The organism is Flavobacterium aciduliphilum (assembly GCF_003268855.1).
GTDB lineage: Bacteria > Bacteroidota > Bacteroidia > Flavobacteriales > Flavobacteriaceae > Flavobacterium > Flavobacterium aciduliphilum.
On record NZ_QLSZ01000009.1, the window covers coordinates 57,672 to 115,342 of the forward strand.

Annotated in this window: 58 protein-coding genes and 2 tRNA genes (2 of these 60 cut by a window edge); 30 read left to right on the top strand and 30 right to left on the bottom strand. The window is 35.0% G+C overall.

The window, feature by feature from the left end; all coding sequences use genetic code 11:
* The 7 genes from CLV55_RS09975 to CLV55_RS10005 all read left to right on the top strand — a co-directional run.
* Positions 1-656, top strand: the 3' end of a protein-coding gene (locus CLV55_RS09975) for a BamA/TamA family outer membrane protein (RefSeq protein ID WP_112113650.1). It extends 1,135 nt beyond the left edge of the window; 656 of the gene's 1,791 nt are visible here — the last part of the coding sequence; the start codon falls outside the window, past its left edge; its stop codon occupies positions 654-656.
* A 242-nt stretch (positions 657-898) separates the two neighbouring features.
* The gene (locus tag CLV55_RS09980; protein WP_211306491.1) at positions 899-2,593 is read left to right on the top strand and encodes a WG repeat-containing protein; all 1,695 of its coding nucleotides are present in this window, start codon (positions 899-901) and stop codon (positions 2,591-2,593) included.
* 402 nt (positions 2,594-2,995) lie between these two features.
* Positions 2,996-3,355, top strand: coding sequence for a hypothetical protein (locus tag CLV55_RS09985; protein WP_112113652.1), 360 nt, complete (start codon positions 2,996-2,998; stop codon positions 3,353-3,355).
* An 84-nt stretch (positions 3,356-3,439) separates the two neighbouring features.
* Complete coding sequence (locus tag CLV55_RS09990; protein WP_112113653.1) at positions 3,440-4,786, top strand: DEAD/DEAH box helicase; 1,347 nt, start codon at positions 3,440-3,442, stop codon at positions 4,784-4,786.
* Between the two features lie 135 nt (positions 4,787-4,921).
* Entirely contained in the window at positions 4,922-6,850 is a 1,929-nt protein-coding gene (locus tag CLV55_RS09995) for a vWA domain-containing protein (RefSeq protein ID WP_112113654.1), read from the top strand.
* Entirely contained in the window at positions 6,847-8,100 is a 1,254-nt protein-coding gene (locus CLV55_RS10000; RefSeq protein ID WP_112113655.1) for a dihydroorotase, read from the top strand. The genes CLV55_RS09995 and CLV55_RS10000 overlap by 4 nt, the downstream gene beginning before the upstream one ends.
* On the top strand, positions 8,100-8,426 hold the full coding sequence (locus tag CLV55_RS10005; protein ID WP_112113656.1) for a hypothetical protein: 327 nt from the start codon (positions 8,100-8,102) through the stop codon (positions 8,424-8,426). Before CLV55_RS10000 ends, CLV55_RS10005 begins: the two co-directional genes overlap by 1 nt.
* Here CLV55_RS10005 and CLV55_RS10010 read toward each other — a convergent pair.
* On the bottom strand, positions 8,423-10,948 hold the full coding sequence (locus tag CLV55_RS10010) for a T9SS type B sorting domain-containing protein (RefSeq protein ID WP_146739559.1): 2,526 nt from the start codon (positions 10,946-10,948) through the stop codon (positions 8,423-8,425). The two genes, CLV55_RS10005 and CLV55_RS10010, sit on opposite strands and share 4 nt — an antisense overlap.
* A complete protein-coding gene (locus CLV55_RS10015) occupies positions 10,945-11,475 on the bottom strand; it encodes a hypothetical protein (protein ID WP_112113658.1) in 531 nt (176 codons plus the stop codon). The genes CLV55_RS10010 and CLV55_RS10015 overlap by 4 nt, the downstream gene beginning before the upstream one ends.
* Positions 11,476-11,685: 210 nt before the next feature.
* Between CLV55_RS10015 and CLV55_RS10020 the strand changes: the two genes are divergently transcribed.
* Entirely contained in the window at positions 11,686-12,330 is a 645-nt protein-coding gene (locus CLV55_RS10020) for an alpha/beta hydrolase (protein ID WP_112113659.1), read from the top strand.
* 2 nt (positions 12,331-12,332) lie between these two features.
* Here CLV55_RS10020 and CLV55_RS10025 read toward each other — a convergent pair whose 3' ends face one another.
* Genes CLV55_RS10025 through CLV55_RS10035 form a run of 3 tightly spaced genes read right to left on the bottom strand, consistent with a single transcriptional unit; the run spans position 12,333 to position 14,093 of the window.
* Positions 12,333-12,824, bottom strand: coding sequence for a hypothetical protein (locus CLV55_RS10025; protein WP_112113660.1), 492 nt, complete (start codon positions 12,822-12,824; stop codon positions 12,333-12,335).
* Positions 12,825-12,834: 10 nt separating this feature from the next.
* A complete protein-coding gene (locus CLV55_RS10030; protein ID WP_112113661.1) occupies positions 12,835-13,326 on the bottom strand; it encodes a hypothetical protein in 492 nt (163 codons plus the stop codon).
* On the bottom strand, positions 13,323-14,093 hold the full coding sequence (locus CLV55_RS10035; protein ID WP_112113662.1) for an MBL fold metallo-hydrolase: 771 nt from the start codon (positions 14,091-14,093) through the stop codon (positions 13,323-13,325). The genes CLV55_RS10030 and CLV55_RS10035 overlap by 4 nt, the downstream gene beginning before the upstream one ends.
* A 181-nt stretch (positions 14,094-14,274) precedes the next feature.
* Here CLV55_RS10035 and CLV55_RS10040 point away from each other — a divergent pair, with 181 nt between their 5' ends.
* Entirely contained in the window at positions 14,275-15,738 is a 1,464-nt protein-coding gene (locus CLV55_RS10040) for a TonB-dependent receptor (RefSeq protein WP_112113663.1), read from the top strand.
* Between the two features lie 26 nt (positions 15,739-15,764).
* Here the strand turns inward: CLV55_RS10040 and bcp are convergent, their stop codons facing one another.
* Positions 15,765-16,217: a thioredoxin-dependent thiol peroxidase gene (gene bcp, locus CLV55_RS10045; protein WP_112113664.1), complete on the bottom strand. Its 453-nt coding sequence runs from the start codon at positions 16,215-16,217 to the stop codon at positions 15,765-15,767.
* A gap of 46 nt (positions 16,218-16,263) precedes the next feature.
* On the opposite strand from bcp, the gene CLV55_RS10050 reads away from it, so the two are divergent.
* Complete coding sequence (locus CLV55_RS10050) at positions 16,264-16,899, top strand: endonuclease III domain-containing protein (protein WP_112113665.1); 636 nt, start codon at positions 16,264-16,266, stop codon at positions 16,897-16,899.
* Between the two features lie 29 nt (positions 16,900-16,928).
* Here the strand turns inward: CLV55_RS10050 and CLV55_RS12895 are convergent, their stop codons facing one another.
* From CLV55_RS12895 to CLV55_RS10085, 8 genes are all read right to left on the bottom strand, one after another.
* Entirely contained in the window at positions 16,929-17,072 is a 144-nt protein-coding gene (locus CLV55_RS12895) for a hypothetical protein (protein ID WP_170122250.1), read from the bottom strand.
* Positions 17,073-17,125: 53 nt separating this feature from the next.
* Positions 17,126-17,710: an RNA polymerase sigma factor gene (locus CLV55_RS10055; RefSeq protein WP_112113666.1), complete on the bottom strand. Its 585-nt coding sequence runs from the start codon at positions 17,708-17,710 to the stop codon at positions 17,126-17,128.
* Positions 17,711-17,899: 189 nt separating this feature from the next.
* A complete protein-coding gene (locus tag CLV55_RS10060; protein WP_112113667.1) occupies positions 17,900-19,243 on the bottom strand; it encodes a YHYH protein in 1,344 nt (447 codons plus the stop codon).
* A gap of 17 nt (positions 19,244-19,260) precedes the next feature.
* Positions 19,261-20,298 carry a cytochrome-c peroxidase gene (locus tag CLV55_RS10065; RefSeq protein ID WP_170122251.1) on the bottom strand — a complete coding sequence of 346 codons (1,038 nt, stop codon included), beginning with the start codon at positions 20,296-20,298 and terminating at the stop codon, positions 19,261-19,263.
* Complete coding sequence (locus CLV55_RS10070; RefSeq protein WP_146739560.1) at positions 20,291-20,992, bottom strand: MbnP family protein; 702 nt, start codon at positions 20,990-20,992, stop codon at positions 20,291-20,293. Before CLV55_RS10070 ends, CLV55_RS10065 begins: the two co-directional genes overlap by 8 nt.
* A gap of 3 nt (positions 20,993-20,995) precedes the next feature.
* Complete coding sequence (locus tag CLV55_RS10075) at positions 20,996-21,499, bottom strand: Spy/CpxP family protein refolding chaperone (protein WP_158527033.1); 504 nt, start codon at positions 21,497-21,499, stop codon at positions 20,996-20,998.
* Positions 21,492-21,788 carry a hypothetical protein gene (locus CLV55_RS10080; protein ID WP_112113671.1) on the bottom strand — a complete coding sequence of 99 codons (297 nt, stop codon included), beginning with the start codon at positions 21,786-21,788 and terminating at the stop codon, positions 21,492-21,494. The genes CLV55_RS10075 and CLV55_RS10080 overlap by 8 nt, the downstream gene beginning before the upstream one ends.
* 36 nt (positions 21,789-21,824) lie before the next feature.
* Positions 21,825-22,412: an RNA polymerase sigma factor gene (locus tag CLV55_RS10085; RefSeq protein ID WP_112113672.1), complete on the bottom strand. Its 588-nt coding sequence runs from the start codon at positions 22,410-22,412 to the stop codon at positions 21,825-21,827.
* Positions 22,413-22,599: 187 nt separating this feature from the next.
* Here CLV55_RS10085 and uvrA point away from each other — a divergent pair, with 187 nt between their 5' ends.
* Entirely contained in the window at positions 22,600-25,401 is a 2,802-nt protein-coding gene (gene uvrA / locus CLV55_RS10090) for an excinuclease ABC subunit UvrA (RefSeq protein WP_112113725.1), read from the top strand.
* Positions 25,402-25,449: 48 nt separating this feature from the next.
* Here the strand turns inward: uvrA and CLV55_RS10095 are convergent, their stop codons facing one another.
* Both CLV55_RS10095 and lpxK read right to left on the bottom strand, forming a co-directional pair.
* Positions 25,450-26,265, bottom strand: coding sequence for a purine-nucleoside phosphorylase (locus tag CLV55_RS10095; RefSeq protein ID WP_112113673.1), 816 nt, complete (start codon positions 26,263-26,265; stop codon positions 25,450-25,452).
* Positions 26,237-27,253, bottom strand: a complete 1,017-nt coding sequence (gene lpxK / locus CLV55_RS10100; RefSeq protein ID WP_112113674.1) for a tetraacyldisaccharide 4'-kinase — start codon at positions 27,251-27,253, stop codon at positions 26,237-26,239. The genes CLV55_RS10095 and lpxK overlap by 29 nt, the downstream gene beginning before the upstream one ends.
* 173 nt (positions 27,254-27,426) lie before the next feature.
* On the opposite strand from lpxK, the gene CLV55_RS10105 reads away from it, so the two are divergent.
* Genes CLV55_RS10105 through rluF form a run of 5 tightly spaced genes read left to right on the top strand, consistent with a single transcriptional unit; the run spans position 27,427 to position 31,607 of the window.
* Entirely contained in the window at positions 27,427-27,990 is a 564-nt protein-coding gene (locus CLV55_RS10105) for a hypothetical protein (RefSeq protein WP_112113675.1), read from the top strand.
* A 21-nt stretch (positions 27,991-28,011) separates the two neighbouring features.
* Positions 28,012-29,106 (top strand): Nif3-like dinuclear metal center hexameric protein, encoded by a 1,095-nt coding sequence (locus tag CLV55_RS10110; protein ID WP_112113676.1) that lies wholly within the window; start codon positions 28,012-28,014, stop codon positions 29,104-29,106.
* A 3-nt stretch (positions 29,107-29,109) separates the two neighbouring features.
* The gene (locus tag CLV55_RS10115; RefSeq protein WP_112113677.1) at positions 29,110-29,892 is read left to right on the top strand and encodes a zinc ribbon domain-containing protein; all 783 of its coding nucleotides are present in this window, start codon (positions 29,110-29,112) and stop codon (positions 29,890-29,892) included.
* Between the two features lie 29 nt (positions 29,893-29,921).
* A complete protein-coding gene (locus CLV55_RS10120; protein ID WP_112113678.1) occupies positions 29,922-30,761 on the top strand; it encodes an alpha/beta fold hydrolase in 840 nt (279 codons plus the stop codon).
* Positions 30,762-30,821: 60 nt separating this feature from the next.
* On the top strand, positions 30,822-31,607 hold the full coding sequence (rluF, locus tag CLV55_RS10125) for a 23S rRNA pseudouridine(2604) synthase RluF (protein ID WP_112113679.1): 786 nt from the start codon (positions 30,822-30,824) through the stop codon (positions 31,605-31,607).
* 52 nt (positions 31,608-31,659) lie between these two features.
* Here the strand turns inward: rluF and typA are convergent, their stop codons facing one another.
* The 5 genes from typA to proS form a co-directional block, all read right to left on the bottom strand.
* Positions 31,660-33,456, bottom strand: a complete 1,797-nt coding sequence (gene typA, locus CLV55_RS10130) for a translational GTPase TypA (protein WP_112113680.1) — start codon at positions 33,454-33,456, stop codon at positions 31,660-31,662.
* A 137-nt stretch (positions 33,457-33,593) separates the two neighbouring features.
* Positions 33,594-33,845, bottom strand: coding sequence for a 30S ribosomal protein S20 (rpsT, locus tag CLV55_RS10135; RefSeq protein WP_112113681.1), 252 nt, complete (start codon positions 33,843-33,845; stop codon positions 33,594-33,596).
* A 156-nt stretch (positions 33,846-34,001) separates the two neighbouring features.
* Positions 34,002-34,073 (bottom strand) — tRNA-Glu (locus CLV55_RS10140).
* Positions 34,074-34,110: 37 nt separating this feature from the next.
* Positions 34,111-34,182: transfer RNA gene (locus CLV55_RS10145), tRNA-Glu, on the bottom strand.
* Positions 34,183-34,260: 78 nt separating this feature from the next.
* Positions 34,261-35,739 carry a proline--tRNA ligase gene (gene proS, locus CLV55_RS10150; RefSeq protein WP_112113682.1) on the bottom strand — a complete coding sequence of 493 codons (1,479 nt, stop codon included), beginning with the start codon at positions 35,737-35,739 and terminating at the stop codon, positions 34,261-34,263.
* A gap of 101 nt (positions 35,740-35,840) precedes the next feature.
* Here proS and CLV55_RS10155 point away from each other — a divergent pair, with 101 nt between their 5' ends.
* The 6 genes from CLV55_RS10155 to CLV55_RS10180 all read left to right on the top strand — a co-directional run bounded on the left by CLV55_RS10155 (position 35,841) and on the right by CLV55_RS10180 (position 42,485).
* The gene (locus CLV55_RS10155; RefSeq protein WP_112113683.1) at positions 35,841-36,866 is read left to right on the top strand and encodes a hypothetical protein; all 1,026 of its coding nucleotides are present in this window, start codon (positions 35,841-35,843) and stop codon (positions 36,864-36,866) included.
* Between the two features lie 27 nt (positions 36,867-36,893).
* Positions 36,894-38,408: an OmpP1/FadL family transporter gene (locus CLV55_RS10160; protein ID WP_245902710.1), complete on the top strand. Its 1,515-nt coding sequence runs from the start codon at positions 36,894-36,896 to the stop codon at positions 38,406-38,408.
* 188 nt (positions 38,409-38,596) lie between these two features.
* A complete protein-coding gene (gene rimO / locus CLV55_RS10165) occupies positions 38,597-39,898 on the top strand; it encodes a 30S ribosomal protein S12 methylthiotransferase RimO (protein ID WP_112113684.1) in 1,302 nt (433 codons plus the stop codon).
* A 45-nt stretch (positions 39,899-39,943) separates the two neighbouring features.
* Positions 39,944-40,438 carry a hypothetical protein gene (locus CLV55_RS10170; protein ID WP_112113685.1) on the top strand — a complete coding sequence of 165 codons (495 nt, stop codon included), beginning with the start codon at positions 39,944-39,946 and terminating at the stop codon, positions 40,436-40,438.
* A 98-nt stretch (positions 40,439-40,536) separates the two neighbouring features.
* Positions 40,537-41,790 (top strand): sensor histidine kinase, encoded by a 1,254-nt coding sequence (locus CLV55_RS10175; protein WP_112113686.1) that lies wholly within the window; start codon positions 40,537-40,539, stop codon positions 41,788-41,790.
* Positions 41,791-41,801: 11 nt separating this feature from the next.
* The gene (locus CLV55_RS10180; protein ID WP_112113687.1) at positions 41,802-42,485 is read left to right on the top strand and encodes a response regulator transcription factor; all 684 of its coding nucleotides are present in this window, start codon (positions 41,802-41,804) and stop codon (positions 42,483-42,485) included.
* Here the strand turns inward: CLV55_RS10180 and CLV55_RS10185 are convergent, their stop codons facing one another.
* Entirely contained in the window at positions 42,486-43,625 is a 1,140-nt protein-coding gene (locus CLV55_RS10185; protein WP_158527034.1) for a C40 family peptidase, read from the bottom strand. It lies immediately after the preceding gene.
* Between the two features lie 256 nt (positions 43,626-43,881).
* On the opposite strand from CLV55_RS10185, the gene CLV55_RS10190 reads away from it, so the two are divergent.
* Genes CLV55_RS10190 through CLV55_RS10205 form a run of 4 tightly spaced genes read left to right on the top strand, consistent with a single transcriptional unit; the run spans position 43,882 to position 47,838 of the window.
* Positions 43,882-44,886, top strand: coding sequence for a DHH family phosphoesterase (locus tag CLV55_RS10190; protein WP_112113689.1), 1,005 nt, complete (start codon positions 43,882-43,884; stop codon positions 44,884-44,886).
* Between the two features lies 1 nt (position 44,887).
* On the top strand, positions 44,888-45,451 hold the full coding sequence (gldI, locus tag CLV55_RS10195; RefSeq protein WP_112113690.1) for a gliding motility-associated peptidyl-prolyl isomerase GldI: 564 nt from the start codon (positions 44,888-44,890) through the stop codon (positions 45,449-45,451).
* Between the two features lies 1 nt (position 45,452).
* Positions 45,453-46,574, top strand: coding sequence for a peptidylprolyl isomerase (locus CLV55_RS10200; protein ID WP_112113691.1), 1,122 nt, complete (start codon positions 45,453-45,455; stop codon positions 46,572-46,574).
* A gap of 22 nt (positions 46,575-46,596) precedes the next feature.
* The gene (locus CLV55_RS10205) at positions 46,597-47,838 is read left to right on the top strand and encodes a peptidylprolyl isomerase (RefSeq protein WP_112113692.1); all 1,242 of its coding nucleotides are present in this window, start codon (positions 46,597-46,599) and stop codon (positions 47,836-47,838) included.
* 53 nt (positions 47,839-47,891) lie between these two features.
* Here CLV55_RS10205 and CLV55_RS10210 read toward each other — a convergent pair whose 3' ends face one another.
* The 5 genes from CLV55_RS10210 to CLV55_RS10230 form a co-directional block, all read right to left on the bottom strand.
* Complete coding sequence (locus CLV55_RS10210; RefSeq protein WP_112113727.1) at positions 47,892-48,317, bottom strand: hypothetical protein; 426 nt, start codon at positions 48,315-48,317, stop codon at positions 47,892-47,894.
* 10 nt (positions 48,318-48,327) lie between these two features.
* Positions 48,328-49,506, bottom strand: coding sequence for an AIR synthase related protein (locus CLV55_RS10215; RefSeq protein ID WP_112113693.1), 1,179 nt, complete (start codon positions 49,504-49,506; stop codon positions 48,328-48,330).
* A gap of 103 nt (positions 49,507-49,609) precedes the next feature.
* Positions 49,610-50,485 (bottom strand): OmpA family protein, encoded by an 876-nt coding sequence (locus CLV55_RS10220; RefSeq protein WP_112113694.1) that lies wholly within the window; start codon positions 50,483-50,485, stop codon positions 49,610-49,612.
* A 115-nt stretch (positions 50,486-50,600) separates the two neighbouring features.
* Complete coding sequence (locus CLV55_RS10225; protein WP_112113695.1) at positions 50,601-50,960, bottom strand: hypothetical protein; 360 nt, start codon at positions 50,958-50,960, stop codon at positions 50,601-50,603.
* Positions 50,961-51,403: 443 nt separating this feature from the next.
* The gene (locus tag CLV55_RS10230; protein ID WP_112113696.1) at positions 51,404-53,593 is read right to left on the bottom strand and encodes a glutamine synthetase III family protein; all 2,190 of its coding nucleotides are present in this window, start codon (positions 53,591-53,593) and stop codon (positions 51,404-51,406) included.
* A 184-nt stretch (positions 53,594-53,777) separates the two neighbouring features.
* Between CLV55_RS10230 and CLV55_RS10235 the strand changes: the two genes are divergently transcribed.
* Positions 53,778-54,740 (top strand): TerC family protein, encoded by a 963-nt coding sequence (locus CLV55_RS10235; RefSeq protein ID WP_112113697.1) that lies wholly within the window; start codon positions 53,778-53,780, stop codon positions 54,738-54,740.
* A 56-nt stretch (positions 54,741-54,796) separates the two neighbouring features.
* On the opposite strand, the gene CLV55_RS10240 is transcribed toward CLV55_RS10235, so the two are convergent.
* Positions 54,797-55,318, bottom strand: coding sequence for a hypothetical protein (locus CLV55_RS10240; protein WP_112113698.1), 522 nt, complete (start codon positions 55,316-55,318; stop codon positions 54,797-54,799).
* A 90-nt stretch (positions 55,319-55,408) separates the two neighbouring features.
* On the opposite strand from CLV55_RS10240, the gene CLV55_RS10245 reads away from it, so the two are divergent.
* The 3 genes from CLV55_RS10245 to CLV55_RS10250 are packed head-to-tail and all read left to right on the top strand — an operon-like array spanning position 55,409 to position 56,485.
* Positions 55,409-55,987 carry a DUF1543 domain-containing protein gene (locus CLV55_RS10245; protein ID WP_112113699.1) on the top strand — a complete coding sequence of 193 codons (579 nt, stop codon included), beginning with the start codon at positions 55,409-55,411 and terminating at the stop codon, positions 55,985-55,987.
* Positions 55,974-56,117, top strand: a complete 144-nt coding sequence (locus CLV55_RS12900) for a hypothetical protein (RefSeq protein WP_170122252.1) — start codon at positions 55,974-55,976, stop codon at positions 56,115-56,117. Before CLV55_RS10245 ends, CLV55_RS12900 begins: the two co-directional genes overlap by 14 nt.
* A gap of 56 nt (positions 56,118-56,173) precedes the next feature.
* Positions 56,174-56,485 (top strand): YchJ family protein, encoded by a 312-nt coding sequence (locus CLV55_RS10250; protein WP_317048371.1) that lies wholly within the window; start codon positions 56,174-56,176, stop codon positions 56,483-56,485.
* Here the strand turns inward: CLV55_RS10250 and CLV55_RS10255 are convergent.
* Both CLV55_RS10255 and CLV55_RS10260 read right to left on the bottom strand, forming a co-directional pair.
* On the bottom strand, positions 56,482-57,432 hold the full coding sequence (locus tag CLV55_RS10255) for a T9SS C-terminal target domain-containing protein (protein ID WP_112113700.1): 951 nt from the start codon (positions 57,430-57,432) through the stop codon (positions 56,482-56,484). The genes CLV55_RS10250 and CLV55_RS10255 overlap by 4 nt on opposite strands.
* A 155-nt stretch (positions 57,433-57,587) precedes the next feature.
* Positions 57,588-57,671, bottom strand: partial view of a GyrI-like domain-containing protein gene (locus CLV55_RS10260; RefSeq protein WP_112113701.1) — the end only. Its footprint extends 387 nt past the window's final position; the window shows 84 of its 471 coding nt (coding positions 388-471); the start codon falls outside the window, past its right edge — the gene reads right to left on this strand; its stop codon occupies positions 57,588-57,590.

Consider the following 57,671-nt stretch of genomic DNA (forward strand, 5'->3'; position numbering starts at 1 on the left):
CCGGTGGAGTAGAAAATAAAAACAATACCAACAGACCTTATCTGGGAAGTCGATTTTCCTATGGGAGTTATTTTACCTTTGGCTATCTTCAAGGCAATGTTGAATATGGCACGTTTTTCAATCACGGGAAACGAGAGCAAACCACCCTAAAAATTGAAGCCAATTATTTTACCGATTTAATTCCTTTGGGAAGTTGGCACTTCAGACAATTTATAAAACCCGTATTGGTTTTGGGCAGTAACCGTCTCGACACCAGCAAAGACCGTTTAACCCTGGTTGATGTCAATGGTATTCCTGGTTTTAACAGTGCACCACTCATTGGAACCAAAAAATTCTTGACCACCTTTCAGACCCAAATGTACAATCAAAAAAACTGGTATGGCTTTAATTTTAGCCCGTTTTTTAATGTCACTCTAGGCTTTTTAGACGAAGGAAACAACGTGTTTTTTGGAAACAAAATGTATTCTCAAATTGGGGTTGGCATGCTCGTAAACAACAGTTATTTGGTGTTTAGTAGCTTTCAATTGTCTTTTTCTTACTATCCCTCCTTGCCTATTGACGGCAGCAACATCATCAAGACCAATGCATTTCAAAATTCCAACATTGAGTTTCACGACTTTCAAATTGGACAACCTTATGTAGTGCCCTATCAGTAGTGTTGTTTCGTGACATCTTTTATAAAAAGTTGGAAGATAGAAGTTGAAAAGTTGAATTTTGATTTTTTAAGTTGATTTTAAGATTTTTACTAGTATCAAAGGCACACAAAATTAATATCCTGTTAAAGTAGACTGCTTTTTTTTTAGAATATTATTTATAGTTTTACCCTTCCAATGGTAATGTTATGACTAAAAAAGTACACTCATTTTTCTTCTTTGCTCTGTTGATTTGCATGAAATCAATGGGTCAAGTTGTCCTACCTCAATTGGTTTTTGACGCAGAAAAGAAAGGTCCAAACACCATTTACTACAAGTTTCATAATGGTATTCAAATGATTGAAATCGATTATAATAATTATGAAAAAGCCAGAGTTGATTTTGAAGACGGTATCAGACCCATCAATAGCATAAGACCTCGAAATTACGGTCACAATACCCTCATATTAAGAAATGAAAAAGGCGAACTTTTACATCAATACAATCTTAGAAGAGTGCCTTTTAAAGCCACCGATTTTATTGCTTGTGATCAACCCATGTTGACTTTGACGCATTTGAGAAAAATAACCTCCAAGCATGAAGCTAAATCCAATTATCCTTCCTACGGAAGCTATCGTTATTATGTTACTGAAAATAATAAAGCGGGCGTCATTGACACTTTAGGAACTCCGGTTTTGGACGTTATTTATGATGGCATACAATCGTATAATTACAATTACAACATAACAAGTTATGGATTTAGGGATAACGAAACCGAGGTGATTAGCAGTTATACCATGCAACGCAACGGAAAATGGGGATTTAAAAACGACAACATTACTATTGAACCCAAATTTGAAGCACTGCTTCCGTTGAAAGAAAATGTGTTACGAATAAAAAAAGCCAACCAATTTGGGTTAATAAATTACAAAGAAGAAACACTTTTAGCAACTATATATTCTGATTTACTTTACAAAAATGACTTTTATCTTTATACTAAAGCAGCCATTGATAATCAAGACCCATACAACACTTTTTACGGAATTATCGATGCGCATTTTAAACTAAAAACGCAACCGATTTACAGAAATCTTGAAGATATAATTGAGAACTACTACCCTTCTGGAAAATATTGGGCATGTAAAACTGATGGTTGTGGCGCATTAGACAAAAACGGAAATGAAATTTCGAAGTTTAACTATGGTGCGATGCCTCAAAACCCCTACAACAAGTATTATAGAACAACGGCCTTTAGCGATGGCAACAAACATTATATTTTGAATTTAGATTTTGAAGAAATTGGAAAGGGCTACGATTTAATTTATGATTGGAACAACCTACTCTTTACTGTAAAAAAAGGCACTAAATATGGCTTGATTGATTTGAATAGTAAAGTAGTGCTTCCATGTGAATATGACGCTATTTGGGAGGAATCTAGAAATGAATTGGGTACTTTAATAAAAGACAAAAAATACGGCGTCCTTACCAACAAAGGAATTGTTGTAATTCCGTGTACCTATAATGATTTATACTTTACTATTGATAATACCATTGTGGCAACAAGTATCAGTCCAAATGATAAAAGCAATCGAGATAGAAAAGTTGGCTTACTCGATGAAAAGGGCAACCTCATGTCGTCGTTTATTTATGATGAAATTGAAACCATTGATTACGGGTTTTATCGTGTTAGAATAAAAGATAAATATGGCATTTTAAACAAACAAGGCAAAGAAATTACACCCATAAAGTATGATGAAGTTTACCACTATCGCAACGGATTTTGCATTGCCAAAATTGATTTTGGATACGGGTATATCAATTCGCTTGGAAAAGAAATCACCCATTTCTATTATGAAAAACCCACCGATTTCAATTATGATGCCAACCATAAACTCTCAGCAAAAGTCATACTTGCTGGAACAGAAATCGTGATTGATGAAAATGGACATACAATCAAGTAGTAAAAACGGTACTATTTAGTTTTCTGTTTTTAAATTGGTTAGACTATCAGTTGTTTTTTTACAACTTCTATACAACAACTTCTTTAGATAATAAATAACTTAATGAAGTTAAAAGTTTCATTTACGAAGTTAAAAATTTTATTTAGGAAGTTAAAAATTTCATTAATGAAATTAAAAGCATAATACTTAAATTAAAATATTTTAATTATAAAATTAAAAATTTCATATAAAACACAAATAATTTTATTATTGAATTAAAAAATATTATTAATAATACTATAAAATTCATAACTAAAATAAAAAATATTATAAATGAAACTAAAAGCTAAGTTAATAATACAAAATGTTTCAAATTGAAAACTATTTTTTGTATCTTGCTTCCTATTTAAAAATGTAACTAACATGAAACTAAGCCAAAACAACATCGACACGGGTAAATTAATAGAAATTTATATTACTAAAAACCGAATTTCTAAGACCGAATTGGGAAGAAAAATTAATAGAAAAGGAATTTCTATTTTACGATTTATAGAAAGTCCAAGCATGCAAACAGGTATTTTGATAGACATTTGCCATGCTGTTAAACATAACTTTTTGCATGATTTAGCAATTCAATTACCTTCAGATTTTACCAAAAATGAAGTGGAAGACACCGAAAGAATTTCGAAAGAAAACGAAATGAAAGCACTAATCAATATGCTTCAAGAGGAAAATAACACCTTGAGAATTCAAAACGAATTGTTGATGAAGTTGAAAGGGTGATTTTTAAGAGTAAATTAAAGCTATAGATATTGTTGCTTTCCATCCCAAAAAAGAATTCCCTACCTTTGCCAAAAATACTACGCAATGAATACTTTTGAGCAATTTAATCTTCCTAAATCTTTACAAAAAGCCGTCGACGAAATGGGATTGACTACCCCAACGCCTATTCAAGAAAAGTCTTTTTCTGTAATTATGTCGGGACGCGATGTGATGGGAATTGCGCAAACCGGTACTGGTAAGACTTTAGCCTATTTATTACCATTACTTAAACAATGGAAGTTTGCTGCAACCGATGCTCCACGAGTGATTATTTTAGTGCCTACTCGTGAGTTAGTGGTTCAAATTGTGGATGTGATTGAACAATTAACCCAATACATGTCGGTGCGAACCCTTGGTGTTTATGGTGGTGTAAACATCAATACCCAGAAAAAAGCAGTATACGAAGGTGTCGATATTTTGGTGGGAACACCAGGAAGAACAATGGATTTGGCACTAGACAATGTGGTGCGTTTTGATTCGTTACAAAAATTGGTCATCGATGAATTTGATGAAATCCTAAATCTCGGATTCCGATTTCAAGTGACTTCCTTGCTGTCTATGATGCGCACCAAAAAGCAAAACATCCTCTTCTCTGCCACCATGACCGATGAAGTTGATGAAATGTTGGAAGACTTTTTTGAATTGCCCGAAGAAGTTTCGCTAGCCCCCTCGGGAACGCCATTAGAAAAAATTGAACAATTAGGGTATGCTACTCCCAACTTTTTAACCAAACTCAATTTGTTGAATCATTTGCTTTCTACAGACAACAGCATGTCGAGGGTCTTGATTTTTGCAAACAACAAGAAAACGGTAGATTTGATTGCTACTAGTATTGAAGAAAAATATCCCGAACAATTTGGTGTGATTCATTCTAACAAATCTCAAAATTACCGTTTGAATACGATGGCCTCGTTTCAAGCAGGCGAATTGCGAGGCATCATCACTACCGATGTGATGGCACGAGGATTAGACATTTCGGATGTGACTCATGTCATTAACTTTGAGTTTACTGAAATTCCAGAACAATACATTCACAGAATTGGTCGTACAGGTCGTGCCGATAAATCGGGTATCGCAATCAGTTTCATCAGTCCAAAGGAAGAAGAAATTCAAATTCAAGCTGAGATTTTGATGGAAAAAGAAATCACTTTTATAGATTTTCCAGAAGACGTTGAAGTTGCTGAGCGCTTGTTGGAATTTGAAAAAGCCCGCAAAAAAGTAAAGCAACTTTTAAAAAGACCAAAGATGGAAGGCGGTGCTGCGTTTCATGAAAAGGCAAAAAAGAATCAGAAAGTCAATTTGGGTGGCCCTAGTAAAACCAAACCTCGAAAAACAGAACCCCGAAACCGAGGCGCTGAACGAAAAAAAGCAGCTAAGAATAAGAAAAAATAACTCAACATGTGTATGGTTTTGTTTGAACTTTTACATCGGATAGGCTTTACATTTTTAAACTTTTTGCTATTTTTGACAAATCAAAAACACGGAACGTTTTTAGAATCAAACTTTGTGCGTAAACTCTAATTGGAAATGCAATTTAAATACCCCGAAATTCTCTATTTTTTATGTGCGCTCATCGTACCAATCTTGGTTCATTTGTTCCAATTGCGCAAATTCAAAACAGAACATTTCACTAATGTAAAATTTTTAAGAGAACTTGCCATTCAAACTCGTAAGAGTTCCAAAATTAAAAAATACCTTCTACTTGCTACACGTTTGTTATTGCTGACTTTTTTAATAATTGCTTTTGCACAGCCTTTTTTCAAAGGAACCGACAGTCAACATGCCAAGAATGAATTGTATATTATATTGGATAATTCCTATAGTATGCAAGCCAAAGGAAAAAAAGGAGAACTCCTTAAACGTGCCGTACAAGACTTATTAGAACACACTCCAGAACAAGCTAATTTTTCGTTGATAACATGTAGTGATAGTTATTGGAATACCGATATCAAATCGATACAAAAGGATTTACAAAGTTTGACCTATAGTGCTACTCCTTTTCAATTGGACCAACTTCTGGCAAAAATAAAATCGCACCAATCGGCATTTCAAAAAGATATCGTAGTCATTACTGATGGTGTCGGACTTAAACCTGAACAGACGAAAGGCATACAAGAAGATGAACACCTCTATTTTGTTTTACCAGAAGCAGAAAAAACGAATAACGTATCGATTGACAGTGTTTTTATTCAGAAAACCATGGATCGTTTTTATGAAATTGGAGTCAAATTGAATGCGTATGGCGCTGAGGTCGAAGATTTGCCTATCGCCTTGTACAACAATTCTAAATTGGTTGCAAAAACCATGATTTCATTTGAAGGTGCTTCTAAAATAGTTCCTTTTACCATCCCAAAAGAAGACTTTCACGGATATGTTACCATCAGTGACAACAGCTTGGACTTTGATAATCAATATTATTTTTCGCTTTCGAAACCACAAAAAAGCAGTGTTTTGAGTATTGGAGAAGCAGAGAAAAGTTCTTTTCTTGCTAAAATTTATCAAGCGGACGAGTTTAATTATACCAACTTCCCTCTTGAAACCTTAGATTACAACCTTATTGATAAACAAGATGCGATTGTACTCAACGAGTTGAAAGAAATTCCACAAGCGCTTCAAACCACATTAAAAGCATTTGCTGAAAAAGGTGGAAACGTAATTTTTATTCCAAATGCAACTAGTACGTTAGCAAATTGCAATGCCTTTCTAGCGCAAATAGGAGGCGTGCAATTCAAGACTTTGACAGGCCTTGAAAAAATGGTAACGACTATTAATTATAATCATCCTCTTTTCACAGGTGTTTTTGAAAAGAAAGTAACAAATTTTCAATATCCTTTCACCAAACAATCTTTTACAACAGACCAATCGGCGCCGAGCTTGTTAGAATATAATGATCAATCTCCCTTTTTATCTGCGGTACCACATGGTCTTTCTGCTGTTTACATCTTTACAGCTCCTCTTAACAAATCGAATAGTAATTTTTTACTTTCGCCTCTCGTGGTTCCAACTTTTTACAAAATGGGACAAAATGCACAAAAAGCTGGAATTACAGCAATGACTATTGGAAACAGCACCCCCTATATTGTAACGAGTGTAATAGGAAAAGACGAAATTTTAACGATTCAAAATACTTCAGAACGTTTTATTCCCTTGCAACAAATCTTGAACAATAAGATAAAATTGACTTTTCAAGAAAGTCCGAAACAAGCTGGAAATTATACCATTTTAAACAATAAAAAGACCATTGATCACATTAGTTTTAATTACAATCGAATAGAGAGTGACATTACCCAAGTTCAAGATGATGTGGCCTCCGATTTCAAAGAAATTAGTAGTGTAGACCATATTTTTGACACACTTCATGCCAATCGAGCAGACAATCAAATATGGAAATGGTTTATGTATCTCACTCTATTATTTTTGGTTCTTGAGGTATTAATTCAAAAATATGTAAAATGAAAATCATCATCAGAGCGGCAAAAATAATCGACAGTAAAAATCCTTTTCACAATCAGGTTGTCGATATTCAAATCAACCAAAATCGTTTTGAAAAAATTGGTAAAAATTTGCCTCTTGAAAAAGATTATGAAGAATTTAGCCATCCTGGATTACATCTTTCTCAGGGTTGGTTTGACAGCAGCGTATCTTTTGGAGAACCTGGTTATGAAGATTGCGAAACGATTCCACACGGATTAACAGTAGCTGCGAAAAGTGGTTTCACAGGCATTGCACTTCAACCCCATACCTTTCCTATTCTGGATCACCAAGCTTTAATTCGGTTTGTCCAGCAAAAAGCACAAGGTTGCTCCACAGAATTATTTCCTATCGGCGCCATGACCAAAAATAGTGAAGGAAAGGATTTGGCCGAACTGTTTGATATGAAAAATGCGGGAGCCATTGCCTTTGGCGATTACAAAAAAAATTGCACGAATTCGAATGTGTTAAAAATTGCTCTTCAATACGTACAAGATTTTGATGGATTAGTCATGGCCTATTGTGAAGACCCAATGGTAAAAGGAAAAGGGATTGTCCATGAGGGAGTTGTTGCTACCCAATTGGGATTGAAAGGGATTCCAGCCATTGCAGAGGAACTTATGGTGGCACGAAACCTCGCTCTTGTAGCATATACGGGTGGACAGCTTCATATCCCTACTGTGTCAAGTGCTGGATCGGTTGCATTGATTCGAGACGCTAAAGCCAAAGGGATTGCTGTAACGTGTAGTGTCGCCGTACATCATTTGGTTTTGACCGAAGAAACACTCACGGATTTTGATACGAATTTTAAAATTTCACCTCCTTTACGAAGTGAACATGATCGAATGGCTCTAATCGCGGGCGTTTTGGATGATACCATTGACCTCATCACTTCTGACCATACTCCTGTTTCGATCGAAGATAAAAACGTAGAATTTGATATAGCAAAAGAGGGAACGATTGGTTTAGAAAGCACTTTTGGTGCCCTTTTAACGGTACTTCCTTTAGAAAAAACAATAGAAAAACTAACGGCTGCAAGGACTATTTTTAACATAAAATCAACACCTATTTGCGAAGGAAATGACGTAAATATAACTCTTTTTACACCCGATTCGGACTGGACTTTTACTGCACAACATATTTTATCTACATCCAAAAACTCAGCCTTTATTAATCAATCCATGAAAGGACGCGTCATAGGCACCTATCATCAAGGTATTTTAACCCTAGCATAATGGACAAACAACTCATAGAAGAAGGAAAATCAACTGCAATTATAAGTTATATTTTAATTGTAGGGGCATTAATTGCGATATCAATCAATGCTGATAAAAAAAATGCTTTTGCGTCATTTCATATTCGACAGGGCTTGGGATTATCCTTAACTTTTGTAGTCTTAGGGCTTTCTATTAGTCATTTTGAAAACTTAATGATTGCCGCTTCCATGTGGATATTTATCTCTATTCTAACTATTTACGGGGTTTTTACTGCTGCTCGAGGAGAAACTACACCGTTGCCGCTATTAGGAAAAGGGTATCAAAAATGGTTTCGTTCGTTTTAATCGTTTTTGATATAAATCCAACCCGACTTAGAGGAACTTTCGGAATAAAAATCAATCACATAAAAATATGTTCCGTCGGGCAATAGTCCTCCCGTTTCGTTCTGACCATGCCATTCATTAAGGTAATTTTCTTTTTCGTACACTTTCTTCCCCCAACGGTTATAAATTTCAAGTTTTTTAACCTGAAAAGCAGTCAAATCAAACGAATCATTGTTAGCATCGTTGTTAGGTGAAATCACATTGGGAATGTCACAATGATTTTTGCTAAGCGTTATGGATTTTGTTTGTGAGCATCCATTGACTTCTGTAACACTCAGTAAAAATGTATAAGAGGCAGTGTCTGAATTGAAGTAATTTGTTACTTCTATTGATTCGTTAGTTCCAATAGATAAATTATTGAAAGTCCATTGCAAAGCGGCCGTATTTGGATTAAAGTTATGGGCGCTAATCTTGATATAAAGCTTATTTTCTTGACAATAGCTATCAATATCAAAATCCAATTGATTTGCTACAGTCAGTTGTAAGTTTGTCGGTACCGCACATTGGTCCTCATTGGGTGTGAATAAATACGTTGTCGTTTGAAACGGATTGATATCGGGCGACCATGTTCCTTTTATACCATTATCTGATACCAAGGGTAAACTAAATTGTGTGCTGTTTCCATAACAAAGTGTATTAATCGTAGTAAAAAGTGGGGTGCTTTTAGGAATAACAACCACCGTCATTTGTGTTGTAGAAACGCAGCTTCCTGCAGTTGGATTGAAAAAATAAGTTGTGGTTTGAGTATTGTTGAATGTTGGTGTCCATGTTCCTGAAAATCCATTATCAGAAGTAGTAGGTAAAAATATTCCAGAAGTTCCTTGACAAATTGGTGGCATTTGTGTAAATATAGGTGCTTTAATAGTAACCCAATTGGTAATCGATACGTTGTAGGAGCACCCTACTGTACTCGTTAAATGACTAAAATTAATTTGTTGCGAAACCGTTACATGATTTACAATAACCTGAGCGGTTCCGTTTGGAGCAAGCGTCACAGTTTGAGTACCCCCTTGATTGATGGTATAGGTTAAAACATCTCCAGGATATCCTACAATAGAGAAAATAGCATTTTCACCTGGACAAATCGTACCATTGGAAGTAATTGTAGGCATGATAAACTGAGTTCCACATACTGTAATTTCTGGTGGCGAGACAAAATCATAAGACGGAATAGTTTCATTTAAAGAAGACCCATCCCCTATTGATCCTCTCACTCGGTGTCCGACATAACCATATTTTGAAGCACATTGTTTGATAAGTGCGCATGTATGTCCTCCTGCTTCAGCAAATGAAATACTATCTGAACTTGAAATTCCAAGCGGTACATCGAGATAGTTAATCCCTCCATCAATAATATCTCCTCCATCTGCTCTACCAATCATATAATAACTGTTACAACCCGCAGTATATATAGTTCCATTGGTTTTAATAAGCGCTAAAGCTGCAAAATTTTCATCATGTTCATTCCCTGAAATCCAGGCTGCATCGGTAATAATTGAACCATCAGGATTTAAGGCATTGACCCATACTGTTCTAGTTACAGCAGTACGATCACCCAATTCTCCATATTCATTATCACCCAAAGCGTAAACTTTTTTATCTGTACCTAGAATATAATACGAGATATTTGCATAGGAAGACATTGAATTTTCATTTGAAGTCGCCTGAATCATTTTAACACCTGTAAGGCCAGCAGGTAGAGTCATTTGAGTAGCATAATATTGGTTGGCACTTTGTGACCCATCACCTAAAAAGGCTTGACGACCCCAGGTCCATAATGTTCCATCATTTTTCAAGGCAAAACCTGTTGCTGAAGAACCCCTGGCCACTATAATATTGGTGAGTGGCTCTGTTGTATTAATCCTCACTTGACTCCATTGAGTTGCGTTTCCTATGCCTCCATCGCCACGAGTTAATGCATTCTGAGCCAAAGCAAAAACCTCTCCTTGACACGTTGTTATCAGCAAAGTTCCAGAAGATGCAAACATCATTTTTACTTGTTCGGGAACAACTCCAAAAGGCAAGCCATCTGGTTTATTATCGACAATCAACTTTTGAAATGTTGAAGAAGTTGTAAGGGCATCATCTAAAACTGTTCCCTCCGTTCCTAATACAAATAATCCATCAGAAGTCAAAACAATCAATTGAACATTAAGTCCGAAATTTGAACCTAATGCCATTTTATAAATAGTTCCCGTCAAAGCAGGATAAGCAGTAACATCAAAATTGATAGGTGACAAAACATTTGTAACCCCATCATTGCCTAAATATTCCCCCCATACTTTCCATGTACCTGAAGGTTCCTTAATGAATGATGAATGAAACGAAGAACACATATTATCATAGGCAATAGTCGCTGCATCATCATTGGAAAGTATTCCCGCATTTGAATTGCACGAGGTTTCTACACATTGTGCATAAGTATGCCACATCATCCCTAAGGAGATAGCAAAAAAACATACTATTTTTATAAAACTTTTCAATTTTCAATTTTTATGGGTATGGATTGTACCTTGTGATTGAGGTCTATAAAATCGAATACAATAACACCCTGTTGTGCTGCATTTCCTTGTAATTGATATGTTATAGTATATGTTCCTGTATGAAATACTTTTTGATTCTCCGAGGGTGTTGCCTTAATGGTTATTCCAATGCCCGCGGTAGAAACCGTTCCTATGTCGCTACTCACTTCCTGATTCCTATACGTCTTCACATCAATGGGTATTGATAGTATTTCCCCTTGTAATTCGATTCCTTTTTTTATAGGTTTAGAAAAAACGAGTTCCTCAGATCGAAATGTACATTTAACTGAGTACACGGTAACAAAGATTTTTTGTGGAAATTTATGCCCTGAACAAGCCTCTAAATGGTCTTGTTTTGGTGTGGTTACATCTATGGTATACTTTCCGGGTGTTTCAAAAACATATTGATTGATGGTACTTTCGTTTAGAAGTATTTCTTTTGTTCCTAGATGAATCGTAAATAGAGTATTTTGTGGTATTTTTTTCAAGTGAATCGATTCTCCAAACGATATAGAAAGCGTGTGCTGCCCGTGAACAAGGAACAGACAACAAAAAAAACAAAAAATAATATATCGTATTTGGTTTTTCAATGGAGTAAACTCGTTGATTTTTTATACTTTTAGGCTTTCTTTTTAAAGAAGACTAAATACTTGTTTTAACAAAAATACATTTTTATTAACTAATATCAAACAAATTAAATGACTTTAAACTATTTAATTAAAGAGCCTACTGAAAAAAATAAAGACCGCTATCCCCTATTGCTGTTACTTCATGGATATGGTAGTAATGAAAAAGATTTATTTTCATTCGCTTCTGAATTGCCAAACGATTGTTATATTATTTCATTACAAGCTCCCTATGAAATGATGCATGATAGCTATGCGTGGTATGCCATTCATTTTGACGCTGATGAAAACAAATTTTCAGATAACAAACAGGCCCAACAATCCCGTAATTTGATTGTCGCCTTTATTGATGACCTTATTGCAAAATATCCCCTACAAGCAGATGATGTTACATTAATTGGCTTTAGCCAAGGAAGTATTTTGAGCTATGCTATAGCAGTCTCCTATCCTACTAAAATAAGAAGAGTAGTAGCTTTGAGTGGCTATTTTAATGAAGAGATAGCGACTGAGGACTATGCGAAAAACGATTTGAGCACATTACGTATTTTTGCCTCTCATGGCACTGTAGATCAGGTAATCCCAGTATCATGGGCTCAAAATTCATATCAAAAATTACAAGCCCTCAACATAGATATTGTATACAAAGAATACACCGTGGGACATGGCGTAGCTCCACAAAATTTTTATGATTTCAAGAATTGGTTGCTTGAAGGTTAAAATTATTCTTGACCTTCTTCCCCTGGATTATCACTACCCGTCACTTTGCTTCCCATTTCTGCATCGCCTGTGTATACCTTTACACCTGCTTTAAGCAATGAAAACCCATTACTTTGAATCAGTTGGTAGTCTTGAAACGCCCACGTTTTAGGTGCTGTCTTGCTTAAAATAATTGACTTTTCATCTGGAAGAAAGACCTCTGCTTTATCACCACTTTCATTAAAAAGCACAAAAGCACAAAGTGTTACATCTTCTGTCGATGCATTATTCACAGGATTTAATTGAATTCCTGTAAAAGCTTTAACACATTCTTTATTTAACTTAGACCACGTATAACCTGCAGAGGCTAGACATCCATTTTCATCTTGGTCGGCTCCTACTATAGTTGAATCCTTAGGCTGTTTTTTGTCGACATTAGATTGAGGACTGTCTGTCTTTTTACAAGAAACAAACGAAACCAACACCCATATTATTAGAAAAATCTTTTTATACATTTTTTATTATTTAGTATTGTTCTTGTGGATAAAGAAACGTATCCATCACTTGGAATGTAATGGTACCATTATCCTCAACAAAATATTTTATTAAAACATCACCCCACAACTGACCATTACTATAATCAGCAATAATCCAACGATGGTTTAAGACCTTAACTTTATTGATTATGAATTTTTGATCACCCATTTTTTCTTGACCCGTATATATATTGCCTTTAGGACTATCATTGTAAGCGATCAAGGCTTCCTTGATTTGTGGAATCAATTTTTGAATAGAGTATTTTTCGAAGTAATCTTGAGCATGCTGATTTTGTTCGAGAGAAAAATAGTCTGCTTCGCTAACTTTATTCATGTATGTCATGAGACTGTCTTTGATGCTTTTTTCAATTAATTTACTATTTTTCCTTTCAAATTCTATTTGTTTGGTAAAATACATATATGTAAAAAACAAAATCATCGTGGTTACGAGGAATAAATATAAGTACAATTGTTTCTTCATAATTCTATTGAAATTTCTAAATTATCGTAGGCCAAAGAGACTCCTTTAGGAAGCCTACTTTGAACTTCTTCATGAAATCCGAGTGAATGACTAATATGTGTTAAATAACATTTTTCTGGCTGAATCAAAGTTACAAAATCTAAAGCTTCCTGCAAACTAAAATGCGAATGGTGTTTTTCTTCTCTCAATGCATTAATAACCAACACTTTTAATCCTTTTAATTTTTCTATTTCAGACGTTTCTATAAAACTTACATCTGTTAGGTAAGCAAAATTATGAATTCGATATCCGAAAACTTGTAGAGTTCCGTGCCAAGCCTGAATGGGAACGATAGACCAAGTACCTACTGTAAATGGAATATTCTGCACTACAACATGTTCGACTACCGAGGGTGCTCCTGGATATTTATTTTCTGTTTCAAAAATATAATCAAATCGTTTCTTTAAATTGGCTAATACTCTTGCATGGGCAAATATAGGAATATCCCCTTGTTTAAAGTTGAAAGGACGAATGTCATCTAGACCTGCAGTGTGATCAGCATGTTCGTGAGTGAATAATAGTGCATCTATTTTTGGGCATTGCGCGCGCAACATTTGTTGTCTAAAATCAGGACCACAATCAATAACTACTGAATTTTGTTCGTCATAAACCCAAACAGAAACACGCAAACGTTTGTCTTTAGCATCCGAACTAAAACATACGGGGTGTTGGCTCCCAATTACTGGAATCCCTTGAGAAGTACCTGTCCCTAAAAAATAAACTTTCATTTTCAGCGTTATAGTATTACTATAAAAATTTGGTGCAAAAGTAGTCAAAATAAATTTAGCATACTTTTTGATGGATACATTTAGAACCTACAAAGCACAAGACCAATTGACAAGTAAAAATAGCCTAATTAATCTTTTGCAAACGTACCTAATTTATTAACTTTGCGAAATAATAGCGATTATGGAAAATTTAGGATTAGACATCAAACTCAAAGGGGATAGAGTTATAGAACACATTCCTTCTACAAAAGACAAGGCTCTCAGAATAAATCTGAACGAAAATATATATGGAACTTTTGCTGAGATAGGCGCAGGACAAGAAACCGTTAGACATTTTTTTCGAGCTGGTGGATCTTCTGGAACAATAGCTAAAGCGATGTCTGCCTATGATAAGGATTTTAGTGATGCCATCTATGGTATAGAAAGCGATGGCCGATATGTTACTGAGAGTCGGTTAAAAAAAATGCTTACCCATGAAGTTAGCCTCATTGAAGAGCGCCTCGATCGAACAAAGCATCCTAATAAGATGTTTTTCAGTTATGCTAACACCGTAGCAACTATTGATTTTGCAAAACAATTCAAAGGTCATGGTTGGGTTGGAATTAAATATCAAGTTGAACCTGACGAAGAATACAACGAAATCATTCTTCACATTCGTTTTAAAGAAACCGACGCTAGGCTTCAACAAGAAACACTAGGAATTTTGGGAGTTAACTTGATTTATGGTGCATATTACAAATACTCCGATCCAAAAAAACTACTCCGTTATCTTTACGACCATTTAGACAAAGACCAATTAGAAATCGATACCATTAATTTCTCTGGACCAAGATTTGCTATTGTAGACAATCGTTTGATGAGTTTACAATTGGTTAAAAATGGCATGACAGATGCCGTAATGTTTGGCCCTGATGGACATAATATTTTGCCTGCTGCGGTACTTTATAAAAAGAACATTCTTGCTTTGAGAGGAAGTTTCCGACCTGTGACAAATGTCAATATGGATATGTATCAAAAATCGCTCGAAATGTTTGTTGAAGAAAACAAAGTAGACAAAGACAATACTTTTGTTATTTTTGAGATTACCCTTTCCAATTTACGTTCTGAAGGAGAAATCGACGAGAGAGATTTTATGGATCGTGCGGAACTTTTATGTTCGTTAGGACAAACCGTTATGATTTCAAATTTCCAAGAATATTATAGAGTCGTAGAATATTTCTCAAATTATACCAAGGCACGTATGGGATTGGTGATGGGTGTAAATAATTTGGTTGATATTTTTGACGAAAAATACTACAGACATTTGAGTGGCGGCATTCTAGAGGCTTTTGGAAAATTGTTTTACAGAGATTTGAAAGTTTACTTATATCCTATGGAAGAAGAAGGTGAAATCATCACTTCCCAAAACTTAAAAGTACATCCTCGTATGAAAGAGTTATATAAATTCTTCGCATACAATGGTAAAGTGGTTGATGTTCCTGTTTATGACAAAGATAATCTCCGAATTTTCTCAAGAGATGTATTACGAATGATCAGCACTGGAATGACTGGGTGGGAAAAAATGCTACCAAAAGGCACTGCTGATTTAATAAAACGACATAAATTATTCGGATATAACCCGAGCAGAGTTTTAGAAAAACATTAATAAGAAAGTCAGCAATGCTGACTTTCTTACTTTAAGATTTGAGCGGCATGAGTTTTTGTTTTTACCTCAGCAATGACATCGCAAATCACTCCTTCTTCATCAATAACAAAAGTGGTTCTGTGAATCCCATCATATTCTCTTCCCATAAATTTCTTTGGCCCCCATACTCCAAAAGCCTGTATTACTTCTTTATCGACATCTGCTATCAATGGGAAGGGAAAATTAAATTTTTCTTTGAATTTTGTTTGGGCTTTAGCATCATCAGCACTTACACCTAAAAGTGCGTAATTGTTTGATTGAAAACGTTCGTAATTGTCTCTTAAATCACAAGCTTCTGCGGTGCAACCTGGTGTATTCGCTTTTGGATAAAAGAATACAACTAACTTTTTCCCTTTGTAATCTGCTAAGGTATGTTCTTTTCCATCTTGATCTTTACCGGAAAAATGAGGGGCATTGTCTCCTATTTTTAATGTTGTCATTTGTTTAGATTAAAGTTGTTATATTTACCTTCAAATCTAGTAAAAAATGACGAAGAAAGAGCGTGCAACATTTGTTATAAATACGTTAAAAGAGTTATATCCTGTTATTCCTATTCCATTAGATCATAAAGATCCTTATACCTTACTGATTGCCGTGTTACTGTCAGCACAATGTACCGATGTAAGAGTGAACCAAATTACGCCTCTTTTATTTGCAAAAGCAGACAATCCTTATGATATGGTAAAAATGAGTGTAGAGGAAATTAAAGAAATTATCAAACCTTGTGGCTTATCTCCCATGAAATCGAAAGGTATTTATGGATTGTCTCAAATTTTAATTGAAAAATATGACGGAAAAGTTCCACAAAGTTTTGAAGCCCTTGAATCATTACCTGCAGTGGGACACAAAACTGCTAGTGTGGTGATGAGTCAGGCATTTGGTGTTCCTGCCTTCCCTGTAGACACCCACATTCATCGACTCATGTTTCGTTGGAATTTATCAAACGGCACAAATGTTATTCAAACCGAAAAAGATGCTAAAGCGATTTTTCCTAAAGCATTGTGGAATGATTTACACTTACAAATCATTTGGTATGGTAGAGAATATTCACCCGCAAGGGGTTGGAACCTTGAAAAGGACATTATTACTCGAACTATTGGAAGAAAAGAATTTTTAAAATAAAATATCCCGATTGTTTTCGGGATATTTTATTAATTGGCCATAAACTCAAAATGCATCATACCAACCTTCACAGCGCTCATCGATTTGGAATAATTTAATATAAAATCGATAGTTTGTTTTTTGGGCAACAATTTAGAATTTGCCGATTTTTTCTTAGTGTAAAGTTTTGCCATAAACCTTGTTATTATGTTATATGACAATAACGCAACTTTATTTTTTTTATTGTTTAATTCGTTAAAATTATTTGATTTTTTTCTATCATTTTTCTTAGATTGATTACGGCATACCGCATTCTTCCCAAAGCCGTATTGATGCTTACCCCAGTCATATCGGCAATTTCATTAAAACTATAGTCTTGATACATCCGTAAAACCAAAACTTCTTTTTGATCCTCAGGAAGTTTATCAATCATCTTATGTAAATCCGTTTCAATACAATCGGCTATAATTTTACTTTCTACATTTAGCGTTGCATCTGAAATAAATGAAAAAACGGACATTTCTTCACGATCCCGATTCATAGGCATACGTTTCTCTTTACGAAAATGATCAATCACCAAATTATGTGATATTCGTAATACCCATGATAAAAACTTACCTTCTTCATTGTAAGAATTTGATTTTAAAGTTTTAATGACTTTTATGAATGTATCTTGAAAAATATCATCCGCCAAATCTCTATCTTCAATTTTAGAATATATGAATCCATAAATTTTAGATTGATGTCGCTTAATTAATATAGCTAAGGCATTTTCATCTCCAGCTATATAATTCTTTACCAATAAAGCATCAGGAATTTGAATTGTAGCCATAAAATTACATTTTTAGTTTTGGTTATTATCTCGTATTTCTAAAAAAGTAATTTTTTGCTATAGGCTAGTTCAATTAAGTATTAATTATTGCCAAATATAACATAAAAATTTCTTAAAAAACAAACTTTAATTGCATTTTTAACATTTTTATTCTGGTAATACTTTAAACGCATTCCCCTATTTAAACATTTATTCTAATATGATTTTTTTTGTTATAAACGATTTTCCATCTGATATTTTTACAAAATATACCCCAGCATGCATGGTTTGAACATCTAAATAACTTAAGGTTTGCCCCTGATTGATCGCATTAGACATGACTAATTTCCCATTACTATCTAGTAATTCTATAGTATAATTTTTTTCAACAATAGGTCCCATTTGGATTACCACTAAATCTGCGGCTGGATTTGGAAAAATAGTAATATCCATGCTGTTGTTATCAAAACTTTGATTATCCAGATTTGGCGTATATGTTGTTGTCGTTTCAGTGATTGATGTCACTTTTCTATTTGCATAAACACCATAATACGTTGGTCCTACCATATAAGGATACACTGAGTTATGATTGGCATCTACAGTGGCAAAATAGCAATAGGTACCACTAGGATACTCTGGTGTCACGCAAAACCTTCCGTTATGAACATCTAGATAGCTTGCGTCACCTGTGTGAGCTACATATTCATAATCCTCTTGAAAACTACCCAAAGGATATGTGCTATTCACAGGAGGTCCAGCTGTAACTGTATTCCCATTAGCATAGGTAGTTCTCGTAGTTATGTTTCGTAATTGGTAACTCGATTTCATTCGAACAATCCCCCCAGTGCCATCTGCATTTGCATATCCATAGGCACCATAAATTGGGTATCCATCATAAGCAAAGCCTATCAAAGGAGAATGTTGTGCTGAATTAATGACATACAATCCATCTGCATCATATAAACTACATACCGTTGAAATGATATTCAAGTCATTTTTAAACGCAGAAGGATTTTGATGATGGTGGTAATTCGTTCCTGCAGGATGTCCTTTAGAACAATCGAAACCTGGACGTTCATATTTTATGGCATCCCTATTCCAAACGCCATCTCCTGTACCTCCAAATGGACCACCAGCAAAGGCTCCTGTAGAACTTTTCCAACTCACAGCATCTGAATAATTGAAGATTGCAACCCCATTTATACAAACACCGATATTCCCTAAACCAGTTGCGGTAAGCGTACCTGTGTTAGGGGTAGGCGTTAACGGAAACTTAAAAATAGCATTCTGATTACCCGCTTGATTTGGATTCCCATCCAAATAAGGTCCTACGGGATAGGCAGGAATTCCTGTGGTTTTGATGTATACATTATTGGCCGAATAACTCACTTGCTGACAATTGACTAATATACCATTTGAAATGGCTGTAGAATTTCCTGAGGTGTAATAGGTTCCCGTTGTCGTGGTATTCTGCAACCATCTCGTAATAATAGGATTTGTCTGAGCAAAAGAACTACAAACAACCAGTAAAAGCGTTAAAAAAATGTTTTTCATAATGACTTATTTTAGAGTTATGGATTCGTTATTACTTTAGGAACACTGAATTTAGGATTAAATAAAAATTCTTTGTCGGTCAGTGTCAATAAAAAAGCAATGACATCTTTCTTTTCATCATCCGTTAATCGAATGGGATTTTGCAATTCTTTGGCTAATGTATTACGTTTTACGATGCCATCGGTATAAAAATTTAACACATCTCGCAGCTTTTTAAATCGCCCATCATGCATATAAGGATAGGTAAATTCAATATTTCTCAATGTTGGTACTTTAAAATTAAAACTGTCTTTGGGATTCAACGTAATTTTTACACGACCATAATCATTATAATCCTTATCTAAAGGCAACCCATTGTCGGCAAAACGATTATTAGTAAACAAAGGATCGCTGTGACATGTAATACAATTTTGTCGAAATAAACGAAACCCATTATTTTCTTGTTGAGTAAAAAAGACATCTTTTTCGTGACGCATCACTTTATCAAACTTAGAATTGTAGGTTTCAAGGCAGACTGTGAATTGTGCCATCGCTTTTAGCACGTTTTTTGTCGTTACGACACTATCTCCAAAAACATTATAAAATAAGCCCTTATATTTTTTTGATTGATTTAACTTTCTTAAAACCTCAACCAACGGTTGATCCATTTCGAGTGGATTGGTAATTGGATTTATGGGTTGAGTTTCTAGGCTAATGACACCTCCATCCCAATGAAATGCCTTTGACCAAGCCAAATTCATAATAGGCATTGCATTTCGAGTACCTATTCTCCCTTCGATACCATGACTTAAAGCATGATCAGTATGCGCAAATCCAGTATATTGTAAATGACAACTCGCACAAGAAATTGTACTGTCTTTTGATAAAACAGGATCATAAAACAATTGTCGCCCCAATTCAAATCCTTTTTGTGACAGTGGATTTTTGGCAAAATTATATGACGGTTTTGGCCAACCCTTTGGTACAACGAAAAAGGCATTGTCTATATTTCTCCATGAAATGAGAAAAACAAAAGTCAACAAGAATATCAATAAAATACTTTTTTTGCTATTCAATTGAGAACATATTTTTATATAATTTTGACATGGTAATTGCCTTTATACCTGGAATCATTACAGCGTTAGTCTCTTTCAAAGATACCGAATTTAACCAAGCGCTTACATCTGTTTTAATCTTGATACTATTCGAATCATCGGGAAAATCAAGAATAACTTCTTGTAAAGCATTTTGATGTTCTAAGTAGCCGCCTATGTGAAACTGAAATTCTTTTTTGGGCGTCTTACAACTTGAGCTTATTCCTTCCAACTTCATATTAATATAACCCGAATTCCAAGCCCAATACATTCCTAAAGAAGGATCTAAATCCCCACTTAAATCCCCAGACACGTTTGTAATACTATCTATCCCAACATAAAATCGGATTTTTTTAATTTTAAAATTAGGAACCTTTTCCATTTGAAATTGTAACGTATTCAATGCTTCTATATTAAGCAAATGAACCGATTTATTTTCTTTAAAAACTTCTCCATTAGATCCCTCCAATATAATATTTGATACATAAAACTTTAAGGTGGAGATCATGATCGTATCGTTTTTCTCTGTGATGTATTTTTCATTATTCAAAACCAACGCTTTATCTTGAAACATAGGCAAGAAAGAAATATATACGACCTTATCTTTAGGAGTTGTCTGAAAAGAAAGACAACACAAAGCCATGAATACGCCACAAAAAATAAACTTTTTATACATAAATTAGGGTCTAGGAGGTGGTGGCATCATTTCAGCACCATTTTCTCTTCCTGGTGGGGGACCATCATGATTGGGTTTTGGTCTCATCATTCGAGCCGCTTCTCTAATAATTTCATCAAACTTCTTTTTTTGTTCAGAGCTACAGATAGCTCTTACTTTTTGAAAATGATAAAACATAGCCAATTCTTCTTTTTCTCTACATGCTCCTATTTTAGAAACCGCTGCATGAATCATTTGTGGAGTAACTTTGGGATTTTTTAGCAAATCTAAATACGCATCATGTGCCATTCGATCGTCTTCTTTCAAAGCACACATGGCTTCACGATGCTGATGTACAAGTTCTTCAAACTGCTCTTTTTGTTGATTGGTAAACTGTAATTCTTTTGCAAAAAAACCTTCAACAACTTCATTTTTTGGTGGACGATGTACCCACATAAATGTAAGAGTTCCAATATTAACAACCAATAAAAATACTATTACAATTTTTAAAAATTTAGAATTATTCATACTCATTTATTTGATATTCATTTGAAAAATATTCTTTGTATACTTGATTTTTACCTTCATTTGAAGCTAGCTCCTCGGCCTTTTTAAAATATTGGTGTATTGAAATCAAATTCAAGCTTACCAAAATAACTACACTAGCAGCCAACCCAACTATTTGAATCCTAGTAACTTTTGTTGGTATCTTTTTAACATGCTTCAACGCATTTTGTAACTCTTTTGGCACCTCTACTCTTTGAATGGTTTCAATTGTGTGTAAGGTTTCTTTTATCCAGTATTCTTTTGCATTCATAATTCTATAGATGATTTATTTTAAAAAAACTTGCGTTTATTTTTCATTTTCTTCATAATAATGTGCTAAAAATTTCTTTAAATTTTGTTTGGCTCTAAAAAGTAAGGATTCAACAGCCGAGAGAGACACGTTCATAATTTCTGCAATTTCATTATAACTCACCTGTTCTAACTTGTGCAATACATAAGCCGTTCGTTGCTGTTCGGGTAGTAAATCAATCGCTTGAAAAAGTATTGCAGCACGCTCCTTATTTTCCATCTGAATTCCTGGGTGAACAAAATCGGAATGATTTTCAAGCGCTTTTTCACCATCCGAAGAAAAAATAGATTTAAATACGCCAAAACGTTTTCTACGATTTCTGCTTCGTATTGTTTCCAAACATTTATTTACGGATATTCTATAAATCCATGTTGAAAGCGACGATTCTGCTTTAAACTGATGGATGTTCAAATGTATTGTGATGAAAATTTCTTGTGTTACATCTTCAGCATCTTCCATATTTTGAAGCATTCCAATACAAGTATTATATACTTTTTTGGAAAATAAATCCACCAACAATTGGAACGCTTTGTCATCGTTCTTTTTTAATTGGGCTATGATTTCTTTTTCTTCTGAATGCTGCATATTTTTTTTTAGATGTGAATTTGATAAAAAACTTGCGTTAATGTACCGAAAATTCGAAAAACCATTCTTTGGTATTTTTATTATTTCAAATATAAACTAAAATTAGTACTAAATAGATTTTGTGATTGGTTCAACAGTTATTCGCAACAGAGAAATGATTATCTTTGCGAAAATTCGTTTTTTTCTTATGATTCCAGAAGATCTTTCAATGCTAGAGCCTAAAAAAAACATCCTAATAAAAGGGGCTGCCATCCACAATTTGAAAAATTTAGACGTGGCTATTCCACGCAATCAACTTGTAGTTATTACTGGACTATCGGGTTCTGGAAAATCGTCTTTAGCTTTTGACACATTGTATGCAGAAGGACAACGTCGTTATGTAGAAAGTTTATCATCGTATGCTCGTCAATTTTTGGGTCGACTAGACAAACCGAAAGTAGAATACATCAAAGGAATTGCCCCTGCTATTGCTATTGAACAAAAAGTAAACACGACCAATGCGCGTTCAACAGTGGGAACTTCGACAGAAATATATGATTACCTAAAACTACTATTTGCACGCATTGGAAAAACCGTGTCTCCAATTTCGGGTAATGAGGTACAAAAAGATACGGTAACCGATGTCATAGAAAAAGTAAAAACATTTGAATACGATAGCCGTTGGTTGCTCCTAGCGCCAATTCATCTGGAAGAAGGAAGAAAACTCGAAGACAAACTCAAAGTTCTTTTACAACAGGGTTTTGCACGTATCTTGGTTAATAACGACATGGTGCGTTTAGACAACCTTGACCAACACACGTTAGATAACAAAGATATTTTATTGATTATTGATCGAATTATCGTAAAAGAGGATGAGGAATTTTACAATCGCCTCTCTGATGCAGTACAAACGGCCTTCTATGAAGGGAAAGGAATTTGTTATTTGCAAGCCGTAAATGACTCTTCTCGAATAGAATTTAGCACAAACTTTGAACTGGATGGCATGACTTTTTTAGAGCCTAACATTCATCTTTTCAGTTTTAACAATCCCTATGGAGCCTGTCCAACTTGCGAAGGATATGGATCTGTTATTGGTATTGATGAAGATTTGGTTATTCCAAATACGGCATTGTCAATTTTTGAATACGCTATTGCCCCTTGGCGAGGTGAGAGTATGGGATGGTATCGTGACGAATTGGTAAACAAAGCTTATAAATTTGATTTTCCGATTCATAAACCTTATTTTGAACTTTCGCAAGAACAAAAAGATCTCGTTTGGAACGGAAATCAATATTTTCAAGGATTGCATGATTTTTTTAAAGAACTTGAAGAAAAAAATTATAAAATTCAAAATCGGGTGATGTTGTCACGCTATCGTGGAAAAACGAAATGCAACACATGCAAAGGAAAACGACTTCGAACCGAAGCTAATTATATTCAAGTAGGTGGAAAAACGATTTCCGACTTGGTCGACATGCCCATTCGTCGTTTAATAGAATTTTTCAAATCGTTAGAACTATCCGATTATGACAAAAGGGTTGCTAATCGATTACTTATTGAAATCAATAATCGTTTGGCATTTCTCAGTAATGTGGGATTAGATTATTTAACATTAAATCGAAATTCCGCTACGCTTTCAGGTGGTGAATCACAACGCATTAATTTGGCTACCTCTTTGGGAAGTAGTTTGGTGGGTTCCATGTATATTTTAGACGAACCCAGTATTGGTTTGCATCCAAAAGATACCGAACTCTTGATTGGAGTTTTAAAAAATCTTCGGGATTTAGGAAATACGGTTATCGTTGTGGAACATGATGAAGACCTTATGAGACAAGCCGATAGGATTATCGATATCGGACCTGAGGCGGGTACACACGGTGGGACTCTTGTAGCGCAAGGAAAATTTGATGAAATTTTGAAATCGAACTCCTTGACAGCACACTATTTGAATGGTACTTTAGAAATTAAAGCCCCAAAAACACGACGAAAATGGAACACCTACATTGATATTTTAGGAGCTCGTGAAAACAACTTACGAAATCTAGATGTACGTTTCCCTTTGGAATGTCTAACGGTTATTACTGGTGTCTCTGGTAGCGGAAAAAGTACACTGGTAAAGAAAATTCTCTTTCCTGCTATTCAAAAAAAATTAGAAGGCGTTGGAGAAAAAGCGGGACAGTTTAGCGATATGCAAGGTCATTATCAACGCATTCATCACATCGAATATGTCGACCAAAATCCCATTGGACGAAGTTCACGTTCTAATCCTGTAACCTACATCAAAGCCTATGACGATATTCGAGACTTGTTTTCGAAATCAAAATTATCTAAAATTAGAGGGTATCAACCCAAACATTTTTCGTTTAATGTTGACGGAGGACGATGTGAAACTTGTAAGGGAGATGGTTCCATTAATGTGGAAATGGTATTCATGGCTGACGTCGAATTACCTTGTGAGACATGTTGTGGAAAAAGGTTCAAAAAAGAGATTCTTGAAGTGACCTTTGAAGATAAAAACATCGACGATATTCTCACCATGACTATAGATGAAGCGATAGCCTTTTTCAGTGAACACAAACAAACCAAAATCATTCAAAAATTACAACCCTTGCAAGATGTAGGTCTGGGATATGTTCAATTAGGACAATCGTCTTCCACACTTTCAGGTGGTGAAGCGCAACGCATAAAATTGGCTTCTTTTCTTGTGAAAGGAACTACCAAAGACAAAGCCTTATTTGTGTTTGACGAACCCACCACAGGATTGCATTTTCATGATATAAAAAAACTATTAGCTTCCTTCGATGCCTTACTAGATAAAGGACATTCAATCCTTGTGGTAGAGCACAATCTCGATTTAATAAAATGTGCCGATTGGATTATTGATTTAGGACCCGAAGGCGGTGAAAATGGAGGTACTCTTTTAGCAGAAGGTACGCCAGAAGATATCGTTAAAAACAAACAATCGATTACGGGAACATATTTGAAGGAGAAGTTAATTAAAAAAAACTGATTGTTTTTTACAATCAGGCTCAGTTAGTAAACCAAAGTTTACGGTTATTTATTCGTATTGTTTAATCAATTCTTTAATTAACAAGCGTACTTGTGGTTCTACTTTTTCAGCGGCTTTTAATACTTCGGCATGATTAACTTCTTCTATATTATCCTCATCCCCCATATCTGTAATAACTGATAATCCAAAGGTTTCGAGATTCATGTGACGCGCTACAATAACTTCAGGTACTGTAGACATTCCAACACAATCGGCTCCAATATTTTTAACCATTCTATATTCTGATAATGTCTCAAAAGTAGGTCCTTGCAATCCCATATAAACCCCGTCATGTACTTCTATTTGATGTTCGCTCGCAATTTTTTTAGTTTGAGCAATCATCGCTCTGCTGTATGGCTCACTCATGTTGACAAATCTAGGACCGAAACGTTCGTCATTTCTACCTCGAAGGGGATGTTCTGGCATCATATTAATATGATCATGGATAAGCACGATAGAACCAACCTCATAGTTTGGATTCACACCTCCTGAAGCATTGGAAACAATTAATTTAGAAATCCCTAAATATTTCATTACGCGCACAGGAAAAGTCACTTGTTTCATATCGTACCCTTCATAAAAATGAAAACGCCCCTGCATGGCAACCACTTTTTTAGTACCAATGGTTCCAAAAACCAAAGCTCCTTTATGCCCTTGAACTGTCGACACAGGAAAATTTGGAATCGAGTCGTAGGGTAACGTGTGTTCGATTACTATATCGTCTGTAAAACTTCCTAACCCTGACCCTAAAATCACGCCATATTCTGGAGTAAAATTTGTTTTTGCTTTGATAAATTCAACGGTCTCTTGTACTTGTTCCCACATATTGTTCTATTATTCTATTAAAATCAGTGCCTTTAGAGATAAATTTAGATTGGATTGGTAGGTAAAAAAGTGATTTTAAATCGTATTTTTTCAATCGAACGTAATCTTTCTCGGTGGTGATTATGAGTTTATTTTTTGCTTTATTTCGTATTTTATTACAATCTTCCTCTGAAAAATGATGATGATCGGGGTATATCAACACCGTATTTTGTTCAGCTTGCAAATATGCAAAAAAAGGTTCAGGCTTTGCAATACCCGCTACAAGTAATTTATCAACAACCCTAATATCTTCTACTTGTTTTGATGTTTGTGTATTGTAAATCTTGTCATCATAATCTATGAAACTAAAAAAAATTGGTTTATTAAGTCCGATTTTTTTCTTTATTTCTTCTTGGGCAAGTTCTGACAAATCTTTGGGACATTTCGTGATAATTATCACATCGGCTCTTTGAGCTCCATTTCTTCCCTCACGAAGAGTTCCTGAGGGCAGCATGACATCATCGCAAAACAAATCATTAAACGCTGAAAGTAAAATATAAAATCCTGCTTTTACTTTTCGATGTTGGTAGGCATCATCAAGTAAAACAACTTCAGGTTTATCATCCCATTGAAGTAATTGTGTTATTCCGTTTTTCCTTTTCGCATCAACAGCTACCTGAATATTAGGAAACTTTTGATAAATTTGAAATGGCTCGTCTCCCAATGTTTCCACTGTAGCTTGTGAATCTGCTAAAACAAATCCTTTGGTTTTACGCTTGTAGCCTCGACTCAATATAGCTACTTTATAATTTGGAGAAAGCAAACGAATCAAATATTCTATTTGAGGTGTTTTTCCTGTGCCGCCTACACTTAAATTCCCAACGGCAATTATTGGGATATCAAAAGAATATGATTTTATAAACCCCTTATCATACATGAAATTTCTCAATGCAGTAATGCCTCCGTAAAGAAGCGCAAAAGGAAACAAAATGATTTGAAGAAATTTCATTGTGATATACTATCCTAACTATATTTTTGTCTTTCTCACCTAAATCAAAAGAGGTATTGACTATGCAATTGAAGACAAAGATACAAAAACGATACGATTTGAGTTTCTAAAAAAACAATTGACGTTCTAACTGACATTTTTTTTATCTTTGAAAAGTTATTACTTGTATTGAGATGAAATGGAACTATAAATTCATGTTTGTTTTTTTTCTGGGTCTTATGAGTGTTTGGGGTCAAGACCATCAAGATGCGCTTATTTTAAAAATCTTGTTAAGTAAACATTATGAAAATGAAAAAGTTATTGTAAAAAACCGGTTACAATTTTTAAGTTTCTACTGTTCAAAAGCACCAAATAATGAAGAGACTTATGAAGTGATTAATAAAAATCCAGCTGTAAAACCTTTTGCAGAAGAATTAAAAAAACAAATTAACACCCAACTCGTAGAAGATTGGTCGAACGAATTTCATGAGATTTTTGACAATCAAAATCAATACCTCAAAAGCAAAGTGAATAACTGTTTGAGCTTAGATGAATTTCATAAAGTTTCGAAACGGTATAATGACAACAATCAACGCCTTATGATTGTAAGTAAACCTATGTATTTTGGAAAAAAATATTGCTTAGTAAAAGTAGTATTTTATCGAAATATAGAACACAATTATGGTTGTTTTTATCTTTTAGAAGAAAAGAACCATCAATGGACTATTATTGATGCTTTGAATGAATGGTCAACCTAATTAGTAACGCATTACATTATCATGAAAATAAAAGAAATTAGTAAGATTTTAGAAGAAATGGCCCCTTTAGCCTATGCTGAAGATTTTGACAACGTTGGTTTATTGGTTGGCAATCCCGAAAGTACTGCGACTGGAATATTAGTTTGTCACGACGCTTTGGAATCCGTTATAGACGAAGCTGTTTTCAAAAATTGCAACATGGTAGTTTGCTTTCATCCCATTCTTTTTTCGGGTATTAAAAAAATTACAGGAAAAAATTATGTTGAAAGAGCGGTTTTGAAAGCAATAAAAAATGACATTGCGATATATGCGGTGCATACAGCTTTGGACAATCACAAAAACGGGGTAAATAAGATTTTTTGCGACGCATTAGGACTACTGAATACGAAGATATTGATTCCTAAACCACAGTTTATCCAAAAATTAGTAACCTATACAGTTCCAGAAAATGCAGAGAAACTAAGAACAGCACTCTTTGAAGCTGGAGCTGGATCAATAGGGAATTACGACAATTGCAGTTTTAATTCGATTGGTAGAGGAACGTACAGAGGTAATAAGGACAGCAATCCAACGATTGGAACTCCCCTAGTGTTTATGGAAACAGAAGAAGTAAAGATCGAAGTTACCTTTGAAAAACATAAACAAAATACCATTCTTCAAGCTCTTTTTGCAAATCATATTTATGAAGAAGTAGCTTATGAAGTGTATGATTTACAGAATACTCATCAAAATATTGGTTTAGGGATGGTAGGCGAATTGAACTCTCCAATGTCTGAAATCGATTTTTTATCTTTTGTAAAAAAAACCATGGATTGTGGAGGAATTCGTCATTCTGCGTTATTAGGTAAACCCATTAAAAAAGTTTCTGTTTTAGGGGGGTCGGGAAGTTTCGCCATAAAAAATGCCATCCAATCGGGGGCATCTATCTTTTTAACATCTGATTTAAAATACCATAACTTTTTTGAAGCAGAAAATCGCATCATTTTGGCCGATATTGGTCATTTTGAAAGCGAAAGATTTACAAAAAAATATATTGTTGATTTTCTTAAAGAAAAAATCACTAATTTTGCAATCGTTTTATCAGAAGAAAATACAAATCCCGTTAAGTACTTATAAAATATGGCTACTACAAAAGAATTGAGTGTTGAAGAAAAATTAAGAGCACTCTACGATTTACAAATTATTGACACACGAATAGATGAAATCAGAAATGTTAGAGGTGAACTGCCATTAGAGGTGGAAGATCTTGAAGATGAAGTTGCAGGTTTAACTACTCGTTTAGAAAAATTACAATCTGATTTAGTGGTTATTGAAGACAACATTAAATCCAAAAAAGCAGCCATTGAAGAACACCAAGCAGCAATAAAAAGGTATACTGAACAACAAAAAGATGTTCGAAACAACCGTGAATTTAATGCTCTTACTAAGGAAGTTGAATTTCAAGAATTAGAAATTCAATTGGCTGAAAAACAAATTAAAGAGATGAAATCTTCTATCGAGCACAAAAAAGAAGTAATCTCAAATTCTAAAGAAAAATTAGAACAAAAATCAACTCACTTAAAACACAAGAAAGCAGAATTAGACGACATCATGTCGGAAACTCAAAAAGAAGAAGATTTTTTACTTCAGAAATCTGCCGAATTTGAAGCACTCATTGAAGAGCGATTGTTAGCTGCCTACAAAAGGATTCGTTCTAGTGTTCGAAATGGTTTGGCTGTTGTTTCTATTGAACGTGGAGCTTCTGCAGGATCATTCTTTACAATACCTCCTCAAACTCAGGTGGAAATCGCATCAAGAAAAAAAATTATTACTGATGAACATTCTGGAAGAATATTAGTAGATGCAATGCTTGCCGAAGAAGAACGAGAAAAAATAGAAAAACTATTCGCTCAAATAAATTAATCTAAATCCCGAATCATCGGGATTTTTTTATGAAAATCAAGAAACAACAAATTATAGCCCGATTTTTAGGCCTTGGGATTAACACATTAAGCTTTGTGAATCCTAAAAAAGCTTTACAAGTTGCTTATCTATTTTTCAGCACTCCAAGAAAAGGAAAACTAGACTTTAACCAACTCCCCTCAATTCTAAAAAAAGCTACCATTGAAAAGCATAACGTTGGCTCCCATATTTATCATTCCTATGAATGGAAAGGCAATCAAGAATGTATTCTATTAGTTCACGGCTGGCAAAGCAACGCTTCACGATGGAAAATTCTTATTCCACAATTGATTGAAACCGGAAAAACAATTGTAGCGCTTGACGGTCCTGCTCACGGATTAAGTTCTGGTAAAGAATTTAATATCCCAACCTATGTACAATTTTTAGAAGATCTCATGCCCCTTAAACAACCTACTATTATTATTGGACATTCCATAGGTGGACAGGTGATCGGTAAGTACCTCTCTACTGCATCTTATTCTTTTGAAAAAATTATCTTTTTGGGCGTTCCTTCTGATTTTAGTATCATCTTGTCAAACTACATTCAAATTTTAGGATTGAGAAAAAAAATTCATCAACAACTTATCGACTACATCCAATTTCGTTTTGATATTGAAATCCAAGAATTCTCAACAGCACAATTTTTAAGTAATAATGACACTCCTGGAATCCTTTTTCACGATGAAATAGACGATGTTGTCCCTATTGAAGAAGCTTTTAAAATTCATAAATCATGGAAAAATGCCCAATTAATTACTACAAAAAACCTAGGGCACAGCATGCATGACTCAAAACTATATCAAGACCTTATATCCTTTATCCAAAATTAAAATAAATAGGTTTGATTTTCAAAAAGGTTTAAAATCGATGCAATTTCATACCTTTGCAGCATGGAAGAACAGCTCATACGTATTAATAAATTTCTGTCAGAATCTGGATTTTGTTCCCGAAGAGAAGCTGACAAATTGATTGAACAAGGTCGCGTTACAATAAATGGGAACATCCCTGAAATGGGAACTAAAGTAGGTCCAAATGATGTGGTGCGTGTTAATGGAAAATTAATTCGTGAGAATACACAAAAACGCATCTATCTCGCTTTTAACAAACCCGTTGGCGTTGAATGTACTACAAACCTTGAGGTTAAGGAAAATATTGTCGACTATATCAATTATCATGAAAGAATTTTTCCTATCGGACGTCTTGATAAAGCTAGTGAAGGATTAATTTTTATGACAAACGATGGAGATATTGTCAATAAAATATTAAGAGCACGCAACAATCACGAAAAAGAATACCTAGTGACAGTTAATCGTCCGATTACAGATCGATTTATTGAACGTATGGCAAATGGGATTCCGATCTTGGATACGATTACAAAAAAGTGCACCGTAGAACAGATTAGTAAATTTGTATTTCGGATTATTTTAACCCAAGGATTGAATCGGCAAATACGTAGAATGTGTGAGTTTTTGGGGTATGATGTTGTAGCACTGAAACGCACACGAATTATCAACATCTCTTTAGACATTCCTTTAGGACGTTATCGAGAATTAACCGATGTAGAAATCGAACAACTACATCAACTCATTGAACCTTCGAGCAAAACCGAAGAAGCGAGCTTTCCAAAACCCATAACTAAAAATCCACCTCGAAAAGATTTTAGAAAAAGAACCTAAAAAAAACCATCAACTACAAGAGTGATGGTTTTAGATTCTTATACTATTCTAATTATATTTTAAATCGTTTTCTATCATTTTCATTCAAATAGATTTTACGCAAACGTAACGATTTTGGTGTTACTTCTACATATTCGTCTTTTTGAATATACTCCAGCGCTTCCTCTAAGGTAAACTTGATAGCGGGTACAATCTTGTTTTTCTCATCAGCACCTGCAGAACGGAAGTTTGTTAATTGTTTTGTTTTGGTAATATTTACAGTCATATCATCGCCACGAGAATTCTCTCCAACTACCTGACCTTCATAGATATCTTCGTTTGGATCAACAAAAAACTTACCTCTTTCTTGTAATTTATTGATCGAATATGGAATAGCTTTTCCATTTTCCATCGAAATTAAAGACCCGTTTGTTCTTCCAGCTATTTCGCCTTTCAATGGTTCATACCCAATAAATCGGTGTGCCATTATCGCTTCACCGGCAGTAGCGGTAAGCAATTGATTACGTAACCCTATAATTCCACGAGAAGGAATATTAAATTTGATTACCATACGCTCTCCTTTTCCTTCCATGGAAAGCATTTCTCCTTTTCGAACCGAAACAAATTCCACCGCTTTTCCTGATACGTTTTCTGGCAAATCGATGGTTAATTCTTCTATTGGTTCACATTTAACACCATCTATTTCTTTAATAATAACTTGTGGCTGCCCAATTTGAAGTTCATACCCTTCTCTTCTCATAGTTTCAATAAGAACCGACAAGTGTAATACACCACGACCAAACACCATAAATTTATCGGCAGAATCGGTATCAGCAACTCTCAATGCCAAATTTTTCTCAAGCTCTTTAGCCAACCTATCTTTTATGTGACGAGAAGTCACAAATTTCCCTTCCTTACCGAAGAACGGCGAATCGTTAATGGTAAACAACATACTCATTGTAGGTTCATCAATGGCAATTGTTTGTAAAGCCTCTGGATTTTCAAAATCAGCAATAGTATCTCCAATTTCAAAACCTTCTACTCCAACAATCGCACAAATATCTCCAGCCGTTACTTCTTGTACTTTTTTACGTCCAAGCCCTTCAAAAGTATGCAACTCTTTAATTCTAGATTTCAATACTTTTCCGTCTCTTTTTACCAAAGAAATGGGTAAATTTTCTTTTAAGACACCACGTTCTAATCGTCCAATAGCAATACGTCCCGTAAATGAGGAGAAATCTAATGATGTAATTAACATTTGAGGGGTTCCTTCAGATACTTTAGGAGCAGGAACATGTTCTACAACCATATTCAATAAAGGTTCAATATTGGTCGTTACATTTTCCCAATGATCTGACATCCAATTATTTTTTGCAGAACCATATACTGTAGGGAAATCCAACTGCCATTCTTCTGCGCCCAATTCGAACATCAAATCGAATACTTTTTCATGTACCTCTTCTGGAGTACAATTTTCTTTATCAACTTTATTGATTACGACACATGGTTTTAATCCTAAATCAATTGCTTTTTGAAGTACAAAACGCGTTTGAGGCATAGGTCCTTCAAAAGCATCTACTAACAAACAAACACCATCTGCCATATTCAACACCCGCTCTACCTCACCACCAAAATCGGCGTGCCCTGGTGTATCAATAATATTAATTTTAGTACCTTTATACATTACAGAAACATTTTTTGATGTAATCGTAATGCCACGTTCACGTTCTAAATCGTTGTTATCAAGAATTAAATCACCTGTGTTTTCGTTTTCACGAAAAAGCTGGCAATGGTACATAATTTTATCCACCAAGGTAGTTTTTCCATGGTCAACGTGGGCAATGATTGCAATGTTTCTGATTGATTCCATCTAATTTTTTTTATGAGGTGCAAAGGTACATTTTAATTTGACAATAAAAAACCCTCATTTACAATTCTATAAATATTTTTTTACATAAAAAAACCTCCTTTAAGAAGGAGGTTCGATAGTATTTTTACAAGTGCCAATTATAATTTAGCTACGTGTCTTGTCAATTTTGATTTCAAATTAGAGGCTTTATTATCATGGATAATATTTTTCTTAGCTAATTTGTCAATCATAGAAATAACTGACGATAATTTAGCTGAAGCATCAGCCTTATCTGTAGCCATTCTTAATGCTTTGATAGCATTACGAGTGGTTTTGTGTTGGTATCTGTTTAATACTCTTTTCTTTTCGTTACTTCTAATTCTTTTTAAAGCTGACTTGTGATTTGCCATTTTCTTTTAATTTAATTGTAATAATGTTAAAACTATTAGTTAAAAAAGAAAAACCTCCCACAATTAAAAAATTTAATCACTTTGGTTTTAACTAATAAAACAAAAAATTGAGACACTAACCTTCTGCTTTATAAAACTAATTTACAACTAATTTTGTAGCCCGTAGGGGAATCGAACCCCTCTTACCAGGATGAAAACCTGGCGTCCTAACCGATAGACGAACGGGCCTTAATTTTTGTTTAAAATCAATATCTTATTGAACTTGTAGCCCGTAGGGGAATCGAACCCCTCTTACCAGGATGAAAACCTGGCGTCCTAACCGATAGACGAACGGGCCTACTGCTTAAATGCGGATGCAAAAATACAACTATTTTTTATTCGCACAAGAGGCTCACTATTTTTTTTTGTTTTTTTTCTAATACGCCTTTGCAAACAGCACTCTACCAGTGGATTTAGCCCCAGAAAAAACACATTTTCCTTCTTCTTTTTGTTGGTTTAAAGGAATACAACGTATGGTTGCTTTTGTTAATTCCTTAATTTTTTCTTCCGTTTCAGCGGTTCCATCCCAATGTGCCGATATAAATCCTGCTTTGTTTTCTAAGACTTCTTGAAACTCATCAAACGAATTTACCTCAGTAATATGGGTATTTCTATATTCTAATGCTCTATCAAACAAATCCTTTTGAATGGTTTCCAACAAATCGATACAATAAGCAACGATCCCCTCTTTTTCAACTACATTTTTTGTAAGTGTATCTCGTCTTGCTACTTCAAACGTCCCATTTTCTAAGTCTTTTGGTCCTACAGCAATGCGTACAGGAACCCCTTTTAGTTCCCATTCTGCAAACTTAAACCCAGGTTTCTGCGTTGTACGATTATCGTATTTAACCGTGACTCTAAGTTTTTTGAATTGTTTCATCAAATCGTCTACCACATGTGAAATTGCGTCAAACTCTTCTTCGGTTTTATATATAGGAACGATTACGACTTGGATCGGTGCTAAATTTGGAGGCAAAACTAAGCCGTTATCATCAGAATGTGTCATGACCAAAGCCCCCATCAAACGTGTGGATACTCCCCAAGAAGTTCCCCAAACATGTTCTTGCTTTCCTTCCTGATTGGCAAATTTCACATCAAAAGCTTTGGCGAAATTTTGTCCTAAAAAGTGCGAAGTTCCCGCTTGTAGCGCTTTTCCATCCTGCATTAAGGCTTCAATACAATAGGTTTCTTCTGCTCCAGCAAAACGTTCTGTTTCTGTTTTCAATCCTTTAATTACAGGTATTGCCATGAAGTTTTGAACAAAATCGGCATATACATTCATCATTTTTTCAGATTCTTCTATCGCTTCTGTTTTGGTTGCATGAGCAGTATGCCCTTCTTGCCACAAAAACTCGGCCGTTCTCAAAAACAAACGTGTTCTCATCTCCCACCGAACCACATTTGCCCATTGATTAATGAGTAAGGGTAAATCGCGATACGATTGCACCCAATTTTTATAAGTACTCCAAATAATAGCTTCACTCGTAGGGCGAACAATTAACTCCTCTTCGAGTTTAGCATTGGGATCAACCATTAACTTTCCCGGTTTCGATTCGTCATTCTTTAAACGATAATGCGTGACAATAGCGCATTCTTTAGCAAATCCTTCAGCATTTTTCTCTTCGGCTTCAAACATACTTTTGGGAACAAACAAAGGAAAATAGGCATTGCTGTGTCCTGTTTCTTTAAACATGCTGTCCAATTCTGCTTGCATTTTTTCCCAAATAGCATACCCATAAGGCTTGATTACCATACATCCTCTAACCCCTGAATTTTCTGCTAAATCTGCTTTGACAACAAGCTCGTTATACCATTTTGAATAGTCTTCTGATCGCTTTGTTAAGTTCTTACTCATAATAAATAGTTTGGCACAAATATTGTTTAACTAATTTTAACTAAATTATTCAGCAAAACTAACTATTTTTGTAATGACCAACAATAAAAAATGCTATAGATATGAAAACAAATCAATATTTAATTAAAAAAACATCCTTGTTTTTTTTCTTTGCAGTACTTACTATTACTGCAAATTCTTGTGGTTCCTATCAAAACAGTTCCTATTATGACAATGATGGCATCTATGGAACATCAGAAAATGTGAGACCCGAAAGACATGAAACTGCCAGAAATGGTAATTATTACAAAGACTACTTCAGTTCGTTGCACAAAGACAACGAGCAAGTGTTTACAGATGTAGATAAGTACTCTACTTACAAAGACTCTATTGCTCCAAACAACGCTGCTCCCAATCAAAATTCAAACGATTATGCAGGTTGGGGCTCTAACCCAAGTACGACTACTGTGAATGTATATACTAATGGTTGGTATACACCAAGTTGGGGTAGGTATTATGGAAATTATTGGGGATACAATGGTTGGTATGGAAATTCATGGGGATATAACAGTTGGTATGCTCCAAGTTGGTCTTTGAGTTGGGGTTGGTATGGTCCTTACTACAATTATTATGGATATGGGTATTATCCTTATGGATATTACTATCCTAATTACTTTGGATACTATGGCGGTGGTTATTGGGGCTGGACAAATGGTCATATTGGTCATACCTATGCATATTCTGGTGGTAGAAGAAACAATGAGTTTATCGGAGGAATTGGAAGTTCGACTGGTGGCTTTGGATCTGGAGTAAGAGCCTCAAATGGAGGTCGAATCGTAGGCGTACCTACAAACATGCCACGAAACTACAATACCCTTTCTACTCCTAGAATTAGTGTTTATAGTCCAAGACAGAGTGATTACACCCCTAGAACGTATAATCCATCTTCGACACCTAATTATAACACGCCTAGAAGTTATTCCCCATCTAATTCAAATTATAATTACAACACACCTAGAAGTTATTCGCCTTCTACACCTAGTTATAGCTCTCCTAGAAGTTATGCCCCTAGCGGTGGTGGATTTGGTGGTGGAGGTTTTAGTGGTGGTGGCGGCCGCGCTGGTGGCGGTGGCGGAGGAAGAAGATAAATTAATTTTCAAAAAATGATAGAGGCTATGAAAAAAATTTTAATGACAGCATTTCTTGTTTTAGTGATTCCTTCATTACACGCACAAGATATTAATGATGCTTTACGCTATGCTCAAACAGACTTAAATGGTACTGCACGCTTTAGAAGTATGAGTGGTGCTTTTGGAGCCCTAGGAGGAGATTTATCTTCTTTGAATATCAATCCTGCTGGTTCGGTTGTATTTGCAAACAGCCAAGTCGGGTTTACAATAAGTAGCTACAATACTGCAAACAAATCGAATTATTTTGGAACTAATACTTCTGACAGCAGAAATAGTTTTGACATAAATCAAGGAGGTGTTGTACTAGCTTTCAACAACTATGACAAAAAAAGCAATTGGAAAAAATTTGCATTAGCGCTGAATTATGAAAACAACAGAAATTTAGACAATGCGCTATTCTCTGCCGGTACGAATCCACTAAACTCTGTAGATAACTATTTTTTGAGTTATGCTAATGGCGTTTCTTTGGGCACCTTAAACAATTATTACTTTGATGAATTGTACTATAATGAACAACAAGCTTATTTAGGGTACAACTCCTATATCATTGATCCCAGCACCAACTCAAGTACTAATACAACATATTATACGAATATTGCAACGGGAGGAAATTATTATCAAGAAAACAAAATTAGAACCAAAGGCTATAACGGTAAACTGAATTTTAACTTTGCCACACAATATACCGATCAATGGTCTTTCGGATTGAATTTGAATTCGCACTTCATTGACTACAGACAATCATCTAGTTTTTTTGAAACCAACGACAATCCAAAATACCCTACTGGTTCCACGGTGGATGTAGTTCATTTTTATAATGATTTATACACTTATGGGAATGGATTTTCATTTCAATTGGGAACGATCTATAAAGTTACCAAACAATTTCGTGTAGGGTTTTCGTATGAATCTCCAACTTGGTATCGTTTGAATGATGAACTTACACAGCGTGTCACAACTTCTGGTTATGGATTGAATAGTTCACAAAACAATACTCAATATGGAACGATTGTTACCGACCCTAATACGACCATGATCTTCCAGCCCTACTCTTTAAAATCTCCGAGCAAAACAAATTATAGCTTCGCCTATATCTTTGGAAAAAAAGGACTTTTAAGCCTTGATCTAAGTAGAAAAGATTACAGCAAAACGATGTATAAACCAAAGTCTGATTTTCCAACCACCAATTCTATTTTGGCAAATAGTTTAACAGTTTCTAACGAGGTGAGATTGGGAGGCGAATATAAAATTAAAAATGTAAGTCTGCGCGGTGGATATCGTTGGGAAGGAAGTCCTTATAAAGATAAAAATATCATGAGTGATTTGAACGGATACTCTTGCGGTTTTGGATATAATTTTGGAAGTATTAAACTAGATGTATCCTACAGCAATTCAAAAAGAGAGTACAACCAACAATTTTTCTCACAAGGTTTGACCGATGCAGCAAAAATTAAATCCGTAAACAACAATATTAGCTTGACGATGTTATTTGAATTATAATCGTCAAGACATTCTCTATAAACCATTCGTTTTTTTCGGATGGTTTTTTTTTGCCTAAAGTATACCATTTAGCCCTGACAGCAGCGGCACCTTGTAGAGCGGATGGCAGGAATAGGGAAACCAAAAACACCCGAAAGTTTCGCTTCTTAAAATAAATAACGTAATTTTGCACCCAATAAAGTATAGGTATGAGAACCAAATCGGTAAAGAAAAATAAGATTAATGTCATTACGTTGGGTTGTTCTAAAAACACGTATGACAGTGAGGTGTTGATGGGACAATTGAAAGCGAGTGGCAAAGAGGTAGTGCACGAGCAAGAGGGCAATATTGTGGTAATTAATACGTGTGGTTTTATTGATAATGCCAAGGAAGAATCGGTTAATACTATTTTAGAATATGCCGACAAAAAAGAACGTGGAATTGTTGACAAAGTTTTTGTGACTGGCTGTTTATCGGAACGCTATCGCCCTGATTTGGAAAAAGAGATTCCAAATGTCGACCAATATTTTGGCACAACAGAGTTGCCACTTTTATTGAAAGCCTTAGGCGCCGACTACAAACACGAATTGCTTGGCGAACGATTGACCACCACGCCAAAAAATTATGCCTATTTGAAAATTGCCGAAGGCTGCGACCGTCCATGCAGTTTCTGCGCTATTCCGATTATGCGTGGCAAACACGTTTCGCAACCGATAGAAAAACTCGTGAAAGAAGCCGCTGGTTTGGCAAAAAATGGCGTTAAAGAGTTAATCTTAATTGCACAAGATTTAACCTATTATGGATTGGATTTGTATAAAAAGCGTAATCTCGCCGAACTTCTTGAGCATTTAGTTCAGGTTGAAAGTATCGAATGGATTCGTTTACATTACGCCTTCCCTACAGGATTTCCTATGGATGTTTTAGATTTGATGCAACGGGAACCGAAAATATGTAATTATATTGATATTCCGTTACAACACATCGCTGATCCTATATTAAAATCGATGAAGCGAGGAACAACTCGAGAAAAAACGACTCGGTTATTAAATGATTTTCGAGAAAAAGTACCTGGAATTGCCATTAGAACAACACTTATTGTAGGATATCCTGGAGAAACTGAAGCCGATTTTCAAGTTTTGAAAGATTGGGTACAAGAAATGAAGTTCGACCGATTGGGGTGCTTTACTTATTCTCATGAAGAAAACACAGGTGCCTTTGCTCTTGTAGATGATGTACCAGAAGCAGTAAAAAAAGCTCGTGCCCAAGAAATCATGGACTTACAATCGCAAATTTCATGGGATTTAAATCAAGATCGAATTGGAAAAACCTACAAGTGTATGATTGACCGAAAAGAAGGAAATTATTTTGTAGGAAGAACCGAGTTTGACAGTCCCGATGTGGATAATGAAGTACTTATAGATGCGTCAAAATTTTATGTGAAAACTGGAGAATTTGTTAACGTAACAATTAGTGATGCTACGGAATATGATTTGTATGGAGAACCCATTTAAATTATTTTTTTTTTACTACATTTACGTCTGTTTAAATCAGTTATCATGAAACTTTTAAAATTATTTCTTGTTCTTTTAATAGGCGTTACTTGTCAGAATATGAATGCTCAGTATGGCTATGGTTCCAATGGAATGTATGGTGGGGGCATGGGTATGGGTGGCATGAACCGCATGAGAAATCAGCAAAGCATCCAAAATACGAATGATTATGGGCGAAATTCTAAATCGGCCGAAGACATTGAAAAAGAGCGCGCCGAGAACATCAATAAAACGATGGATAAATTGACCAAAGAATTGACTCTTGACGATTTGCAGGTCATTGTTATTCGGAAAGAAATTGAAGCCAGTTCGAAAAGTATTTATGCTGTGATGAAAAGCGAAAGTCCAGAAGAACAAAAAATAAAAGAAATCGAAGCAATTAATGAAAAAACAGATCGAACGATCAATACCTTTTTAAATCCGACGCAAAAGGAAAAATATAAAAACATGATTCAGGAACGAATGGATCGGATGGAAAAATACAAATTATCAAAAAAATAATACTCTTAAACTCCAAAACGATTTGATTTGGAGTTTTTTTTGTACTATTACTTTTTAAAATTACAGTTATAGATTTAGTCCTTTCTATTGCATAGACCATGAAAACTAAAAACCTAAACCTGATTATTGTTCTCGGATTGGTTGCTACCATTGGCATTCTGATTGTGCAGCTTCTGTGGACCAAACAAGCGTTTACCCTCGAAGAAAAAAAGTTTTCACAAAAAACACATTTTGCGCTTCTTGAAGTAGTAAAAAAATTATACAAAGGAACCAGTAGTACATTACCCTCTGAAAATCCGATTCAAAAAATTGCAAACGATTATTATATTGTCAACGTGGACAATGATTTTGATCCAAAAGTTTTGGAGTACTACTTAAAAGCAGAGTTTTTAAAATTCAATATCAATACCGATTTTGAATATGCTATGTACAATTGTCAAAGCGACGAAATGGTATATGGTAACTACATTTCACAAAACGAAAAAACATCAGCCCAAAAGACTATTTACTTTCCTAAACACAAAAACCTGGTATATTATTTTGCGATTCGATTTCCAAATGAGACTTCATATTTGTTCAATTCGTTACGGTTTTGGTTTATTCTTTCTTTTGCGCTTATCATCATTTTATTAATATATGTTTACTCCATTTATACCATCATCCAGCAAAAAAAATACTCCGAATTACAACGTGATTTTATCAATAATATGACACACGAATTCAAAACACCACTTTCTTCTATTTTATTGGCATCCCATTTTTTACACAAACAAGACAGCATTCAAAAAGATGAAAAATTGGAACATTACACCGATATTATTATCAAGCAAAGTAATAAATTAAACAGTCATATTGAACAAATTTTAAACATAGCCAAATCGGACAATTCCTCCATGAAAATGAACATCAAAGGTGTGGCCTTACTGCCTATCTTGGAGGAAGTGGCAGAAAACATGAAATTGAAACACCCAAATTTGGCTTTAAAAATCAATACTCCAAAAGATTACTCTATACTTGCCGACGAATTTCACTTTACAAATATTATTTATAATTTGATTGACAACTCCATAAAATATTGTAATGAAGACCCAGAGATTTGTATTACTATTGAAGAAATTCCTAAATACTTGAAGCTTCAATTTTCAGACAATGGTATTGGAATCCCTTCAAAAAACACCCCTTTCATCTTTGATAAATTCTACAGAGTTCCTAGTGCAATGAATAATGAAATCAATGGTTTTGGCCTTGGATTGTATTATGTAAAAAAAATATGTACTTTACATCATTGGAAAATTTCCGTTGACAACAATACCAATAAAGGAATCAGTATCGTAATTTTAATACCCAATTAAAGCGAGTTACTATGTCTAAATTTAAAATCTTATATGCGGAAGACGATGAAACTTTAGCCTTTCTAACTAAAGACCATCTCAATCAATTTTATGAAGTAACCCATTGTTCTGATGGAACTTCATGCTTAGATACGTTTCATGCGAATATATTTGACATTTGTATTTTAGACATCATGATGCCTAAAATGGACGGTTTTGAACTCGCTGAAAAAATTAGAATCCTAAATCCTGAAATTCCTATTATTTTTTTATCGGCCAAAACATTAAAAGAAGATCGTATCAAAGGGTTACGAATCGGTGCCGACGATTATTTGGTAAAACCGTTTAGCATGGAAGAACTTATTTTAAAAATAGAAATCTTTTTAAAACGAAGCTACAAAAAAATAATTCCAGAAAAAAGAATCTATATCGTTGGAAAATACCAGTTTGACTGTGAAAATTATACAGTATTTACTGAAAAAGAGAAAATAGCATTAACCCAGAGAGAATCTGACTTGTTAAAACTCTTTTTAGACAACAAAAACAAAGTCCTGAAACGAGAGGAAATTCTTAAATCTTTATGGGGCGATGATGATTATTTTATGGGCAGAAGTCTCGATGTTTTTATTTCAAGATTACGAAAAATATTGGCCCACGAAAAAGGAATTGCCATTGAAAACCTACACGGCATTGGTTTTAAATTTACAATACAATAGTTATTGAGAAATCACGCGGTTGATTTGCACAAAAGTTCTCACATAATATGGCTCTTTGGTTGATGAAACGATAACACCCGAATTCGTTGCTGAATGAATAAATTTAATTTCATCATCGAGAACTTCGGTAATCATCCCCACATGGCTAACTCTTCTTCCTCCAAAGGTAGCAAAGAAAATCAGATCCCCTTTTTGGGCATGTGCTTTGTCAATTTTAACTCCAATGTTTGCCATTTCATGTGATGATCGGGGTAAAAACATATTGATGTTTTTGAACGTATGAAACATCAATCCCGAGCAATCAAACCCAGCGCCTGTATCACCTCCACGACGGTATCTTGTTCCCAAGAATCTAAACGCTTTTTCGATTAAAAATTCGGCTTTCGACAAATTCCCTGCTGGAATATCCTCAGTAACTACAGAATCCTCAGATGTATTTTCATTACCTTGAACGGTGGTTTTTTTAATTTTTAAAGCATAGCCAATTGGTAATTCTTTATCAATCTCGGGATTCCATTTTTTGATATCCTCTACCGAAACGCCATACTGTTTTGAGATTCTAAACAAGGTTTCTTTGGGAGCTACCGTATGAATCAATTCGTTTGAAAACGTGTCCTTTACAACCACCTTTTCTTCATTTTCAACACTTTGCTGATTGGATTGCTCCTTTACAATTTCTTGATTTGGGATTTTTAAAACCGCGCCTTTTTTTAAATTGCTCGTTTTCAATTCGGGATTCATTTCGCAAAGAACCTCCATGGTCACACCATATTTTTTGGCTATACTATATAAAGTTTCTTTGGCAGTAACTGTGTGCTTTATAAATTTATTTTCAACAAGGGTTTCTTTTTTTCCGTTGTCTTTGTCAGAAACTTTAGAAGCAAGAAGTGTTTTTTTAGAAGGCTTGCTTTTTTCTTTGTATTTTTTATTCGGAATATTCACAACCTGACCCAATTGCAACAAAGCCCCTTTCGTTTTGGGATTCACGGCATAAATTTCTTTTTCAGTCAAATCATATTTAAGCGCTAACCCATAGATGGATTCACCACTCTTAATTTTATGTTTGATTATTTTTTGAGCTTGGACTTGTACCGAAAAAACTAAAGCTAAAAGACTAACTATTTTAAAAACTTTCATCATTTTAATCATTATAGCACTATCTTAAGCACTGTGAAAAAGTATGCAAATTTACAAAATAACAATAGTTTATTCGAGTTTGTTTAACTTAAATTTAAATTAATTTCAGAATTACTGCTATAAATTCAATTTTTGTACGCTAAAAAAATCGTATTAATTTACGCTGAACACCACACGATATATTCACGTTTCAAAGGGCTTTGATTTTGTTTCTATCAATAACTTTTTTTTAACACAAAAAAACGTAAATTCGCAAACTATGAAGGAAACCGATATTATTGAAATTCAAAAACTATTAGCAAGTCCTAAAAAAATTGCAATTATCCCTCATCGCAATCCCGACGGAGATGCCATGGGTTCTACGCTCGGATTGTATCATTTTTTAGTACAACTTCACCACGAAGCTTTTGTAGTATCTCCTAATGATTTTCCCAATTTTCTATCTTGGATGCCTGGTTCAGAGAATGTTTATGTTTTTGAAAATGCGATTTCAGAAAATAAAAAGCGACTTCAAGAAGCTGAACTTATTTTCACGCTCGATTTTAATGCACTCCATCGAACGGGGGAAATGGAACATACATTAGCGGCATTGAAAGTCCCTATGATCATGATAGACCATCATGAAGCTCCAGCCCATTATGCAACCTATGTTTTTTCAGATACCGCATACGGCTCAACTTGTGAGATGGTGTATGATTTTATTGCGGCTTTAGGAAAAATATCATCCCTCAACAAAACGATAGCGACTTGTTTATATACCGGAATCATGACCGATTCGGGGCAATTTCGATTTCCTAAAACAACGGGGAAAACCCATAGAATTGTAGCCGAATTTATTGATTTGGGAGTAGCCAATTCTGATATTCCCAACTTAATTTTTGACAACAATTCCTACGACAGATTGCAGCTTTTAGGACGAGCACTACAAAATATGAAGGTATTTCCTGAATTGAAAACATCTTATACAACACTATCTAATAAAGAGTTAGCACAATTTAATTATGTAAAAGGTGATACAGAAGGTATTGTAAATTATGGCTTAACCATTAAAGGCATTCATTTTACAGCTATTTTTATTGAACATAGCGATGAAAATATTATAAAAATTTCATTTCGTTCGCAAGGAGCTTTCGATGTAAACACGTTTGCCAGAACTTATTTTGATGGTGGAGGACACCAAAACGCTGCTGGAGGACGTTCTTATGACAGTCTTGAACATACCCTTGCAAAATTTGAAAAAATCATTCAAACCCTATCTATTTAAAATGAAAATTAATCCGTTTTACCTCCTTTTATTTTTAGGTTTTTTAGCTGTAACCAGTTGTAAAAAACAGCAAGTTAGAATGCCTATTTCTCATGCATCGGGTGTTTTTTTAAAAAAATCAGCTGAGCGCAATAAAAAATTAATTCACGGCGAAGAGTCAAAAATAGATTCTATCATAAAAAGCAATCCTAAGATTACCTACCTTACTTCTCAAAAAGGATATTGGTATTGTTACGTTACAAAAAACGACAAAGACACGCTTCGTCCTAAAAAAGGAGATGTCGCCGATTTTGATTACGAGGTCAAAGATTTAGATGGAAACGTAATTTATTCCCAATTGGAATTACAAAACCAACATTATGTTGTGGACAAACAAAACATCATGATGGGCTTGAGACATGGAATAAAACTGATGCACAAACATGAAACCGTAACTTTTCTTTTTCCATCACACATGGCCTATGGGTATCATGGTGACAACAGACGAATTGGGGTAAATGAGCCGCTACTTTGTACAGTAACCCTTAATGATTTTAAACCCGTAAACACTAGCAATCCAGAATAAGATGAAAAAATTAACCCTATTTCTAGTAGCCTGCCTTTCAATACTCACTTTTAGTTGTAAAAAAGAAGACCATACCAATCTAAAAGACGGAATTTATGCCGAAATCGAGACGGGAAAAGGAACTATTAGAGTGGCTTTAGAATATAAAAAAGCCCCAATCACCGTAGCCAATTTTATTACTTTAGCGGAAGGAACCAATCCATTTGTATTAGAAGAATATCAATCGAAACCCCTGTATGATGGGCTAAAATTTCATCGTGTGATTTCTAAAACCAATGGCGATCAAGAAGATTTTATGATTCAAGGAGGAGACCCATTAGGAAACGGTTCGGGTGATGCAGGCTATCAATTTGATGATGAATTTTCCGATTTAAAATTTGACAAAGGAGGCTATCTTGCAATGGCTAACTCAGGCCCTGGTACTAACAGTTGTCAGTTTTTTATTACGATTAAAGAAACGCCATGGCTCGACCAAAGACATACCATTTTTGGTCATGTCATTGATAACGGTATGAAAGTAGTCAACGCTATTGTTCAAGGTGATGAGATCACTTCCATAAAAATCATACGCATCGGAGAAACCGCAAAAAAGTTTGATGCAGTAAAAATTTTCTCCGACTATTATCGTGTGACTTCTGAAAAAATAAAAAAACAAAAGGAATTGGAAGCCTCAAAAATGAAGAAAGCAGCAGCCAATAAATTAGCTTACTTTGCCCAATTAAAATCGGGCGCGATTAAGTTGCCCTCTGGATTAATGTATGCTATTACTGAAAAAGGCACTGGCAAGAAACCCGCCAAAGGCACTAAAGTATTTATCAACTATGCTGGTTTTTTAGAAAACGGAACCTTATTTGACACTAGCATCTCCAAAGTAGCTGAAGATTTTGGCACGTACAATGCCCAACGGGCTGTCCAAAATGGCTACGCTCCTATCCCTTTTGAAGTGGGTACTAAGGGAGCTATGATACCAGGATTTGAAGAAGGCTTAAACCAATTAGGCATTGGAGCTAAAGCCGTGCTTTTTATACCCTCAAATTTAGCCTATGGCGAAAATGGCGCTGGGAATGCAATTCCACCCAATGCCAACATTATTTTTGAAATTCAAATGTTAGATAAACCATAATTATTATTAAAATTCCAATAAAATGAAACTAAAACTGAAAATCGTATTGTTAGTACTATTGTCTACAACAATCACACAAGCACAAACAAAGAAAAAACTTGATAGTAAAAAGGCTACTCCCGTTGCGTCTACTGAAAAGCCACAATTTACTACTTCAAAAGCAACAACCCCTATCGATACAAAAGAAGGTATTTTTGCTGACATTCAAACAAGTAAAGGAAGTATCGTAGTAAAACTTGAGTATCAAAAAACACCTATCACAGTAGCCAATTTTGTTTCGTTAGCAGAAGGAAACAATCCTGAAGTTGATGAAAAATTAAAAGGAAAACATTTTTATGATGGTTTGAAATTTCATCGCGTCATTAAAGACTTTATGATTCAAGGAGGTGACCCAGATGGAAATGGATCTGGAGGTCCTGGATATGCTTTTAAAGATGAAATTACTGATGCTAAATTTGATAACGCTGGGATTTTAGCAATGGCAAATGCGGGGCCTAAAACCAATGGATCGCAATTCTTTATTACACACAAAGAAACCCCTTGGCTTAACGGAAAACACACCATTTTTGGATATGTTGTTACAGGTCAAAATGTTGTAAATGCCATTGCACAAGACGATGTAATTACTAAAATAGTAATCACTAGAAAAGGTGATGCAGCTAAAAAATTTGATGCTGCTAAAGTGTTTGGTGATTATTTTATTACAAAAGCAGAGGATGATAGAAAGCAAGTACTTATAGATGCTGAAAATAAGAAAAAACAAGCCGAACTAGACGCTCAGAAAAAAGCTGAATATACAGCAAAATATGGAACTGTTATGGCTTCAAAAATAGCCGAATTAAACACTCAGAAACAAACAGCAACCAAAACAGCAAGTGGATTGCAATATGTAATCACTAAAAAAGGGGAAGGAAAAAAACCAGCAGAAGGCACACAAGTTTACGTACATTATGCAGGATACCTTGAAGATGGTAGTCTTTTCGACAGTAGTTATGAAGACATATGCAAAACTTTTGGAAAATACGATTCCAATCGTGCCTCACAAAACGGCTATCAACCGTTCCCTTTTCAATATGGTAACAAAGGGGGGTTAATTCCTGGATTCCTTGAAGGATTAAATTTAATGTCTTTTGGAGATAAAGCAATTTTCTTTATTCCGTCAAATTTAGGGTATGGCGAAAGAGGAGCTGGTAATGTCATTCCGCCAAATTCAAACATCATTTTTGAAGTAGAATTATTAGAAAGTCTTCCTTCTAGTAAATAATACAATTTCAAATAGAAAAAGGTACAAGTTCGATTTCTTGTACCTTTTTTTGTTTATTTAAACTTCCATTCGAATTCGTCGTTGTCATTAATAATGGCGCCTATTTCAACACGAATTACCGTTTGATATTCCGATTGTAAAATCAACCAATTGCTTTCATTAAAATGATTTTCTGTCGAATCAAAATCTTCTTGTTCCCATGTTTTAAAGGGAAGTGCCGCTTTGAGTTCGGTTACATTCCTCCCAATTACTTTCTGGTCTAAGAGCATGACCTCAGGATGGGACGTGATGATGTAGCCCAAACGAAAATCTTCATCTTCATAGAAGGTTAATCGTAGTTTGGGCTCATTATATAAGTAAATGATGTTGCTATCATCATCTTCAAATTGTTTATCAGGCGCTCCATAAAGTGCCTTAACCTCTTTTTGCTTCATCCCGAAAAGCAACTGATCGATTCCGTTTTTTGGATTTAGTTTCATTTTTATTGATTTAATACTCAAATTTCCCATACTCGCTTTCAATGGTGAGTTTTTTAACCTCACTCGCCTCCACGCTACCTACAATTTGCGCTTCAACCCCAAAAGAGTGTGAAATAGCAATAATATCTTGTGCTAGTTCTTGAGGGACATACAATTCCATTCGATGACCACAATTAAAGACTTGATACATTTCTTTCCAATCGGTTTTAGATTGCTCTTGAATCAGTTGAAACAAAGGGGGTACAGGAAACAAGTTGTCTTTTATGACATGAAGGGCATCTACAAAGTGCAACACTTTGGTTTGTGCCCCACCGCTACAATGTACCATTCCGTGTATCTCTCTGGGAGTATATTTTTCTAAAATAGTTTTGATTATGGGCGCATAAGTTCTCGTGGGCGATAGCACCAATTGTCCGGCATCAATGGGAGCATTGGCAACCGCATCGGTTAATTTTACAGTGCCTGAATACACCAAGTCTTTGGGAACTGAAGCGTCGTAACTTTCAGGATATTTGTCTGCCAAATACTGCGCAAAAACATCATGCCGTGCCGAAGTCAATCCGTTGCTTCCCATTCCACCATTATACTTTGTTTCATACTTGGCTTGACCAAAAGAAGCCAATCCTACAATGACATCCCCAGCTTTAATATTGGCATTATCTATCACATCGCTACGTTTCATTCGTGCCGTAACAGTAGAATCAACTATAATGGTTCGCACTAAATCGCCCACATCGGCTGTTTCGCCTCCAGTTGAATGAATAGTAACTCCAAAAGATTGAAGCTCCGTTATCAATTCTTCCGTTCCGTTTATGATCGCTGAAATCACTTCGCCTGGAATGAGCTTTTTATTTCTACCAATAGTTGACGAGAGCAAAATGTTGTCGGTAGCACCCACACAAAGTAAATCATCGATATTCATAATCAGGGCATCTTGTGCAATGCCTTTCCAAACCGAAACATCACCAGTTTCTTTCCAATACAGGTACGCTAATGAGGATTTTGTTCCTGCGCCATCGGCGTGCATCACGATACAATAGTCTTCGTCTTGGGTTAAATAATCGGGGATAATTTTGCAGAACGCTTTTGGAAACAGTCCTTTGTCAATATTCTTGATGGCATGATGCACATCTTCTTTTGCGGCAGAAACTCCGCGCAAAGCGTAGCGATTGCTGTTGTTAGAACTCATGTGTAGTAGTTAGTTGCCCTTTGCTTGCATTGGGTAAATGTTGTGGCACAAAGATAGTAATTTGAATGACCTATTGCCAATGAGTCATGAGGTTTTTCCTATACTATTTATCCAAAATCATGATTTCAACCCGTCTGTTCAGAGCCGCTTCCGATTCGTTTTTTTCGGGAATAGGAAATTTTGGCTTTGAAACACCAAAACCTTTCACCTGGATTCTTGCGCCATCAATCCCTTCCGAAACTAGAATTCTCTTGATTTGGCGTGCTCTATCAAGGGATAAATTTCTAATATCACTCGCCACACAACAAATATGACCTTGAATTTCGATTTTTAATTTCGGATGGTTTTTAAGGGTTTCAATCAAGGCATCTACCGTAGGTTTGGCACTAGGCATGACTGCAAAACTGTTTTGAAAAAAATTAACGTCTTTAAGTTTGATGAGCGTTCCTTTTCGTGCCTGTTGAATTTTGTCTTCCAAAGTAGCATTTTCACTAAAGTTCATAGCCTCTTCTTCTATTGGAATGATTTCCTGTGGTTCTTCAACTTTGGGTTCGGCTTTGCCTGGGGTTATTCCTAAAATCTCATTTTCTCGTGCTAAGTCTTTTGCCAAAATGTAATAAAGAGTGACTTTTCGATTTTCTGCCTTATTCTTTGATTGGTGGAAATTTTCACCAAAACTTCTGGTTTTAAAATCTTCACGAGTCTTGATTTTATCTTTCACCTTATTAAAAATAAAATGTACTCTTTTTTGGGCCAATGTATCGTTAAAACCATTGGTGCCATCATCATCAGTATAGCCGTTGATAGCAACAATTTTAACCGAGGAATTGGCAGCAATCCAATCTTGAAGTTTTTGGGACTCAGCTGCATTTGTTTCAAACTTATTGCTGTCAAAAAATACAGAAAACTGTTCTTGAGCTCTAACACATGTAAGAGATACACAAAAGAAAAAACTAAAAAAAAGAGCTTTTGCATTCATAATACTATCATTCAAAATATACCCTCAAAAGTATTCAATAATTACTAAGACGCCATAATTTTAGTACAATAAAACACTGCTATATACTAAATTAATGGTTTGTTTTTTATAAATCCTATCCTTTCAACCGCATCACGATATCCAATTGTGCTTTTAGAATTTTGTTTTCTTCTTCAAGTTGGGCAATGCGTGCTTCATAATCCTTTTTTAAGGTGGCTTTTTCTTCTACTGTTTTGTCAATTTTAGCAAATTCGGCGGGTAACTCATTGGCTATATCATGAAAAATATTGTATTTCATGGCATAGCACAAATCAATTAATATTCCTGTTTGAATACTCGAATTTCGAATGTATTTATACATAGAACTGCCCGGTCTTCCTATGGCGCGTTCCATTTGCAAATTAGAAAAATTGAATTGATACATTAATTTCTCAATGATTTTTCCAGTATTGATGTTATGAGCACTTTTTTTCATCTTTATTGATTAAATTGGTTATACCAAAAATATAATTTATTTAATTTAAATACAAACTTATTTGTCTTATACACATACTTATTTGTTTTTAACACTAAAATAATAATTAAAAATACAATCTTATTAAATTATAAAACATAAGTAGTAAATTAAAACACAAATAACTATGTTTTTTACACAAATAAATAAAATTTATACACTACTATTTTTTATTTATAAACATATAAACATGACTTAAAAACAAACTTATTTGTTTTTAAATAAAAAATAGTATCCAAAAGTAAGGAGAGTTGTTTATATCGCTACAACTCCGCCATAGCATTGAACTTTTAGGCGATTTTTATTCCAAAACTTAAAACCACACAATAAAAAATTCCATAAGAAACCCCGATTCAAGATTCTGAATCGGGGTTTCTTTATCTATTCTGTATTTTCTATAAAAACTATCTCGTAAACAATAACTCTCTGTATTTAGTCAACGTCCAAGTTTCGTTATCTACTAACAATTCTAGCTTATCGCAGTGCTCACGAATGATTTCAAAGTAGGGTTTTACTTGATCACAATATGCTTCTGCCATTTTTTGAGCATCAGTCAACGCATTGGCTTTTTTACGAGCTTCAGTCATGGCATCTACATTAGAATTAATTCCTTCAATGTGTTCTGAAATTTCTTTGATTAATGAAATTTGCTCTTTGGCAATTTTTTCAAACTCTTTTCCAAAAATTTCTTTTAATCCACGTACATTTTCAATCAATGTATTTTGGTAACGAATTGCTGTTGGAATTACGTGATTACGAGCAATATCTCCCAAAACTCTTCCTTCAATTTGAATTTTCTTAGTGTATTCTTCCAATTCGATTTCGTAGCGTGCCTCTACCTCAACATGATTCATCACATTCAAATCGCTAAACAAATCCAACGCTTTTTTAGACACTTTTGCTTTCAAAGCCGCTGGTGTCGTTTTGTGATTGCTCAATCCACGTTTTTTAGCTTCTTTCTCCCAAGCATCGCTATATCCGTCTCCTTCAAACAAAATATTTTTCGTTTGCTTGATATATTCTCTAAGTACGTTGAAAATAGCTTCGTCTTTTTTCAATCCTTTCTCATCAATTAAAGCATCTACTTCTTTTTTGAAAGCTCTTAATTGTTTTGCTACAATTGAGTTTAAAGTCGTCATGGCATTAGCACAGTTGGCAGACGAACCCACAGCTCTGAACTCAAATTTGTTTCCAGTGAAAGCAAACGGAGACGTTCTGTTTCTATCAGTATTATCCAACATAACATCTGGAATTTTACCCACCACATTCAATTTTAAATCGGTTTTTTCTTCTGGAGATAATTTCCCTTTTGAAACGCCTTCTAATTCTGCCAATACCTTCGTTAATTGTTCTCCAATAAATACCGAAATTATCGCTGGAGGCGCTTCGTTTGCACCCAAACGATGGTCATTGCTTGCAGTAGCAATAGACGCTCTCAACAATTCTTCATATTCATTTACTGCTTTAATAGTATTAATAAAGAAAGACAAGAACTGTAAGTTACTCATAGGCGTCTTGCTAGGAGAAAGCAAATTAACCCCAGTATCGGTTGCTAGTGACCAGTTGTTATGTTTTCCAGAACCATTAACGCCTTTGAATGGTTTTTCATGGAACAATACTTTAAAGTTATGACGTTCAGCAATTTTAGACATCACATCCATCAACAACGAGTTGTGGTCTACAGCCAAATTGGTTTCTTCAAAAATAGGAGCCAACTCAAATTGATTGGGTGCTACCTCATTATGACGCGTTTTTACTGGAATTCCCAACAACATGCACTCTTCTTCCAACTCACGCATAAATGATAAGGTTCTTGAAGGAATAGAACCAAAATAGTGGTCGTCTAATTGTTGTCCTTTCGCTGACGTATGTCCTAATAAGGTACGTCCCGTCATGATTAAATCGGGACGCGTATTAGCCAAAGAAGCATCTACTAAAAAATATTCTTGTTCCCATCCCAAAGTAGCGGTAACTTTCTTTACATTTTTATCAAAATACTTACAAACATCCGTTGCCGCTTCGTCAACCGCATTTAAGGCACGCAAAAGAGGCGTTTTATAATCTAGTGCCTCACCCGTGTAAGAGATAAACACGGTTGGAATGCATAATGTTGTTCCAAAAATAAAAGCAGGAGAGGTTGGATCCCAAGCGGTATACCCACGAGCTTCAAATGTATTTCTAATTCCTCCATTAGGGAAAGAAGACGCATCGGGCTCTTGTTGTACCAATTGTCCTCCACCAAATTTCTCTACAGGATCAGACCCATCGTAAGAGGTTTCAAAAAAAGCATCATGTTTTTCTGCTGTGGTTCCTGTTAAGGGTTGAAACCAGTGGGTGTAGTGTGTTACTCCTTTTGACAAAGCCCATTCTTTCATCCCCATAGCGATATAATCGGCTAATTTTCTGTCTATTTTAGTTCCGTGCTGGATCGCATCCTTAACGGCTTTGTAAGCATCTGGCGTCAAAAATTGGCGCATCGCTTTATCATTAAACACATTAGAACCAAAAAGAGCTGATTTTTTTCCCGACTCTTTAAATTCCACCGGCTTTCTACCTGATGCATCTTTTAATGCTTGAAAACGTAACGTTGACATAAAAATTTAGTTTTAAAAGTTAGACCCTTATTATTTTGATGCAAAAATATACATTTTTTGAATACAAAATCAATTATACCCTATTTTCTTAGGGGTCATTGTGATAATTATGAATTTAAAATTATGAATTATGAATTTTTATCAATACTTAATAAAAGATTATCTTTGTGAAAAATCTCATATCATGGTTGTCTGGATTCTTTTTATTGGAGCGGTTTTACTTTTTTTAGCCTTAGATTTAGGATTTTTCAATAAAACGCCTCACATCATCAGTTCGAAAGAAGCTGGTATTTGGACCAGTATATGGGTAACGCTTTCGTTGGCTTTTTCTGGAGTGATCTATTGGTTGTATCAAAACCAATTTTGCACCAACCCTGATGCCTTGCAACCCGAAACGGCGGTATTAAAATATATTTCAGGGTATTTGGTTGAATTGTCGTTAAGTGCCGACAATATTTTTGTAATGGCTGTGATTTTTAGTTCGTTTAAAATTGCAAAAAAATACCAACATCGTGTGCTTTTTTGGGGAATTATTGGCGCCATCATCTTTAGAGGCTTGATGATTTTATTTGGTGTGGTACTCATTCATAAAATACATTGGATAACTTATGTCTTTGGAGGTTTTCTAGTATTTACAGCCGTTAAAATGCTCTTCAAAAAAGAAGAACAAGAATTTAACCCCAAAGAATCGTTTGTTTATAAAATGATTGGCAAAATAATACCCATTTCTCATCATAGAGACAGAGAACATTTTTTTATTACTGAAAACCAGAAGACCTATGCCACTACGTTATTTGTGACTTTACTTGTCATTGAGGTGATGGATGTGGTTTTTGCTACCGATAGTGTACCTGCGATTTTAAGCATCACCTCAGATCCTTTCTTGGTATTTTCTTCCAATATTTTTGCCATTTTAGGTTTGCGTTCTATGTATTTTTTCTTAGCGAATATGCTTGATAAATTTCACTATCTTGAATACAGCCTCATCGCTATTCTATCTTTTGTTGGTGTAAAAATGCTTTTGGTTCATTTTTATAAATTTCCAGAATGGGTATCACTTGCCTTTATCGCATTAGCATTGACAGCTGGGGTAGTACTATCGCTAGCTTATGGCAAAGAATCGCACCCTTCTCGTGATGAAGAATAAAAAAGAGGCTGCACCTGCGTACAACCTCTTTCCCAAACAAAAAAACAAACCAATCGCTATTTTACTTTACGTATTGTCGTCTCATCTATATGAAAAGCTTTAGACACTGCTTCATAATTATGATAATCTAGTGTAGTTGACATTTGTTTTCCAAAATTGGATGGAATGATAACCACACGTATCACTTGATTCAATCTATAGGCTGTTGAAACACCTGGCAAATCATACCCTACCATATAAACACTCACATCATATTTTGTAAAATCAAAATCATATCTAAAATCGAGGCTTCCATCATTCATATAATAGGTCTCAGGAAGTAATTTCCATAAATCTGATCCATTGACAGAACCTGCTAATCGGTATACCAAAACCATATCGGAAGAATAAATTGGTTTGGGAAATGTGAGCAAGGTGCTAAAATTATTGGTCGTAGTAAACGATGCGTTGTATTCATAGGTTGTTGCCAAAAACTGATTGTTATTGGTAACCACTTGTGTTGCTGGAGTTTCGTTTACGCTGCAACTTTGTAGCGAAATCATCCCGATGCACGCTAACAATAAAGTCATTTTTCTCATGATAGTTCCTGTTTAATGATTCCTATTATAAACACCTAACCAATAGCTGTGCCAAAGTTTCATTTTAACAAAAATTTGTACTTTTGAAACATGAAACACAAGTATAAACTGTACATGGTCATGCTGGGTTGTCGTCCCAAAGGCAGGTATACCGAACAACACGATATTTTTTTTGGCATCGGGAAATCTTTAAAAGAATTAATTCCAAGTATGAAAGCGTTTTGGCCCGAAGCCAAAGGACAAATCCATATTGATGCTTGGCGTGAAGTTACTACCGTAGACAATTATAAAATTGAAGTTACCACAAAAGGAACTTCCGTTGTATCAAACTCACAATTGTTTTTCATAAATCTTGGAGGATATAAAGAAAATGAATTTGAAGAATATCATTATAAAGTTTTGGCAGTTGGAGCCACACTAGCCGATGCTACAAAAAAAGCAAAGGCGTCAGCTTTTTACAAACACTGCACTTTTAAAGGAGCAACGTTTCACATCGATGATAAATTTGGTATTGACATTGATGACGCGTTCCCTGTGAAAGAAATTCTCGCTCCTGAATTTACAGAATCCTTTGAATTGCTCATTACTCCTATGGAGCATTTAGAGGAAGACCCATTGCATATTGGGTATTTAAAAATAGACAAAATCAAATCGTATGGGGAGAAATAACGAACGAAATATCAAAGTCCATAACGACAAACTCCACAAAGCTCAAGACAAGGCTAAAGCCAAAAAAGTAACTCGTGAAGAAAAGTTGAAAGCTATTTCAAAAAAATTTAACGAAACTAAAAACAAATGAATTTCTGCTATTGTGGGACTACCCTGACCTTTTAGAATTGTTGTCAACCCTATATTTTGGGTGTACATAAAGCTCCTACTGCCGAAACCTTGATGCGTTCACGCTACAGCGCATTTGCTACTGGAGCTGCCGATTATCTCCTAGCGACCACCCATCGTTCTACTCGAAAACAACACGACAAAGCCGCCATTCTCGATTGGAGCCAAACCAATCAATGGATAAAACTTGAGGTACTCCACACGACTGAAACGACCGTAACCTTTCAAGCTTACTACCTAGACGCTCATTTGAAGGCACAAATACATCGTGAGAAATCGAGATTTATTTTCGAAAATGGGCAATGGTTTTATGTAGACGGCACGTATTAATGTTTGCTTTTGTTTCCAAAAAACGAACTCAAATCAAGAGTATGCAACTGTTGTGGGACATTAAAAAATGGTTTTTTCACAAAAGCTTCATTGCTTATAGTATAATGCAAACCATCTGAAGTGGTAATCCCTTCCACTTGATGAAAAGGAAGTCCTACATCAATTTTTAGTTTTTTACCCGAGAAGAAATTGTCGGGTTGATACGCATACAAAAGAAAAACAAATGGATTTAATAGCGACGAATAGCCACATAGTGCAATGATGTCTTTTTCTTCACAATAGGTTGCTCCCGTAATTAAGCCTTCTACATTAAAGGTAGTTTTTAATTGCGCTTTATAAGTCCCTGGTACTTTTGGCAACACATAAACGCTGGTCTGCTCAGAAGTCCATTGTTTAGTAAAAAGATATATACTGTCTTTCTTTACAATCATGGCTTCACAATCAAAATCGGTTTGATTGGGCGGTTGGGCTATAAACGTTTCTTGATTGGAATAGGAAAACCAAAGGGTATCAATTTTAGGAAGTTCTTGAAGCAAAGATTGTTTTTCAATTCGTAGAATGTGTAAATTTTCTCGATTCCCTTTACTATTGTTCCCAAAATCTCCCAAATAAAAATAGTGGGTATCTTGCGTCAATTCTTCCCAATCTTGATTTCTCACTTTGGGCAATTCATAAGTATGCGAAATGGCACCCGTTTGGGGGTTCATGGCATACAAACTAGTGTCGGTATCGTCATTAAATCCCCATAACACATCATTCCATGTGGCCAATCCTGAAATTTCATGCAACATAGGTTCAAGCACCATCGTAGCGGTTGGTTTAACCCGTTTGGTTACTACTTCGGGGGTCGTACTTTTGGGTTCTTGTGGTGTTTCATTCTTTTTAACTTGTGCTCCTACACTCGTAGCTAGGAATACAAAAGCCAAATAAATAATCGATTTTTTCATGCTACAAAACGAATTCTTTTGTCGCAAAGCTACGCATTACGATACTTTTTAAAAAACCAAACCTTAAGGATATCAGCAGTAATAATATAAGCCGCCACGATACTTAGCAATAGCGTTAAATTATATAAAGAAATTGGAAAACTAAAATGCTAAGCTTATTTCATCACAGGAATCCAAATCGTTTCCTCCGAGTTAGGGTCGTTGGGTTTGTATTTATCGCTCAAAATTTCAAACTGTGG

Excerpts from the sequence above, each read along its gene's own strand:
- CLV55_RS09980 (WP_211306491.1), top strand. The coding sequence starts at position 899 with ATGGGTCAAGTTGTCCTACCTCAATTGGTTTTTGACGCAGAAAAGAAA.
- CLV55_RS09985 (WP_112113652.1), top strand. The coding sequence starts at position 2,996 with ATGAAACTAAGCCAAAACAACATCGACACGGGTAAATTAATAGAAATT.
- CLV55_RS09990 (WP_112113653.1), top strand. The coding sequence starts at position 3,440 with ATGAATACTTTTGAGCAATTTAATCTTCCTAAATCTTTACAAAAAGCC.
- CLV55_RS09995 (WP_112113654.1), top strand. The coding sequence starts at position 4,922 with ATGCAATTTAAATACCCCGAAATTCTCTATTTTTTATGTGCGCTCATC.
- CLV55_RS10000 (WP_112113655.1), top strand. The coding sequence starts at position 6,847 with ATGAAAATCATCATCAGAGCGGCAAAAATAATCGACAGTAAAAATCCT.
- CLV55_RS10005 (WP_112113656.1), top strand. The coding sequence starts at position 8,100 with ATGGACAAACAACTCATAGAAGAAGGAAAATCAACTGCAATTATAAGT.
- CLV55_RS10020 (WP_112113659.1), top strand. The coding sequence starts at position 11,686 with ATGACTTTAAACTATTTAATTAAAGAGCCTACTGAAAAAAATAAAGAC.
- CLV55_RS10025 (WP_112113660.1), bottom strand. The coding sequence starts at position 12,824 with ATGTATAAAAAGATTTTTCTAATAATATGGGTGTTGGTTTCGTTTGTT.
- CLV55_RS10030 (WP_112113661.1), bottom strand. The coding sequence starts at position 13,326 with ATGAAGAAACAATTGTACTTATATTTATTCCTCGTAACCACGATGATT.
- CLV55_RS10035 (WP_112113662.1), bottom strand. The coding sequence starts at position 14,093 with ATGAAAGTTTATTTTTTAGGGACAGGTACTTCTCAAGGGATTCCAGTA.
- CLV55_RS10040 (WP_112113663.1), top strand. The coding sequence starts at position 14,275 with ATGGAAAATTTAGGATTAGACATCAAACTCAAAGGGGATAGAGTTATA.
- bcp (WP_112113664.1), bottom strand. The coding sequence starts at position 16,217 with ATGACAACATTAAAAATAGGAGACAATGCCCCTCATTTTTCCGGTAAA.
- CLV55_RS10050 (WP_112113665.1), top strand. The coding sequence starts at position 16,264 with ATGACGAAGAAAGAGCGTGCAACATTTGTTATAAATACGTTAAAAGAG.
- CLV55_RS12895 (WP_170122250.1), bottom strand. The coding sequence starts at position 17,072 with ATGGCAAAACTTTACACTAAGAAAAAATCGGCAAATTCTAAATTGTTG.
- CLV55_RS10055 (WP_112113666.1), bottom strand. The coding sequence starts at position 17,710 with ATGGCTACAATTCAAATTCCTGATGCTTTATTGGTAAAGAATTATATA.
- CLV55_RS10060 (WP_112113667.1), bottom strand. The coding sequence starts at position 19,243 with ATGAAAAACATTTTTTTAACGCTTTTACTGGTTGTTTGTAGTTCTTTT.
- CLV55_RS10070 (WP_146739560.1), bottom strand. The coding sequence starts at position 20,992 with ATGTATAAAAAGTTTATTTTTTGTGGCGTATTCATGGCTTTGTGTTGT.
- CLV55_RS10075 (WP_158527033.1), bottom strand. The coding sequence starts at position 21,499 with ATGAATAATTCTAAATTTTTAAAAATTGTAATAGTATTTTTATTGGTT.
- CLV55_RS10080 (WP_112113671.1), bottom strand. The coding sequence starts at position 21,788 with ATGAATGCAAAAGAATACTGGATAAAAGAAACCTTACACACAATTGAA.
- CLV55_RS10085 (WP_112113672.1), bottom strand. The coding sequence starts at position 22,412 with ATGCAGCATTCAGAAGAAAAAGAAATCATAGCCCAATTAAAAAAGAAC.
- uvrA (WP_112113725.1), top strand. The coding sequence starts at position 22,600 with ATGATTCCAGAAGATCTTTCAATGCTAGAGCCTAAAAAAAACATCCTA.
- CLV55_RS10095 (WP_112113673.1), bottom strand. The coding sequence starts at position 26,265 with ATGTGGGAACAAGTACAAGAGACCGTTGAATTTATCAAAGCAAAAACA.
- lpxK (WP_112113674.1), bottom strand. The coding sequence starts at position 27,253 with ATGAAATTTCTTCAAATCATTTTGTTTCCTTTTGCGCTTCTTTACGGA.
- CLV55_RS10105 (WP_112113675.1), top strand. The coding sequence starts at position 27,427 with ATGAAATGGAACTATAAATTCATGTTTGTTTTTTTTCTGGGTCTTATG.
- CLV55_RS10110 (WP_112113676.1), top strand. The coding sequence starts at position 28,012 with ATGAAAATAAAAGAAATTAGTAAGATTTTAGAAGAAATGGCCCCTTTA.
- CLV55_RS10115 (WP_112113677.1), top strand. The coding sequence starts at position 29,110 with ATGGCTACTACAAAAGAATTGAGTGTTGAAGAAAAATTAAGAGCACTC.
- CLV55_RS10120 (WP_112113678.1), top strand. The coding sequence starts at position 29,922 with ATGAAAATCAAGAAACAACAAATTATAGCCCGATTTTTAGGCCTTGGG.
- rluF (WP_112113679.1), top strand. The coding sequence starts at position 30,822 with ATGGAAGAACAGCTCATACGTATTAATAAATTTCTGTCAGAATCTGGA.
- typA (WP_112113680.1), bottom strand. The coding sequence starts at position 33,456 with ATGGAATCAATCAGAAACATTGCAATCATTGCCCACGTTGACCATGGA.
- rpsT (WP_112113681.1), bottom strand. The coding sequence starts at position 33,845 with ATGGCAAATCACAAGTCAGCTTTAAAAAGAATTAGAAGTAACGAAAAG.
- proS (WP_112113682.1), bottom strand. The coding sequence starts at position 35,739 with ATGAGTAAGAACTTAACAAAGCGATCAGAAGACTATTCAAAATGGTAT.
- CLV55_RS10155 (WP_112113683.1), top strand. The coding sequence starts at position 35,841 with ATGAAAACAAATCAATATTTAATTAAAAAAACATCCTTGTTTTTTTTC.
- CLV55_RS10160 (WP_245902710.1), top strand. The coding sequence starts at position 36,894 with ATGAAAAAAATTTTAATGACAGCATTTCTTGTTTTAGTGATTCCTTCA.
- rimO (WP_112113684.1), top strand. The coding sequence starts at position 38,597 with ATGAGAACCAAATCGGTAAAGAAAAATAAGATTAATGTCATTACGTTG.
- CLV55_RS10170 (WP_112113685.1), top strand. The coding sequence starts at position 39,944 with ATGAAACTTTTAAAATTATTTCTTGTTCTTTTAATAGGCGTTACTTGT.
- CLV55_RS10175 (WP_112113686.1), top strand. The coding sequence starts at position 40,537 with ATGAAAACTAAAAACCTAAACCTGATTATTGTTCTCGGATTGGTTGCT.
- CLV55_RS10180 (WP_112113687.1), top strand. The coding sequence starts at position 41,802 with ATGTCTAAATTTAAAATCTTATATGCGGAAGACGATGAAACTTTAGCC.
- CLV55_RS10185 (WP_158527034.1), bottom strand. The coding sequence starts at position 43,625 with ATGATGAAAGTTTTTAAAATAGTTAGTCTTTTAGCTTTAGTTTTTTCG.
- CLV55_RS10190 (WP_112113689.1), top strand. The coding sequence starts at position 43,882 with ATGAAGGAAACCGATATTATTGAAATTCAAAAACTATTAGCAAGTCCT.
- gldI (WP_112113690.1), top strand. The coding sequence starts at position 44,888 with ATGAAAATTAATCCGTTTTACCTCCTTTTATTTTTAGGTTTTTTAGCT.
- CLV55_RS10200 (WP_112113691.1), top strand. The coding sequence starts at position 45,453 with ATGAAAAAATTAACCCTATTTCTAGTAGCCTGCCTTTCAATACTCACT.
- CLV55_RS10205 (WP_112113692.1), top strand. The coding sequence starts at position 46,597 with ATGAAACTAAAACTGAAAATCGTATTGTTAGTACTATTGTCTACAACA.
- CLV55_RS10210 (WP_112113727.1), bottom strand. The coding sequence starts at position 48,317 with ATGAAACTAAATCCAAAAAACGGAATCGATCAGTTGCTTTTCGGGATG.
- CLV55_RS10215 (WP_112113693.1), bottom strand. The coding sequence starts at position 49,506 with ATGAGTTCTAACAACAGCAATCGCTACGCTTTGCGCGGAGTTTCTGCC.
- CLV55_RS10220 (WP_112113694.1), bottom strand. The coding sequence starts at position 50,485 with ATGAATGCAAAAGCTCTTTTTTTTAGTTTTTTCTTTTGTGTATCTCTT.
- CLV55_RS10225 (WP_112113695.1), bottom strand. The coding sequence starts at position 50,960 with ATGAAAAAAAGTGCTCATAACATCAATACTGGAAAAATCATTGAGAAA.
- CLV55_RS10230 (WP_112113696.1), bottom strand. The coding sequence starts at position 53,593 with ATGTCAACGTTACGTTTTCAAGCATTAAAAGATGCATCAGGTAGAAAG.
- CLV55_RS10235 (WP_112113697.1), top strand. The coding sequence starts at position 53,778 with ATGGTTGTCTGGATTCTTTTTATTGGAGCGGTTTTACTTTTTTTAGCC.
- CLV55_RS10240 (WP_112113698.1), bottom strand. The coding sequence starts at position 55,318 with ATGAGAAAAATGACTTTATTGTTAGCGTGCATCGGGATGATTTCGCTA.
- CLV55_RS10245 (WP_112113699.1), top strand. The coding sequence starts at position 55,409 with ATGAAACACAAGTATAAACTGTACATGGTCATGCTGGGTTGTCGTCCC.
- CLV55_RS12900 (WP_170122252.1), top strand. The coding sequence starts at position 55,974 with ATGGGGAGAAATAACGAACGAAATATCAAAGTCCATAACGACAAACTC.
- CLV55_RS10255 (WP_112113700.1), bottom strand. The coding sequence starts at position 57,432 with ATGAAAAAATCGATTATTTATTTGGCTTTTGTATTCCTAGCTACGAGT.